The 55,594-nt window shown below is 70.4% G+C and carries 55 protein-coding genes and 2 tRNA genes (1 of these 57 only partly in view); 34 read left to right on the top strand and 23 right to left on the bottom strand.

All coding sequences use genetic code 11. The annotated features are described in order from the left end of the window. Positions 1-26 precede the first annotated feature (26 nt). Entirely contained in the window at positions 27-269 is a 243-nt protein-coding gene (locus CHC09_RS03925) for a mycoredoxin (RefSeq protein WP_089291525.1), read from the bottom strand. An 83-nt stretch (positions 270-352) separates the two neighbouring features. Between CHC09_RS03925 and CHC09_RS03920 the strand changes: the two genes are divergently transcribed. From CHC09_RS03920 to CHC09_RS03910, 3 genes are all read left to right on the top strand, one after another. Further along, complete coding sequence (locus CHC09_RS03920; protein ID WP_089291524.1) at positions 353-2,506, top strand: ATP-dependent DNA helicase UvrD2; 2,154 nt, start codon at positions 353-355, stop codon at positions 2,504-2,506. 119 nt (positions 2,507-2,625) lie between these two features. Further along, entirely contained in the window at positions 2,626-2,940 is a 315-nt protein-coding gene (locus CHC09_RS03915) for a hypothetical protein (protein WP_089291523.1), read from the top strand. 145 nt (positions 2,941-3,085) lie between these two features. After that, entirely contained in the window at positions 3,086-3,448 is a 363-nt protein-coding gene (locus tag CHC09_RS03910; RefSeq protein WP_089291522.1) for a WhiB family transcriptional regulator, read from the top strand. Between the two features lie 341 nt (positions 3,449-3,789). On the opposite strand, the gene CHC09_RS03900 is transcribed toward CHC09_RS03910, so the two are convergent. The 3 genes from CHC09_RS03900 to CHC09_RS46110 all read right to left on the bottom strand — a co-directional run bounded on the left by CHC09_RS03900 (position 3,790) and on the right by CHC09_RS46110 (position 6,649). After that, a complete protein-coding gene (locus CHC09_RS03900; protein ID WP_089291520.1) occupies positions 3,790-5,136 on the bottom strand; it encodes an ABC1 kinase family protein in 1,347 nt (448 codons plus the stop codon). A gap of 78 nt (positions 5,137-5,214) precedes the next feature. After that, positions 5,215-6,294 carry a hypothetical protein gene (locus CHC09_RS03895; protein WP_089291519.1) on the bottom strand — a complete coding sequence of 360 codons (1,080 nt, stop codon included), beginning with the start codon at positions 6,292-6,294 and terminating at the stop codon, positions 5,215-5,217. 193 nt (positions 6,295-6,487) lie between these two features. Then, positions 6,488-6,649 (bottom strand): DUF5679 domain-containing protein, encoded by a 162-nt coding sequence (locus CHC09_RS46110; RefSeq protein WP_179276930.1) that lies wholly within the window; start codon positions 6,647-6,649, stop codon positions 6,488-6,490. Positions 6,650-7,109: 460 nt separating this feature from the next. On the opposite strand from CHC09_RS46110, the gene CHC09_RS03890 reads away from it, so the two are divergent. Both CHC09_RS03890 and CHC09_RS03885 read left to right on the top strand, forming a co-directional pair. After that, positions 7,110-7,658: a M48 metallopeptidase family protein gene (locus tag CHC09_RS03890; RefSeq protein WP_089291518.1), complete on the top strand. Its 549-nt coding sequence runs from the start codon at positions 7,110-7,112 to the stop codon at positions 7,656-7,658. Between the two features lie 67 nt (positions 7,659-7,725). Next, positions 7,726-8,322 (top strand): hypothetical protein, encoded by a 597-nt coding sequence (locus tag CHC09_RS03885; RefSeq protein WP_089291517.1) that lies wholly within the window; start codon positions 7,726-7,728, stop codon positions 8,320-8,322. 3 nt (positions 8,323-8,325) lie between these two features. Here the strand turns inward: CHC09_RS03885 and CHC09_RS03880 are convergent, their stop codons facing one another. Further along, the gene (locus CHC09_RS03880; RefSeq protein WP_089291839.1) at positions 8,326-9,579 is read right to left on the bottom strand and encodes a zinc-dependent metalloprotease; all 1,254 of its coding nucleotides are present in this window, start codon (positions 9,577-9,579) and stop codon (positions 8,326-8,328) included. Positions 9,580-9,669: 90 nt separating this feature from the next. Here CHC09_RS03880 and CHC09_RS03875 point away from each other — a divergent pair, with 90 nt between their 5' ends. From CHC09_RS03875 to CHC09_RS03860, 4 genes are all read left to right on the top strand, one after another. Further along, on the top strand, positions 9,670-10,698 hold the full coding sequence (locus CHC09_RS03875) for a YlbL family protein (protein ID WP_089291516.1): 1,029 nt from the start codon (positions 9,670-9,672) through the stop codon (positions 10,696-10,698). 124 nt (positions 10,699-10,822) lie between these two features. Then, positions 10,823-13,765 (top strand): UPF0182 family membrane protein, encoded by a 2,943-nt coding sequence (locus tag CHC09_RS03870; RefSeq protein WP_089291515.1) that lies wholly within the window; start codon positions 10,823-10,825, stop codon positions 13,763-13,765. A gap of 71 nt (positions 13,766-13,836) precedes the next feature. Beyond that, positions 13,837-13,910, top strand: a tRNA-Met gene (locus CHC09_RS03865). A gap of 432 nt (positions 13,911-14,342) precedes the next feature. Beyond that, on the top strand, positions 14,343-15,554 hold the full coding sequence (locus CHC09_RS03860) for a phospholipase D-like domain-containing protein (protein WP_179276929.1): 1,212 nt from the start codon (positions 14,343-14,345) through the stop codon (positions 15,552-15,554). A 167-nt stretch (positions 15,555-15,721) separates the two neighbouring features. On the opposite strand, the gene CHC09_RS03855 is transcribed toward CHC09_RS03860, so the two are convergent. After that, positions 15,722-16,105: a MarR family winged helix-turn-helix transcriptional regulator gene (locus CHC09_RS03855; protein ID WP_089291513.1), complete on the bottom strand. Its 384-nt coding sequence runs from the start codon at positions 16,103-16,105 to the stop codon at positions 15,722-15,724. Between the two features lie 102 nt (positions 16,106-16,207). On the opposite strand from CHC09_RS03855, the gene CHC09_RS03850 reads away from it, so the two are divergent. Then, a complete protein-coding gene (locus CHC09_RS03850; protein WP_089291512.1) occupies positions 16,208-17,653 on the top strand; it encodes an MFS transporter in 1,446 nt (481 codons plus the stop codon). Between the two features lie 401 nt (positions 17,654-18,054). After that, positions 18,055-18,128 (top strand) — tRNA-Met (locus tag CHC09_RS03845). A 533-nt stretch (positions 18,129-18,661) separates the two neighbouring features. Here CHC09_RS03845 and CHC09_RS03840 read toward each other — a convergent pair. Next, a complete protein-coding gene (locus tag CHC09_RS03840) occupies positions 18,662-19,489 on the bottom strand; it encodes an alpha/beta fold hydrolase (RefSeq protein ID WP_089291511.1) in 828 nt (275 codons plus the stop codon). Positions 19,490-19,810: 321 nt separating this feature from the next. Here CHC09_RS03840 and CHC09_RS03835 point away from each other — a divergent pair, with 321 nt between their 5' ends. Further along, positions 19,811-21,016 carry an acyltransferase family protein gene (locus CHC09_RS03835; RefSeq protein ID WP_239137999.1) on the top strand — a complete coding sequence of 402 codons (1,206 nt, stop codon included), beginning with the start codon at positions 19,811-19,813 and terminating at the stop codon, positions 21,014-21,016. Between the two features lie 4 nt (positions 21,017-21,020). Next, entirely contained in the window at positions 21,021-21,797 is a 777-nt protein-coding gene (locus CHC09_RS03830) for a pentapeptide repeat-containing protein (protein WP_239138000.1), read from the top strand. A gap of 45 nt (positions 21,798-21,842) precedes the next feature. On the opposite strand, the gene CHC09_RS47385 is transcribed toward CHC09_RS03830, so the two are convergent. Together CHC09_RS47385 and CHC09_RS03820 are read right to left on the bottom strand one after the other, a co-directional pair. Continuing rightward, the gene (locus CHC09_RS47385; protein ID WP_244911590.1) at positions 21,843-23,057 is read right to left on the bottom strand and encodes a translation initiation factor 2; all 1,215 of its coding nucleotides are present in this window, start codon (positions 23,055-23,057) and stop codon (positions 21,843-21,845) included. A 158-nt stretch (positions 23,058-23,215) separates the two neighbouring features. Continuing rightward, complete coding sequence (locus CHC09_RS03820) at positions 23,216-24,067, bottom strand: spermidine synthase (protein WP_089291510.1); 852 nt, start codon at positions 24,065-24,067, stop codon at positions 23,216-23,218. 82 nt (positions 24,068-24,149) lie between these two features. Here CHC09_RS03820 and CHC09_RS03815 point away from each other — a divergent pair, with 82 nt between their 5' ends. The 3 genes from CHC09_RS03815 (at position 24,150) to CHC09_RS03805 (ending at position 27,469) form a co-directional block, all read left to right on the top strand. Then, positions 24,150-25,730, top strand: a complete 1,581-nt coding sequence (locus CHC09_RS03815) for a DUF1800 domain-containing protein (protein ID WP_239138004.1) — start codon at positions 24,150-24,152, stop codon at positions 25,728-25,730. A 17-nt stretch (positions 25,731-25,747) separates the two neighbouring features. Continuing rightward, positions 25,748-27,007: a DUF1501 domain-containing protein gene (locus tag CHC09_RS03810; protein WP_239138006.1), complete on the top strand. Its 1,260-nt coding sequence runs from the start codon at positions 25,748-25,750 to the stop codon at positions 27,005-27,007. Positions 27,008-27,094: 87 nt separating this feature from the next. After that, positions 27,095-27,469 carry a hypothetical protein gene (locus CHC09_RS03805; protein ID WP_089291507.1) on the top strand — a complete coding sequence of 125 codons (375 nt, stop codon included), beginning with the start codon at positions 27,095-27,097 and terminating at the stop codon, positions 27,467-27,469. Here the strand turns inward: CHC09_RS03805 and malQ are convergent. Then, positions 27,466-29,382 (bottom strand): 4-alpha-glucanotransferase, encoded by a 1,917-nt coding sequence (gene malQ / locus CHC09_RS03800; RefSeq protein ID WP_089291506.1) that lies wholly within the window; start codon positions 29,380-29,382, stop codon positions 27,466-27,468. The two genes, CHC09_RS03805 and malQ, sit on opposite strands and share 4 nt — an antisense overlap. A gap of 96 nt (positions 29,383-29,478) precedes the next feature. Here malQ and CHC09_RS03795 point away from each other — a divergent pair, with 96 nt between their 5' ends. Then, positions 29,479-29,736 carry a hypothetical protein gene (locus CHC09_RS03795; protein WP_089291505.1) on the top strand — a complete coding sequence of 86 codons (258 nt, stop codon included), beginning with the start codon at positions 29,479-29,481 and terminating at the stop codon, positions 29,734-29,736. 20 nt (positions 29,737-29,756) lie between these two features. Beyond that, the gene (locus CHC09_RS03790; RefSeq protein ID WP_239138009.1) at positions 29,757-31,022 is read left to right on the top strand and encodes a chitosanase; all 1,266 of its coding nucleotides are present in this window, start codon (positions 29,757-29,759) and stop codon (positions 31,020-31,022) included. Between the two features lie 78 nt (positions 31,023-31,100). Here CHC09_RS03790 and CHC09_RS03785 read toward each other — a convergent pair whose 3' ends face one another. The 7 genes from CHC09_RS03785 to aroA all read right to left on the bottom strand — a co-directional run bounded on the left by CHC09_RS03785 (position 31,101) and on the right by aroA (position 37,929). Next, positions 31,101-32,342, bottom strand: coding sequence for a glycoside hydrolase family 16 protein (locus tag CHC09_RS03785; protein WP_089291503.1), 1,242 nt, complete (start codon positions 32,340-32,342; stop codon positions 31,101-31,103). A 111-nt stretch (positions 32,343-32,453) separates the two neighbouring features. Then, entirely contained in the window at positions 32,454-33,179 is a 726-nt protein-coding gene (locus tag CHC09_RS03780; protein ID WP_089291502.1) for a carbohydrate-binding protein, read from the bottom strand. Positions 33,180-33,277: 98 nt separating this feature from the next. Next, positions 33,278-33,835, bottom strand: a complete 558-nt coding sequence (locus CHC09_RS03775) for a DUF5709 domain-containing protein (protein WP_089291501.1) — start codon at positions 33,833-33,835, stop codon at positions 33,278-33,280. Between the two features lie 28 nt (positions 33,836-33,863). Continuing rightward, positions 33,864-34,592, bottom strand: coding sequence for an ATP-binding protein (locus CHC09_RS03770; RefSeq protein ID WP_239138010.1), 729 nt, complete (start codon positions 34,590-34,592; stop codon positions 33,864-33,866). A 133-nt stretch (positions 34,593-34,725) separates the two neighbouring features. Beyond that, positions 34,726-35,526, bottom strand: coding sequence for a histidinol-phosphatase (gene hisN, locus CHC09_RS03765; RefSeq protein WP_089291499.1), 801 nt, complete (start codon positions 35,524-35,526; stop codon positions 34,726-34,728). A 34-nt stretch (positions 35,527-35,560) separates the two neighbouring features. Then, positions 35,561-36,634, bottom strand: coding sequence for a ribosome small subunit-dependent GTPase A (gene rsgA / locus CHC09_RS03760; RefSeq protein WP_089291836.1), 1,074 nt, complete (start codon positions 36,632-36,634; stop codon positions 35,561-35,563). Positions 36,635-36,636: 2 nt separating this feature from the next. Continuing rightward, on the bottom strand, positions 36,637-37,929 hold the full coding sequence (gene aroA, locus CHC09_RS03755; RefSeq protein ID WP_089291498.1) for a 3-phosphoshikimate 1-carboxyvinyltransferase: 1,293 nt from the start codon (positions 37,927-37,929) through the stop codon (positions 36,637-36,639). Positions 37,930-38,077: 148 nt separating this feature from the next. On the opposite strand from aroA, the gene CHC09_RS03750 reads away from it, so the two are divergent. The 5 genes from CHC09_RS03750 to rsrA all read left to right on the top strand — a co-directional run bounded on the left by CHC09_RS03750 (position 38,078) and on the right by rsrA (position 41,121). Then, positions 38,078-38,758 carry an SOS response-associated peptidase gene (locus tag CHC09_RS03750; RefSeq protein WP_089291497.1) on the top strand — a complete coding sequence of 227 codons (681 nt, stop codon included), beginning with the start codon at positions 38,078-38,080 and terminating at the stop codon, positions 38,756-38,758. A 193-nt stretch (positions 38,759-38,951) separates the two neighbouring features. Then, positions 38,952-39,350 (top strand): WhiB family transcriptional regulator, encoded by a 399-nt coding sequence (locus CHC09_RS03745; protein ID WP_089291496.1) that lies wholly within the window; start codon positions 38,952-38,954, stop codon positions 39,348-39,350. A gap of 14 nt (positions 39,351-39,364) precedes the next feature. After that, the gene (locus tag CHC09_RS03740) at positions 39,365-39,979 is read left to right on the top strand and encodes an alpha/beta hydrolase family protein (RefSeq protein ID WP_089291495.1); all 615 of its coding nucleotides are present in this window, start codon (positions 39,365-39,367) and stop codon (positions 39,977-39,979) included. Positions 39,980-40,010: 31 nt separating this feature from the next. Next, on the top strand, positions 40,011-40,832 hold the full coding sequence (locus CHC09_RS03735) for a sigma-70 family RNA polymerase sigma factor (RefSeq protein WP_239138013.1): 822 nt from the start codon (positions 40,011-40,013) through the stop codon (positions 40,830-40,832). 4 nt (positions 40,833-40,836) lie between these two features. Then, the gene (gene rsrA / locus CHC09_RS03730; protein WP_089291493.1) at positions 40,837-41,121 is read left to right on the top strand and encodes a mycothiol system anti-sigma-R factor; all 285 of its coding nucleotides are present in this window, start codon (positions 40,837-40,839) and stop codon (positions 41,119-41,121) included. 56 nt (positions 41,122-41,177) lie between these two features. Here the strand turns inward: rsrA and CHC09_RS48800 are convergent, their stop codons facing one another. Further along, complete coding sequence (locus CHC09_RS48800; RefSeq protein ID WP_369700219.1) at positions 41,178-41,252, bottom strand: 50S ribosomal protein bL37; 75 nt, start codon at positions 41,250-41,252, stop codon at positions 41,178-41,180. Between the two features lie 127 nt (positions 41,253-41,379). Here CHC09_RS48800 and CHC09_RS03725 point away from each other — a divergent pair, with 127 nt between their 5' ends. Beyond that, entirely contained in the window at positions 41,380-41,595 is a 216-nt protein-coding gene (locus CHC09_RS03725; RefSeq protein ID WP_089291492.1) for a biotin/lipoyl-binding carrier protein, read from the top strand. A gap of 7 nt (positions 41,596-41,602) precedes the next feature. On the opposite strand, the gene CHC09_RS03720 is transcribed toward CHC09_RS03725, so the two are convergent. Then, positions 41,603-43,144 (bottom strand): tetratricopeptide repeat protein, encoded by a 1,542-nt coding sequence (locus CHC09_RS03720; RefSeq protein WP_143232201.1) that lies wholly within the window; start codon positions 43,142-43,144, stop codon positions 41,603-41,605. A gap of 161 nt (positions 43,145-43,305) precedes the next feature. On the opposite strand from CHC09_RS03720, the gene CHC09_RS03715 reads away from it, so the two are divergent. From CHC09_RS03715 to CHC09_RS03695, 6 genes are all read left to right on the top strand, one after another. After that, positions 43,306-44,322, top strand: a complete 1,017-nt coding sequence (locus CHC09_RS03715) for an SIS domain-containing protein (protein WP_089291491.1) — start codon at positions 43,306-43,308, stop codon at positions 44,320-44,322. A gap of 30 nt (positions 44,323-44,352) precedes the next feature. Then, entirely contained in the window at positions 44,353-45,897 is a 1,545-nt protein-coding gene (locus tag CHC09_RS03710) for a sensor histidine kinase (protein WP_089291490.1), read from the top strand. 374 nt (positions 45,898-46,271) lie between these two features. Then, positions 46,272-47,963: a nitrite/sulfite reductase gene (locus tag CHC09_RS03705; protein WP_089291489.1), complete on the top strand. Its 1,692-nt coding sequence runs from the start codon at positions 46,272-46,274 to the stop codon at positions 47,961-47,963. Further along, complete coding sequence (locus tag CHC09_RS46105; RefSeq protein ID WP_179276928.1) at positions 47,960-48,118, top strand: hypothetical protein; 159 nt, start codon at positions 47,960-47,962, stop codon at positions 48,116-48,118. The genes CHC09_RS03705 and CHC09_RS46105 overlap by 4 nt, the downstream gene beginning before the upstream one ends. Then, complete coding sequence (locus CHC09_RS03700; RefSeq protein ID WP_089291488.1) at positions 48,115-48,879, top strand: phosphoadenylyl-sulfate reductase; 765 nt, start codon at positions 48,115-48,117, stop codon at positions 48,877-48,879. Before CHC09_RS46105 ends, CHC09_RS03700 begins: the two co-directional genes overlap by 4 nt. Beyond that, positions 48,861-49,637, top strand: coding sequence for a sirohydrochlorin chelatase (locus CHC09_RS03695; RefSeq protein WP_089291487.1), 777 nt, complete (start codon positions 48,861-48,863; stop codon positions 49,635-49,637). The genes CHC09_RS03700 and CHC09_RS03695 overlap by 19 nt, the downstream gene beginning before the upstream one ends. Before the next feature lie 522 nt (positions 49,638-50,159). Here CHC09_RS03695 and CHC09_RS03690 read toward each other — a convergent pair. Both CHC09_RS03690 and CHC09_RS03685 read right to left on the bottom strand, forming a co-directional pair. Further along, positions 50,160-50,414, bottom strand: a complete 255-nt coding sequence (locus tag CHC09_RS03690) for a WhiB family transcriptional regulator (protein ID WP_089291486.1) — start codon at positions 50,412-50,414, stop codon at positions 50,160-50,162. Positions 50,415-50,825: 411 nt separating this feature from the next. Next, positions 50,826-51,767, bottom strand: coding sequence for a diacylglycerol/lipid kinase family protein (locus tag CHC09_RS03685; RefSeq protein WP_089291485.1), 942 nt, complete (start codon positions 51,765-51,767; stop codon positions 50,826-50,828). Positions 51,768-51,818: 51 nt separating this feature from the next. Between CHC09_RS03685 and CHC09_RS03680 the strand changes: the two genes are divergently transcribed. After that, positions 51,819-52,214: a hypothetical protein gene (locus CHC09_RS03680; protein ID WP_239138014.1), complete on the top strand. Its 396-nt coding sequence runs from the start codon at positions 51,819-51,821 to the stop codon at positions 52,212-52,214. Positions 52,215-52,252: 38 nt separating this feature from the next. Then, positions 52,253-52,960 carry a FadR/GntR family transcriptional regulator gene (locus tag CHC09_RS03675; protein WP_089291484.1) on the top strand — a complete coding sequence of 236 codons (708 nt, stop codon included), beginning with the start codon at positions 52,253-52,255 and terminating at the stop codon, positions 52,958-52,960. Here the strand turns inward: CHC09_RS03675 and CHC09_RS03670 are convergent. Together CHC09_RS03670 and sodN are read right to left on the bottom strand one after the other, a co-directional pair. Next, entirely contained in the window at positions 52,938-53,345 is a 408-nt protein-coding gene (locus CHC09_RS03670; RefSeq protein WP_089291483.1) for an ATP-binding protein, read from the bottom strand. The genes CHC09_RS03675 and CHC09_RS03670 overlap by 23 nt on opposite strands. Before the next feature lie 95 nt (positions 53,346-53,440). Beyond that, positions 53,441-53,845: a superoxide dismutase, Ni gene (gene sodN, locus CHC09_RS03665; RefSeq protein ID WP_089291482.1), complete on the bottom strand. Its 405-nt coding sequence runs from the start codon at positions 53,843-53,845 to the stop codon at positions 53,441-53,443. Positions 53,846-53,930: 85 nt separating this feature from the next. Here sodN and CHC09_RS03660 point away from each other — a divergent pair, with 85 nt between their 5' ends. Then, a complete protein-coding gene (locus CHC09_RS03660) occupies positions 53,931-54,239 on the top strand; it encodes a S26 family signal peptidase (RefSeq protein WP_239138016.1) in 309 nt (102 codons plus the stop codon). 138 nt (positions 54,240-54,377) lie between these two features. Then, a protein-coding gene (locus tag CHC09_RS03655; protein WP_275407849.1) for an NAD(P)-dependent malic enzyme crosses the window boundary here: on the top strand, positions 54,378-55,594 show its 5' portion. It continues 16 nt past the right edge of the window; only the first 1,217 of its 1,233 coding nucleotides appear in the window; it begins with the start codon at positions 54,378-54,380; the stop codon falls past the right edge of the window.

Genomic DNA, 55,594 nt, shown 5'->3' with positions numbered 1-55,594 from the left:
CTTTCGTGCGAAAAACCCAGGCGCAATCAGGCGGAAATCGTGGCGAGGTGCTGCTTGACCTGCACGATCGACGGGTTGGTCAGCGCCGAGCCGTCGGCGAACTTGAGGGTGGGAACGGTCTGGTTGCCGCCGTTCACGCTGCGCACGAACGCGGCCGACGCCTCGTCCTGCTCGATGTCGACGACCTCGTAGGCGATCCCTTCCCGGTCGAGCTGCGACTTGAGGCGGTGGCAGTACCCACACCAGGACGTCGAGTACATGGTCAGCATCGGACAGGGCTCCTTCAGATACGGGTCACACGGCACTGCGCCGCACAGCACAACACCCGGCGGGGGTGTCATGATTCCCTATCGTGCGGACTGAAGCGGTGCTGGCCGGGCTCGACCCGGAACAGCGGACGGCGGTGACGGCCCCGGCCGGCCCGGTCTGCATCCTGGCCGGCGCCGGCACCGGTAAGACCCGGGCGATCACCCACCGGATCGCGCACCGGACGCTCTCCGGCGAGATCAACCCCCGGCATGTGCTCGCGGTCACCTTCACCGCCCGGGCCGCCGCCGAGATGCGCGGCCGGCTCACCGCGCTCGGCGCGGGCGGCGTGCAGGCCCGCACGTTCCACGCGGCCGCCCTGCGTCAGGTGCGCTACTTCGCCGCCCGCCTGCTCGACGGCCGGGGCATGCCCGAGCTGATGGAGAGCAAGATCCGCGTGGTCGGCCTGGCCGCCGCCCGAGCCGGCGTGCGTGCCGACCGCGCCGTCGCCCGCGACCTGGCCGGCGAGATCGAATGGGCCAAGTCCTCCCTCGTCGAACCGTCGGAGTACGTCGTCGCGGCCGCCAAGGCGCTACGTGAGCCCCCGTTGGAGCCGGCCCGGGTGGCCGAGGTGTTCACCGCCTACGAGTCGCTCAAACGCAGTCAGGGCGTGATCGACTTCGAGGACCTGTTGCGCGCCGCGGTCTGGGGGATCGAGGAGCACCCGGACGTCGCCGACCAGATCCGCGCGCAGTACCGGCATTTCGTGGTCGACGAGTACCAGGACGTCAACCCGTTGCAGCAGCGGCTGCTCGAGGCGTGGCTGGGCGGCCGGGACGACCTCACCGTGGTCGGGGACGCCAGCCAGACGATCTACTCGTTCACCGGCGCCACCTCGTCATATCTGATCGACTTCCCGCGCCGGTGGCGCGAGGCCGTGGTGGTCCGCCTGGTCCGTGACTACCGTTCCACGCCGCAGGTGGTCGGGCTGGCCAACGCGGTGATCCGGCAGGCCCGGGGCACCGAGGCGAAACTGCGGCTGGAGCTGGAGGGCCAGCGGCCGGCCGGCCCCGAGCCGGAGCTCAAGATCTTTCCGGATGAGCCGGGGGAGGCGAACGCGGTGGCCCGGCGGTGCCGGGAACTGATCGCGGCCGGCACGCCGGCCAGCGAGATCGCGGTGCTCTTCCGTACGAACGCGCAGTCCGAGGCGTACGAGGAGGCGCTCGCCGAAGCCCAGGTTCCGTACGTGGTCCGTGGCGCCGAGCGGTTCTTCGAGCGCGCCGAGGTGCGGCGGGCGATGATCGCGCTGCGTGCCGCGGTGCGCTCCATCCCGGGCGAGACGCCGCTGGTCGAGGCGGTCGTCGAGGGCCTCACCGCGACCGGCTGGAACCCGTCGCAACCGCCACCCGGCGGGGCCGCCCGCGAGCAGTGGGAGGCGCTGGCGGCGCTGGTGACGCTCGCCGAGGAGCACGCCGCGGAGCCCGCGATCCTGCCGATCGGTGAGGGTGGCCGGGTCCAGCGGGAGGTCACCCTCGCCGCCTTCAACGACGAGCTCGCCCGCCGGGCCGAGCAGCAGCACGCGCCGACCATGGCGGGCGTCACACTGGCGTCGCTGCACTCGGCCAAGGGGCTGGAGTGGGACGCGGTCTTCCTGGTCGGGCTGGCGGACGGGACGCTGCCCACGACGTACGCGAAGACCGCCGAGCAGCTGGAGGAGGAGCGCCGCCTGCTCTACGTCGGGGTGACTCGGGCCCGGCAGCTCCTGTGGCTCTCGCTCGGTCAGTCCCGGGCGCCGGGTGGCCGCTCCCGCCGGCCGTGCCGGTTTCTGCCGCAGCTGGAGCGCTCCGGCGGGGGCGAGCGGGCCGGATCGTCCGGCCTGGCCGGCGACCGGGGCCGGAAGGCCGACCGCCGTGTGCCGAAGGTCTCGTCGTGCCGGATCTGCGGCGCGACCCTGCTGGCCGGCGCCGACCGGAAACTGGGCCGCTGCCCCACCTGTCCGTCCGACATGGACGAGGAGCTGTTCCAGCGGCTCCAGGCCTGGCGGGCGAGCACCGCGGCGGAGCTGAAAGTTCCTGCGTACGTGGTGTTCACCGACGCCACCCTGGTGGCCGTGGCGGAGCGGCGCCCGACCGATCCGGCCCAGCTGCTGGCCATCGCCGGGATCGGCCCGCGAAAGCTGGGTCAGTACGGCGACGCGGTCTTCGCGTTGGTGGGTGGGGCGAGCCTTGATGATCTTGGTCGAGAAAACTTTGAAAACTAGTCCGTTAATTCGTTTGCCCTCTCCTGTAGGGCAGGCATAGCCTCAGGGCACACCTTGCCGGGGAACCTTCCCGGGCGAGATCAAACTACGAGTGCAAGTTATGGGAGGAGGTGGCAACGATGAGGATCAACACCATGCTGATGCGTCCGTCTTTGCTGCCGTCTGCCGTTTGCGCTCCCTCCGCTCTGCTGCCCGTCGCCGTCGCTCCGTCGGCGCCGCTGGCCGTTGAGCGGGTCCTGGCTCCGCAGGCGCACCAGGTCTTCAGCCAGTCCCAGGCCGAGCTGGGCAAATGGGCTGTCGAGCCGGTGCTTACCGGAGGACTGCTGGGCGGCACTGGCACCAATGGCACCACTGGGTTCAAGGGCAGCGACTCCATCTCCGTCAAGCGCTACACGGATGGTGGCGGTGTCCCGCCTCGAGGAAGGCCGGTCTGACAAACCAGACCTCCGGCTCACCTCGAGGCCGCGGAACCCCTAACCGGGATCCGCGGCCTTAATTTTTTGCCGGCTCACCAGCCGGTGCACGACCCCCCGGAAGACGATCCAGAAGATCGAGAAAAGAGAGAGGTGACCGGGCTTTATGAGTCTGGCGCTGGCCCCGATCGACATCACCGTCGACATCGAGGCGAACCTGCCCTGTCGGAAGTTCGACCCGGACCTTTGGTTCTCCGACTCCCCGGCCCAGCTGGAGCTGGCCAAGTCGCTCTGCGGGGACTGCCCGCTGCGCGTCGAGTGCCTCGCCGGCGCGGTGGAGCGGAACGAGCCCTGGGGTGTCTGGGGCGGCGAGATCTTCGAGCGTGGCGCCGTGGTTCCGCGCAAGCGGCCGCGTGGTCGGCCCCGTAAGGCCGACGTTGCTCGCGACGCCGAGCTGGCCGTTGAGGTCGAGGAGCGGCTCGCCGCGAACGGTCTCGACAGCCGCAGCTCAGTCCGGCTGGCGGCCTGAGATGACCGACCTGACCCTCCCCGAGATCGAAACCCGAAAGCCGAGCACCGCGAACGTGCACCCGAATGGAGCTGTCAAAGTGAGACTTATCCAAGAGGCGTTGTCCAGGGCTCGAATGCGTCGGCCTCAGAGTGACACCGCACCTGAGGCTTACCGCTCCGCCCGTCGAGTCGCCATGGAAGGCCGCAAGCAGGCCGCCCGTGAACTCGGCGTCGGCGGGTACTGATCCCCAAAGACCCGCTACCTGGGAAATGACGAAAGGCCCGTCGTTTGTGGACGGGCCTTTCGTCATTCTGAACTCGGCGTCCGCTGTGGACGCGTTCGCTGGGCGGAACGGCTTGTCAGGCGACCGGGGCGAACCCGGGGAGCCACTTCTCCAGGATCTCGCGGTAGGCGGCCTCCGCCTCCAACTGGCAGAGGACACCGATCGAGCCCAGCGTCACCCGGTGGATCATCAGGTACGACGGCGGCAGGTTGAGCTTGCGCCCGAGTTGGTACGCGGGTGACCGCGGATTGGCGATCCGGGTCGCCTCGCCGCGCAGCCAGGACCGGGTGAACCGGAACCGGTCCACCGCCACGGGCTCGATCATCGGGCGTAGAAAGCCGAGCACCGCCTCCGCGTCGATCGGCTCGTCCCGCCGGATGAAGCCCTCGTCGCGCAGCCCGTCCGCGACCGCCTGGGCGTCCCCGGCCAGGGCCAGTCGTACCAGCCGCCCGATCGGTTCGGGATGGCCCTCCGGAAGCCGGGCCACCGCGCCGAAGTCGATCACGCCGAGCCGGCCGTCGGGGAGGACTCGGAAGTTGCCGGGGTGCGGGTCGGCGTGCAGCAGGCCGGCCCGGCCGGGCGCGGAGAAGTGCAGGATCGCCATCAGCCGACCGGCCTGGTCGCGCTCGGCCTCGCTGCCGTCGGCGATCACGCTCGACAGCGGGGTGCCCTCGACCCACTCGGTGACCAGCACCCGGGGCGCGGCGGCCACCACCCGGGGCACGAAGATGTCCAGGTCACCCTGGTATGCGGCGGCGAACGCGCGCTGGGTCTCCGCCTCCATCTCGTAGTCGAGCTCCTCGACGACGCGTTCGTGCAGCTCGGCGAGGAGCGGTTTGACGTCGATCCCGGGCTGGATGATTTTGAACATCCCGGCCAGCCGGGAGAGCTGCTTGAGGTCCGCGACCAGCGCCTCACCGGCACCCGGGTACTGCACCTTGACCGCGACGGGCAGCAGCTTCGGCTTGCCGTTCTTCCGGGCCGGCGGCAGTTTCCAGACCGCTCGGTGCACCTGGCCGATGCTGGCCGCCGCGGCCGGGCTGTCGTCGAACTCGGCGAAGCTGTCCCGCCAGTCCGGACCGAGCTGCTCGGCGAGCGCCTTGTGCACGTTGGCCACCGGCATCGGCGGCGCGGCCTCCTGCAGCTTGGTCAGCGCCTGTCGATAGGGCCCGGCCATCTCGTCGGGCAGCGCGGCCTCGAAGACCGACAGCGCCTGGCCGAACTTCATGGCCCCGCCCTTGAGCTGGCCCAGCACGCTGAACAGCTGCTCGGCGGTGCGCTGCTGGATGTCCGCGGAGATGACGTCGGCGGCGATCCCGATGGCCCGCTTGCCGAGACCCAGCGCGGTGCGGCCGGCGAAGCCGAGGGGCAGAGCGGCCAGCTTGGCTGTCCGGGAAGCCGCGCGGCGCGGTATGTCCGTCACCAGATCATTGTGACCGACGTCCGGGCCTTCCCCGGCTCGCCCAGCATTGGTTTGCCCTCTTATGCAACAAAGGTTCGATTAAGTCTCCACAATTCGACGGGTTCTGCGGCGACAGTCGCAGTCCGGATGCGGCTGCCAGGTCCGGCGGCGGAGGCGGCCGGGCGCGCTGATCTCGACGGCCACCCCCAGCGTCTCCGGGGTGCCGCCGTCCAGGAACGTCAGCACCTCGGCGGCGGCGAACCCGGTCGCGGTCAGGACGGTGGCCACCGCGCAGGGCTCGGCGGCGTCCGGGCCGGGCGGTGCGGGCGTGCCGGGCCAGTCCGGGTCGCGTTCACACCGGTGCAGCTCCAGGCAGTTCAGGCAGGGGCCGCCGGTGGCCGGCACGAAGGGTCCGACGATCGCGGTCCCGTCCCGGATCTGCACCGCGAGGTGCGGCTGGCGACGACCGGCGTGGGCGGCGGCGACCAGCGCGGCCGGCTGGTCGTGGGCGAGCTGGACGACCAGGCTGACCGGCGGGCGGCGGACCTCGCGCACGTCGGTGCCGGGCACGGCGCGGACGATCGCGGCGGCCACCGCGGTGCGGAGCGGGCTGCCCAGGTCGGCGGTGTGCAAAGCGCTGCCGGGCAGGTCGCCCGGTCCGACCATGCCGGAGAGGTCCGGAACGACGTGGCCGACACCGGCCTCGGCCAGGGCGACCGCGACGGTCGAGCCGAGCCGGCCGCGTCCGGCCAGGACCACCCGGGCCGCTCGGCGTCTGCGCAGCGTGCGGGCCGGGGAGGGGGCCGGCGAGCCGAGGGCGATGGCCGCGGCCTCGCCGGAGAGCCGGCGCCGCTCGGCGCTGGGCAACCCGGTGGGCAGCAACGCGGCCGCGGGCAGCACCAGCCCGGCCCGGTGCAGGAGGTCGAGCAGCTGCCGGGCCTCGTCCGGGGCGACGCCCAGCTCGGCGGCGTGCAGCAGGACCTGACGCTCCGGACGGTTGCCGTCGAGCAGGTCGAGAACCCGTGCCAGGCGTGGGTCGGACAGCTCCAGGCGCACGGCACGTGCCGGGTTCAGGCCGAGCTGCAACTCGACCGGTCCCCGCCAGACCCGAGTGAGCCCTGGGATCAGCGTGGGCCGAGGCAGTGGGGTGCGCGGTGGTGTTCGGGGCGCGGGAGTCATGAGTGACAGGTTGTCACTGCAAGGCTGCGGAGCGAGTTCGTTATCCACAGCCTGGCAACTCGCTCGGCAGTGTTATCCACAAAGGGATGCGAGTTATCCACAGGCGAGAGTCATGGATCCCCAATGACTCAACGTGGTGGATCGGACACGGTTACGGCCGCCGGGGAGGCCGGCCGGCCTCCCCGGAGCGCAGTCACTTATTGGCCTTGCCCAGAATCCGGTTCATCGTCGTCCCGCAGACCGGGCACTTGCCCTTGGCCATGTTCATGCCGGTCTTGGAGACCTCCACGTTGCCCTGGAAGTCACGCTTCTCCTTGCACTTGACGCAGTAGCCGTTGTACGTGGTCTCGGCCACGGTTCCTCCTCGTTCGTGTCGTCGGCCGCTGGGCCCCGTGCCTGCTCGCGGCGACGGGTCCGAACCTGTCCGCGGCGCTCGGCCGCCATATGCGTGGCTCTCTGTACGGGGCGTGGACTTACCCAGGTCAGGCCGGTTCCATGTCAGCGCGGTGTCGGCGGTGTCACCGACGACGTGAGTGTGCCGGGAGGAAGTGCCCTTTTCGTACAGATTTGCCGGGACACGCCGACATTGCCCTCACAACGGCCCGAAAGGGAGGCGAGCCCGAGTAACTCACTGAGTCGAAGATGGTCTAGGTTGACGGCTGTCTCAGATGTTGCGGCTGGGGAAAATTTTTTCGGGTATATGTGGACGAACTGCCCGCATTCCGTGACAGTCATTGGGCGTACTCTTGCGGTGACCAGGGTCTCGCGGATTAGCGTCTCAACGTGAACCCGAATCTGGGCCACGCGAGCCGGTAATGGCCCGCGTGCGCAAGCCTGTCGTGGAAGTGCGGCGCAGTCAGCGTCGGCGCAGGACGGTGTCCGCGTACCGCGACGGAGAGCGCGTGGTCGTGCTCATCCCGGACCGGTTCTCGCGCGCCGAGGAGACCGAGTGGGTCGAGCGGATGCTCGCCCGGCTCGCCGCCCGGGAGGAACGCCTCCAGCACACCGACGCCGAGCTGCTCGTCCGTGCCCGCCGGCTCACCATGCGATATCTCGCCGACTACGCCGACCTGGTCGTCCCGCAGAGCGTGCGCTGGGTGACCAACCAGAACGGCCGCTGGGGCTCCTGCACCCCGGACGACGCCACCATCCGGATTTCGCACCGGATCCAGGAGATGCCGGACTGGGTGATCGACTACGTGCTCCTGCACGAGCTCGCCCACCTGGTCGTGCCCAGCCACAACGCGCGCTTCTGGGAGCTGGTCAACCGCTTCCCCAAGGCCGAGCGGGCCCGTGGCTATCTGGAGGGGGTCTCCGCCGTGTTCGCCGGTGCCGCCTCCGGTGAACACGCCGTGCACCCCTGAGAAGCCGACACCGATCTCCGGTATTTCGTACGGGCGGTTCGCCGGTCGCCGTGGGTAGGGTGAACCGGTGACACGGCGTGTGGTGGTGGCGATGCTGGTCCCGGTGCCGTGGAGCCCGCCAGGGGTGGACCTGGCCGCCTGGCGCGCCGCCCTCGCCGAGGACGTGGTCGACCTGCTCGCCCGCCTGGCCCAGGCCGAGGCCGCGATCGCCGCCACCGCGGCCGACCGTCCCCTGGCCGAGCAGATCGCCTGGCCCGGCATGCGGATCTACGAGATCCCGCAGCCGACCGTGTTACCCGCGCTGACGGCCGCCGCCGCGGACGGTTTCGACCAGGCCGCGGTCATCGCCGCCGACGCGCCCGATCTGCCCGGGATGATCCTCGGCAAGCTGCTGCGACCCCTGGAGAGCAAGGCGGTCGCGGTCGCTCCCGGCGGGCCCGGCGGCGGGTTGCTGGGCGTGGCCACCAGCCTGCCCGCACCCGGGTGGCTGGCCGACCACGATCTGGACACCGGTTCCGCCCAACGACTGCGCAAGGATGCTCCGGTCCCCGGCGACGTGACCTCGACCCCGCAGTGGCGTCGGCTGCGCGGCCCGGCTGATCTTGCGACGCTGGACGTCGCCCTGGAGGGCTGGGAGAACACCCGAGCCCTCCTGGGCGGCTGAGTCCTACTTCTCCGGCTCCTCCGGGCCCGGCTCGGGATTGCTCTCCAGGCCCTCGAGCTCGCTGATGTCCCAATCCGACCGGCTGCGGGCGAAGCCGTCCGGGTCGGCGAAGTCCTCGTCGGTGGGGAGCAGGTCGGGGTGGTCCCAGAGGGCGTCCCGGCCCGGGATACCGCGCTGTTCGGCGACCGCCGCCCACAGCGCACCGGCCTCGCGTAGCCGCCGCGGCCTCAGCTCCAGCCCGACCAGGGCGGCGAAGGTCTGCTCGGCCGGACCGCCGGCGGCCCGGCGGCGACGGAACGCCTCGCCCAGCGCGGCCACCGACGGCAGCCGGTCACCGGCCGCCTGGTCGACCACGTGCCCGACCCAGCCCTCGACCAGCGCCAGCGCCGTCTCCAAGCGAGCCAGGCTGGCCTTCTGCTGCGGGGTGTCCTCCGGCGTGAAGATGCCCTCCAGCGCCATGGCCTGCATCGACTCCGGATCGGTCGGATCGACGCGGCTCATCGCCTCCTCGATCGCCTCCCGGTTCACGGTGATGCCGTTCGCGTACGTCTCCACAGCGTTCAGCACGTGTGCGCGCAGCCACGGGACATGCCCGAAGAGCCGCTGGTGGGCCGCCTCACGCAGGGCCACGTAGAGCCGCACCTGGTCCTCGGGCAGTTCGAGGCCCTCGCCGTACGCCTTGATGTTGGCCGGCACCAGCGCGGCCGTGCCGGCCGGGCCGAGTGGGAGACCGATGTCACCGGCCGAGAGCACCTCGGCCGCGAGCTGACCGAAGGCCTGGCCGAGCTGGCCGCCGAAGAGCGCGCCGCCGAGCGTGGCGACCATCGACTGCATCGGGCCGAGCTGGGCCCGGGCCTCCTCGGGCACGAGGTCGCCCATGGCACCCACCATGCGGCCGGCGATCGGCTCGCACAGCTTCTTCCAGACGTCCAGGGTGTTGTAGATCCACTCGTTGCGGTTCCAGGCGACCGCCTTGTGGATCCCGGTGGGGAGCGCGCAGACCGGGTCGAGCCAGAGGTCGGCGAGCCGAAGCGACTCCTCGACCTGGTGGCGCTCGTGCATGTTCACCGCCGGGTCCCCGCTGGCCGAGAGCTGGCTGGCGGCGACCTGCCGGGCCAGGTCCCAGTTGACCGGGCCACTGCCAGGGGCGGCGAACATCTGCTGCAGCTGCGCCATGAACTGCTGCATCTGCTGCGGATCGGAGGGGTCGGGCGGCTGCGCGCCCGGCAGGGAGAAGCCGAACGGGATATCAGGCACGACCTCCACGGTACGCGCGAAACGCTCGCGGCGGACTGATGGAGGTGTCAGCTCAGAGAGAACTCAGAGTGGGTGGGTAGTCTCACGCGCATGAGACGACGCGGTGTCACCGTCATCCTGGGCGCCCTGATAACCGCCCTACTGGCCGCCGGTGTCATGATCTCCGACCTGCCGTATGTGATTCTCACACCCGGTCCGACGGTGAACACTCTCGGTTCCGCACAGGGCACCGAGGTGATCCAGGTGACCGGGGCCAAGACCTCGTCGTCCGCCGGCGAGCTCCGGCTCACCACCGTGAACGTGCAGTCGAAGGTCGAGCTGGTCCAGGCGATCCAGGGCTGGCTGAGCGGCGAGGACGCGGTCGTTCCGCGCGAACTGATCTATCCGCCGGACCGCAGCGAGAAGCAGGTCCAGGAGCAGAACGCGCAGGAGTGGAAGCAGTCGCAGACCAGCGCCGAGACCGTGGCGCTCCGCGAGCTGGGCTACCCCGTGCAGACCTACGTGCGCAAGGTCACGCCAGCCGGCGCCGCGGTCGGCAAGCTCCAGGAGAACGACGTGATCACCTCCGTGGGTGGCACCGCCGTGACCGGGCCGACCCAGCTCACCGAGCTGGTCCGGGCGAAACCGGTGGGCAGCGCGCTGACCGTCGGCTACACCCGGGACGGCAAGGCCGGCACCGTCGTGGTCACCACCAAGGCGACGGGCGATGACAAGACCCCGCGGCTGGGCATCGAGATCGGCACCAAGCAGCCCCACCCGTTCACCATCAAGATCGATCTGGACAAGATCGGCGGTCCGAGCGCCGGTCTGATGTTCACCCTCGGCATCATCGACAAGCTCCGCGACGAGGACCTCACCGGCGGCAAGATCATCGCCGGCACTGGCACCATCGACGACAACGGCGTGGTGGGCCCGATCGGTGGCATCCCGCAGAAGCTGAACGGTGCGAAGGACGCCGGCGCGAAGATCTTCCTGGTCCCCGAGGGGAACTGTGCGGAGGCGCTGCGCAACGCGGTGCCCGGCCTGCCCATGGCGAAGGTGGCGACCGTGGACGACGCGCTCACCGCCCTCAAGACGTTCACTTCCGGTGGCACCCCGACGCCGTGTTCGGCGTCATGATCACCGTTCGTGACCGGACACGTTCTACCGCGTATCGAAGCTGGATGGGACATCGTAAGGTGAGTCACCGGCCCGACGAAGTGTGGAGCCAACGTTGGTAATGCGGAACAGTCCCCTGCCGAGGATGAGCCGGCGCGGTCGCGTCACCGTCGGCGTCCTGGTCGGGGTCTTCATACTTTTCACTCTCCTCGGCTGGGGCATCGACGCGTACACGGACTATCTGTGGTACTCCGAGGTGCACTTCACCGAGGTGTTCTCCGGCGTCCTGGTCACCAAGCTGCTGTTGTTCCTGGCGGTCGGCGCGGTGATGGCCCTGTTCGTGGGGGCCAACCTCTACCTGGCGTACCGGCTGCGCCCGCTGCTGCGGCCGCACTCCGCGGAGCAGGCCACGCTGGAGCGGTACCGGATGGTTCTCGCGCCCCGGCTCGGAACCTGGATCACCGTGGTCAGCCTGATCATCGGCTTCTTCGCGGGACTCTCCGCGCAGGGCCGGTGGAGCGACTGGATCCTGTTCCGTAACGGCGGATCCTTCGGTACGACCGACCCGCAGTTCGACGTGGACATCGGGTTCTACATCTTCGACTACCCGCTGCTGCGCTACGCGCTCGGCATCGGCTTCACCGCGGTGGTGCTCTCCGTGCTCGGCGCGCTGGCCGTGCACTACATCTTCGGCGGCGTCCGCCTGCAGGGCGTCGGTGACCGGATGACCACCGCCGCGCGTGCTCACCTGACCACCCTGGTCGCGATCTTCGTGCTGCTCAAAGCGGTGGCGTACGTGCTGGACCGGCGGGCTCTCCTGCTCGAGCAGCACGTCTCGCCGGGGCTGTACGGCGCCGGCTACACCGACGTCAACGCGCTGCTCCCGGCCAAGGAGATCCTGGCGTACATCTCGATCGTGGTCGCCGTCGCGATCATCGTGTTCTCCAACGTCGTGATGCGGAACCTGGTCTGGCCCGGTGTCTCGCTGGCGCTGCTGGCCATCTCGGCCGTGGCGATCGGTGGCATCTACCCGCTCGCCGTGCAGAACTTCCAGGTCAAGCCGAGCCTCTTCGACAAAGAGAAGCCGTACATAGAGCGATCGATCAAGGCCACCCGAGCGGCCTTCGGCCTGAGCGATACGAAGGTCGGCGAATACACGCCGACCAGCGGAAACCCACCGGCAAACCTGCCCGAGGACACCAGCGCGCAGAACGTCCGGATCATCGACCCGCAGCTGGTCTCGCAGGCCTTCACCCAGTCGCAGCAGTCCCGCGGCTTCTACGACTTCGGCGAGAAGCTGGACGTCGACCGCTACCCGGTCGACGGCAAGACCCAGGACTACGTGGTCGGCGCCCGCGAGATCAACGACGACAAGCTCTCCGCCCAGCAGCGGAACTGGCTCAACCGGCACACTGTCTACACCCACGGGTACGGCCTGGTCGCCGCCCCGGCCAACGAGGTGTGCCCCGGGACCGGCCTGCCGTACTTCGTCTCCGGTTTCCTCGGTAAGAGCACCACCGCGGGCACCTGCGCCAAGTCGCAGCCCGAGCTCGAGGCGGACCAGCCGCGGATCTACTTCGGCGAGCAGTCCAGCGAGTACGCCATCGTCGGCCAGACCGACCCGAACAAGAACGTCGAGTTCGACCGCCCGCAGGAGCAGAACACCGACGCCTCGGTGAACTACACCTACGAGGGCAAGGGTGGCGTGCCGATCGGCTCGTTCATGCGCCGGCTCGTCTTCGCGATCGAGAACACCGAGAGCAACTTCCTGCTCTCCGACGCGGTCAACGAAGACTCGCGCCTGATGTACATTCGGGAACCGCGCGAGCGGGTGGAGAAGGTGGCGCCGTTCCTCACCGTCGACGGGGACCCGTACCCGGCCGTCGTCGGCGGGCGGATCGTGTGGATCCTCGACGGATACACCACGGCGCAGACCTACCCGTACTCGCAGAAGATCAACCTGGCCACCGAGACCCGCGACGAACTCACCGGGACCGGCTCGTTCGCGCTGGCCCGCGATGACGTCAACTACATGCGGAACTCGGTGAAGGCGACCGTCGACGCGTACGACGGGACCGTCAAGCTCTACGAGTTCGACGCCAAGGACCCGGTGCTCAAGGCGTGGAACAAGGCGTTCGGCGGCGACCTGGTCGTGCCCAGGGCACAGATCCCCGCCGAGCTGGCCGCGCACTTCCGCTACCCGGCCGACATGTTCAAGGTGCAGCGCAACCTGCTGACCAAGTTCCATGTCACCAACCCGCAGACGTTCTTCAACGGTGACGACTTCTGGCAGGTGCCGAACGCGCCGGACGCGCCGCAGAGCGGGGTGAAGCAGCCGCCGTTCTACCTGAACGTCAAGCTGCCCGGGCAGGGCGGGACCACGTTCCAGCTCACCTCGGGCGTGACCCCGGCCAACCGGGAGAACATGGCGGCCCTGATCTCGGGCTCGTACGACAGCCAGAACGATCCCCGGTTGGAAGTGCTCGAACTACCGGACCAGACCGTGGTTCCCGGCCCGATCCAGGTCCATCGGCTCATGGTCAACAACGCGCGGATCTCGCAGGACCTGACCCTCCTGAGCCGGAACGGCCAGGCCACCGTGCTCTACGGCAACCTGATCTCACTGCCGCTCGAGAAGGACATCCTGTACGTCGAGCCGGTCTACGTGAAGAGCACCCAGGCCAACGCGCCGCCGCTGCTGCAGAAGGTGCTGATGTCCTACGGTGACGGCTCCAAGGTGGTGCTGGAGGACAACCTGACCAAGGGCCTGAAAGCCCTGGCCGACCTGGGCAAGACCACGGGTGGCACCAACCCGGGCAACACCGGCACCAGCCCACCGGCCACCCAGCCGACCACGCCCTCCACCCCGCTGCCCGGCAACCTGGCGCAGGCGGCCGCCGACGTGGACAGGGCCATCGAGAACCTCCGTACCGCCCAGAAGGCCGGCGACTTCGCGGCCCAGGGTCAGGCGCTGAAGGAGCTCGACGAAGCCATGACCCGATTCCAGCAGGCTCAGGGAGCGACGGCCGGTCCGACCGGCGTCACCCCGTCCGGCTCTGCGGCTCCGTCGCCGAGTGCGGGCAGCTGACCAGTACGAACGCTGCCTCCAGGGGCTGTTTTGCAGCTCCTGGAGGCAGTGCGCTAGTCTTACTGAGCCGACGCGGGGTGGAGCAGCTCGGTAGCTCGCTGGGCTCATAACCCAGAGGTCGCAGGTTCAAATCCTGTCCCCGCTACGAGGGAAGAGGGATCCTTGTCCGCAGAAATCGCGGACTTGGGTCCCTCTTCGCATTTCTGCTCCGGGGGCCGAGCCCCCGGAAGCCCCGCGTTGCGGTAGGCGCGGTGAGTGGGCCGGCTCTGGTATCCCCCGTTTGTGGCGCGGGTGAGTGGGCCGCTTCAGGTTTCCGCCGGGGCGGGGCCTGAGTGCTACCACCGGCGCTGGTGCGGTTGGCGCTGATCCATGTTTTTATCTCGCGCCTGCTGTGGAATTCGTCGATCGGGTCGCCTGTAGCAATTGATTCAGCGTGAAGACCCAATCATGTGGTGACGCTCACCGATGATGTTAGAGCGCTCACGTATAGAGGGGCAGACATTTTCTGATCATCTATGGAACGCTAGGCCGCCGGTAACCCACCGGACGCTGAATGTTCATATCTGATCGGAGCTTCATGCCCATCAAAAGGCTCCTTGCGGCCGGCTTCGTGGCGCTGACCGCAGCGACCGGCGCTGTGGTCGTGACGACCTCCTCTCCCGCGGTTGCAGCGGTCGCCGACGGCGCGGTCTTCAATGACCCGACCAGCTCGGACGCGGCACAGCAGAACAAGATCCGCACGCACATCCAGAACCTGATCGACGGCGCCCCGGCCGGATCCGAAATTCGCGTCGCGATGTACAACTTCAAAGAGCGGAATGTCGCCGACACCCTGATCGCCGCGAAGAACCGTGGCGTCCACGTCAAGGTCGTGGTGGATTCCGTCTCCGACGGCACGGAGGCTGTGAACCTCCTCAAGCCCGCGCTCGGTACGACGGTCAGCACCTCGGCCGGCGCGTCGTTCATCAAGGTCTGCACCAACGACGCGGCCTGCATCGGCAACCAGGGCACGCCGATCAATCACAACAAGTTCTACCTGTTCTCGAGCACGAGCGGCTCGAGCAACGTGGTCGTCCAGTCCTCGGCGAACCTCACCGTGACCAACCAGACGGGTATGTGGCAGAACGCGGTGACCTTCGCGGGTAACAGCGGCCTCTACAACGCGTACTACGAGTACCACAAGGACCTGGCCGGCGACACGGCGAAGACCAACAACTACTACCGGTCGAACCTCGCGGGGAACGTCAAGTCGTACTTCTTCCCGCGGGCGGGCACCGACAGCTCGACCGACACCATCTACAACATGCTGAACGAGAACGTGACCTGCGAGGGCAACACGACCGTCGGCACCAGCGACTCGCACCGTACGATCATCCGCATCGCCATGTGGAGCTTCACCCGCGATGGCATCGCCAGCAAGCTGCGTGAGCTCGCCGACAAGAAGTGCTGGGTCGACGTGATCTACACCTCGGCTGACGCCGGCGTGCTTGCCTCGCTCCGCAATCACTCGCGCATCGCGCTTTACCAGACGCCGGAGACCGGTGACTTCGTCCACTCGAAGTACATGCTGATCGAGGGCACCTACACCGACAAGAAGGACAGCAAGTGGGTCCTGACCGGTAGCCACAACTACACCAACGCCGCGCTGCGTGAGAACGACGAGGCGTTCGTGCGGGTCGAGTCGGCCACCATTCACGACCAGTTCCGGGCGAACTTCCGTACCATCCGGGACTTCGCGACCGCGGACCCGAAGTCCCCGGCGGCGGTGGACTTCAAGGCGGGCAACTGAACCGTCGACACCTGGCTCTCCGCCGTCGCTTGAGGTGACGCCGGTCGGCTGACGAGGCAAGAAGAGGGCCCCTGGCCGCGGTTTCCGCGGCCAGGGGCCCTCTTCTTGGTGATGTGGCTGTTGGCGGAGCGGAGCCGGTGATGCGGCCGCCGGGGGAGCGGAATCGCTCAGGCGGTCGCCGGGGTGAGGTGCTCGGCCAGGACGGCGAGGTGGGTCTTGCGGGCCTCGGTCCAGCGTTGCCGTCCGGCCTCGGTGATCGCCACGAACACCCCGCGCCGGTCGATCTCGCAGTGGGTGCGCTCGACCAGCCCACCTTTCGCCAGACGGCTCACTGTCCGCGACAGCGCGCTCTGGCTCAGGTACATGGTCTCGGCGAGATCTTGCATGCGTCGCTTGTCACGCTCCTGGGTGGTGAGACGGTCCAGAGTCTCGTACTCACTCAGGGTGAGGCCGTGGGCCTCCTGCAAGGTCCTCTCAAGATCGCAGGCGACCTTGTTGTAGCAGGTCAGGAGGGATCGCCAGCGCTCAACGAGGTCGGTTTCCGGCTCCATGCCGGGCATCATACTCCGAGCCGGGCGGTCGATGCATCCGAAATTTATGCACAAACATTTGATGCTTGAACATTAGATGCGTGCGCATCTAATGTTTCGGCCGTGACTATCACCGAACCCCTGACCCAGTCCACGACCGCCGTGGACCAGCGCTGGACGCCCCGGCTCTGGGGCGTGCTCGCGGTGTTGTGCGCGGTCCTCTTCCTCGACGGCCTGGACGTCTCGATGGTCGGGGTGGCGCTGCCCTCGATCGGCACCGAGCTCGGCCTCGGTACCGCCTCACTACAGTGGATCGTCAACGGCTATGTGCTCGGCTACGGCGGCCTGCTGCTGCTCGGCGGGCGCACCGCCGACCTGCTCGGCCGCCGCCGGGTGTTCCTGATCGCGCTCGCCGTCTTCACCGTCGCCTCGCTGATCGGCGGGCTCGTCGACGACGGCGGCCTGCTGATCGCCACCCGGTTCGTCAAGGGCCTGGCCGCGGCGTTCACCGCGCCGACCGCGATGAGCATCGCGACCACCACGTTCGCCGAAGGTCCGGCCCGCAACCGGGCGCTGTCGATCTTCACGGTCTTCGGCGCCAGCGGATACTCCTCCGGCCTCATCCTCGGCGGCCTGCTGACCAGCCTGGGCTGGCGGTGGACGTTCCTGGTCCCGGTGCCGCTCGCGCTGGCCGCCCTCGTCGCCGGCCTCATCCTCATCCCGCGGGACAAGCCCGCCGCCGGGGGCGGCCACGACCTGATCGGCGCGGTCACCCTCGTCGGCGGGATGCTGCTCGCGGTGTACGCCGTGGTCACCGCCCCGCAGCGCGGACTCGACCCGCTGACGATCGGGGCCGCGGCGCTCGCGATCGTCCTGCTCGTCGCGTTCGTGGTGGCCGAGGGGCGGGTCCGGCACCCACTCGTCCGGCTGAGCATCTTCCGGATCGGCTCGATCGTGCGGGCCAACGCCAGCATGGTCGCGCTGATGGGCTCCTACGTCAGCTTCCAGTTCATGATGACGCTCTACCTGCAGGACGTGCTGCACTGGACGCCGCTGCGGATGGCCCTCGCCCTGCTCCCGGCCGGCCTGCTGGTCGCGTTCAGCTCGCCGTTCATGGGCCGGCTGATCGACCGGCGCGGCACCGCCCCGCTGATCGTCGCCGCGATGATCTCGCTCAGCGCCGGGTACATCTGGTTCCTCGCCACCGCGGGCAGCCGCCCCGACTACCTGGTCACCATCTTCCCGGCGATGCTGCTGCTGGGCGGTGGGTTCGCGTTCGGCTTCAGTTCGATCATGGCCCAGGCGACGGACGGCATCGATGACTCGGAGCAGGGCCTGGCGTCCGGGCTGGTGCAGTCCTCCGGGCAGATCGGGACCGCACTGGTGCTGGCCGTGGTCACCACCCTGATCGCGTCCGCCACGACCGCGCCCGCCGGCGACTTCACGTCCTTCCGGCCCGGGGTCAACCTGGTCACCGGAGTCGCGGTCGCCGGCCTGGTGCTGAACCTGGTCGCGCTGGCCGCCACCCGGATCCGGCGCCCGCTCCCCGCCGAAATCGCGAGCCTCTGAACGCCCCGTCGAAATCGCGAGCCGCTGGACGACCCGTCGAAATCGCGAGCCTCTGAACGCCCCGTCGAAATCGCGGGCCGCTGAACGAGCTGTCGGATCGCGGGCCTCCGATCGGGCCGCCGAAATCGCGGGCCTCCGATCGGGCCGCCGAAATCGCGGGCCTCCGATCGAGCCGTCGGATCACGGGCCGCTGAACGAGCCGTCGGATCGCTCGCCTGAACGATCCGCTGAATCGTCGGCTTCTGAACGAGCTGTCGAGATCTCGGGCCTCCGAGTGGGCCACCGTGCCCGGCCGGAATCCGGCCGGGCGCGGGTCGATCCGGCCTCTGACCTGCGGCGCAAGGGCATTGCCGACCCGGTTGCACGGCACTCCGGGCCACGCGCTAAGCTTTTCTTACCGACGCGGGGTGGAGCAGCTCGGTAGCTCGCTGGGCTCATAACCTAGAGGTCGCAGGTTCAAATCCTGTCCCCGCTACGAGGGAAGAGGGATCCTTGTCCGCAGAAATTGCGGACTTGGGTCCCTCTTCGCATTTCTGCTCCGGGGGCCGAGCCCCCGGAAGCCCCGCGTTGCGGTAGTCGCGGTGAGTGGGCCGCCTCTGGTTTACCCCGCTTGTGGCGCGCGTGAGTAGGCGCTTCCGGTTCGACGCGATTCAAGATCTCAATTTCCCGGTACGACCTGTGGGGTCCTGTGGCTATCCCTATCGGGCCACGCTCTGTGGCGTTCTCGCGTGAGGAGCGCGTCATGCCGGGCCGCTGCCGCGCGTCACGACCTTTCTCAGAGGGATTCCGCCGGCCGCCCCTTGGTCACTGCCCTGTGCTCCGTCAGTGCCTTGTGCTCTCTTGTCGGCCTGGACGGCCTTCGTTGAGATCTCGGCGAGGGCTGGTTGGAATGTGGGCACAGGTCGCCGAGATGCGTTCGCAGGCCGGTTGTGGGGGTTCGGTGGGCGCGCCAGGCCGGTTGGTAGGGGTGGGTGGCGGGTGGGTCTAGGCCGGTTGGTGGGGGTGGGTCTAGGCCGGTTGATGGGGGTGGATTGGGGGGAGGGCGGTCAGGACGTGGGAGAGGGACGCCGGGTGGTGGAGGATTCCCAGGTGGCCGATCACGGGGCGGCGGGTTCGCTGCTGGAGGACGACCTGGGTGGCGTGCGGGGCGGCGGCCAGCGAGGCGGTGTACGGGGTCACCATCTGGTCGTAGCGGGTGACGATCGTGGTGAAGCGGACCGCCGGGGCCGGGGGAGCGTTCCGGATCGCGGTCAGGACCTCGGAGCCGGGGAGTTGCTCCTGCCAGGTGGGGATCTTCGCGTCCAGCCAGCGGCGCAGGCCGGCGGGCAGCCGGTGGGGGTGCCGGAGCAGGCCGTGCAGGGTGGTGCCGCCGTAGGTGGGTGCCAGGCCGATCACGGAGCGGACGGCACCGGCGGCGGGTTCGGCGGGCAGGCAACGGACGAGGTAGTGGGCCAGGACAGCGCCCCAGGAGTGGCCGACGACGTCGACCTGGGTGGCGCCGGTCGTGGCGCGGACCGTGTCGATGAAGGCGGCGAGTTCGAGCGCGTGCCGGTGGGTGGCGGTGCCGTCCGGGCCGGGGCGGGCCCGGCGCCAGTCGAACGGGTAGACGTCCCGGCCGTCGTTGGCGAGCAGCGGTGCGAGGGTGTACCAGTCGCACGAGGAGCGGCCGTTGGTGCCGTGGATCAGGATCACCGGGACCACCGGCGCGCCCGTCGGCGGCGGGGGCGTGTCCGGGTCGGGGCGGCGGGCGCCGGGTGGGAGGCCACGCGGGTGGGTGGCGCTGTGGCGCAGCGCCGCGCGCCGGCTGTAGTGCACGGGCAGCGGCCTGGTATCCATGGCGAGGATCCTAGGCGGCGGGGATCTTGAGCGGTGCGGGTCGTGCCGGCGGGAGCGGATCTTCGTACCGGGAAATGATCTTCTTTTGCGAGGTGATCGCGAAGCGATATTGACGTCCGTGGAACGACTTCGGTTGTGTCGATCGTCATGAGCTGGGGCATTCCGGACCCGAGCGTGGTTGGGAAATGACAGCAGCGGCTATCCTCCGCCTCGATGACGAACAAGAACATGCCCAACAGCGTTCAAAACGGGTCAATCAGCCAAAATAAGACGCTCTGGCCGGTGTCACCGAGGAATCAGGAGGGTGAAGCCATCGAAACCGTGGCGACGCGCCCGCCCGCAGTCCCTGATGAGAAGAGACCGCCGGCACGCAGCCCGGCGCGGCTGGCCACGCTCGACGCGCTCCGGCTGATCGCCGCGCTGGCCGTCGCGGCGTACCACCTCACCGCCTCGTGGCGGATCGACGGGCGCAACATGCCCGAGTACTTCCTGCCGAGCCTGACCCACGTCACCATCTACGGCTTCCTCGGCGTCGAGTTGTTCTTCCTGATCAGCGGTTTCGTCATCGGCATGAGCAGCTGGAACCGGAGCCTGGGCGACTTCTTCACGTCCCGGGTCAGCCGGTTGTACCCCGCCTACTGGGTCTGCATCGTGATCACCACGGTCGTGGTCACGCTGGCGCCGATCTCCGGCGGTGTTCCGGTCTCCGGCACGCCGGGTCTGCGGGAGATCGCGGCGAACCTGACGATGCTCCAGGAGCCGCTCGGTGTCGGCTCGATCGACACCGTCTACTGGACGCTCTTCGTGGAGTTGCGGTTCTACCTGCTCTTCGCGGCGCTGGCGGCGTTCGGGCTGACCTACCGCAGGGTCGTGCTCTTCTGCGCGGTCTGGATGACGGTCGCGGCGATCGCGCCGATGCTCGGCAGCCGGGCGGTCGAGGTGCTGGCCATCCCGGAGTACGCGCCGTACTTCATCGCCGGGCTGGCCGCGTTCCTCATCCACCGGTTCGGCCGGTCGCCGCTGCTTTTCGGTATCACCGGGTTCGCCTGGCTGGTCAGCGTCGAACGGGTGATCGGCCGGGTGGGCGACGTCAATCCGGGCTTCCACGTGCCGGTCTGGCCGGGCGTCGTGATCATCACGCTCGCCTACGCCGCGCTGCTGGTCATCGCGCTGGGCTGGACCGACCGGGTGCGCTGGCGCTGGCTCACCACCGCGGGGGCCCTCACCTACCCCTTCTACCTGCTGCACCAGCGCATCGGGTACACCTTTGTCCGGCACGCCTACGAGGCGACGGGGCTGCCCGCCTGGGTCCTCGTGCTCAGCGCCATCGTGCTGGTCCTGGGCCTGTCCTGGCTGGTGTACCGGTTTGTGGAGAAACCGCTGGCCGCGCGGATACGGGCTGGTCTGCGGCGATCCCTCGCCGAGCTGCGCGCGGCCTCGGCGGCGGACGCCCTCGGCGCCAAGCTGCCCCGGCAGGTCCGGGAGGGCGACCTGATGCGGTCCGGGCGGGACCGAAGGGAGAACTGAGATCTTGACGGTACGTACCGACCGGCCGGAGATGGCTCGCCTGGAAGCCGACTGTTCCCGCTGCGCGGCGCTCTGCTGCGTCGCGCCCGCCTTCGCCAAGTCCTCGGACTTCGCCGTCGACAAGCCGGCCGGTCAGGCCTGCCGGAACCTGGCCGACGACTTCCGCTGCCGGATCCACGAGGACCTGCCCGCTCGCGGGTTCCAGGGCTGCGTGGTGTTCGACTGCTTCGGGGCCGGCCAGCGGATCACCCAGGAGACGTTCGGCGGGCGGGACTGGCGCGGCGCCCCGGAGATCGCCGGCGCGATGTTCGCCACGCTGCCGGTGATGCGCCAGTTGCACGAGCTGCTCTGGCTCCTCACCGAGGCGCTCCAGCTCGACGAGGCGCGACGGCTGCACCCCGAGCTGCGGATGGCCCGGGACGAGATCGACGCGCTGGCCGCGGGGACGGCGGACGAGCTGCGCGGGCTGGACGTCGACGCGTACCGCAAGAAGGTGGTGCCGTTGTTGCGCCGGGTCAGTGAGCTCGCCCGGGCCGGCGCCGGTCGGCGCCGCCCGGACCACAGCGGAGCCCACCTGATCGGCCGCCGGTTCCGCGGCGCCGACCTGCGCGGGGCGAGCTTCCGCGGCGCGCTGCTCATCGGCGCCGACCTGCGCGACGCGGACCTGCGGCGCGCCGACTTCACCGGTGCCGATCTGCGGGGTGCGGACCTGCGGGGCGCCGATCTGACCGGAGCGCTCTTCCTGACCGCGGCCCAGCTACGGGCGGCGCGGACGGCATAGCGGCCGGCAGCGAGCGCCGGCCGCCTCTACGTGCGGCCGGAACCCTCAGCGGTAGGCCTGCGGGTCCTCGGCCGGCCGCTGGCTGAGGTACGTGGACAGGTTCGTGGTCTGCCCCCCGAACGGGCTGAACCCGTCGTCGTCGTTCTCGGACGACAACAGGTTGGCCACCCGAGCGGCCAGGCTCGAGGCCCGGGACGCCAGGTCCGGCTCCGCGTACCGCGAGTCCTGCTCGGCGCGCATGGCCTCCTCGGCGCGCATGGCGTCGGCGGCCATGCCGGGCCGGTCACCGTAGCCGCGCTGGCCGGAGGTCGGCATCGAGGAGATCGGCGTCGTGGAGACCGGCATGGACGAGATCGGCATCGACGAGACCGGCATCGTGGAGACCGGCATCGACGAGACCGGGGCCGCCTCGTAGACCGGCTCCTGGTACACGGGCTCCTGGTAGGCCGGCTCCTGGTAGGCCGGCTCCTGGTAGGCCGGCTCCTGGTAGGCCGGCTCCTGGTAGGCCGGCTCCTGGTAGGCGGCTTCCTCGTACGCGGGCTCCTCGTACGCGGGCTCCTGGTACGCGGGCTCCTGGTACGCGGGCTCCTGGTACGCGGGCTCTTGGTGTACGGGCTCCTGGTAGGCCGCTTCCTCGTACCCGGGTGCGTCGTAGGTGGCCTCGGCGTAGATCGGTTCAGCGGACTCCGGGGTGGGCACCTGGACGAACCCGAGCAGCGTCACCGTCTGCCCCTCGCCGCCCTGATAGTTGCTGAACTCCGGGCCGATCACCAGGCGGGACAGCATCCGCGAGTGGGCGGGCGCCACCCCGATCTCGGCCGCGTTCTCCACCCGGAACCGGGCGATGGCCTGGCGCAGCACGTTCGCCAGGCGGTCGGCGTCGCCCACCTTGGCCAGGGCGCCACCGGCGAGCACCAGGGCGGGGAAGCTGCCCTCCGGGCCGTTGCAGACCAACTGGATCTGGGTGACCGTCGCGTTCCGGCCGACACCCCGGTTCCCCGGCTGGACCCGCAGGTGCTGCGGCCACAGCCAGAAGAGCTCGCCGCTACTCAGCGTGTCCCCATCCGCATACGCATAGCGAACTCGCCGGTCGGTCACGAGGACGTCGGTCTCCTCCGGCAGGGTCCATCGCGGTAGCGAGGACGCCTCGTCGAACGCGTACTCGGCGACGGCACAGCGGCCGCGCCACAGCACCCGCTCGCCGCTGTCCAGCGGTCCGAGGTCGGTGCCCGGTGCGGACAGGAAGTGCTGGTGGAACATGGTTGCCTTCCCCGTTCACGCCGCGATCGGAAAACACGGCCGAAACGATTACAGCCCGTCCTCCCAAGTGCCGCCAGTCACCCGACGCGAATCACAGCGGAACTTACGAATTCGACACCGGACAGTGATGACCGATGAACCATCGGCAGATCTTGCCACTACTTTCGGTCACCGAACAGGCCGACCGGCGGTGGTGGTGACGCGACCGCGGAGACGTCCGGCACCGGGGTCGCGCCGGCCGCGAACCGATCGAGATCGGCCTCCACTCGGCCCGGGAACCAGTCGCCCGCGGCTCGACGGGTCAGCTCGGCCACCGGGGGTGGGGTGCGACCGGCGAGCACCACCAGATTGCCGAACCTGCGGCCGCGCAGCACCGCGGCGTCGGCAACCAGACAGGCATCCGGCAGGACCGACCGGATTGTGGCGACTTGCGCACGGGCGTGCTTGAGCGGGGGCCCGTCGGCGATGTTGGCGATCAACCAACCGGCCGGGTCCAGCACCCGGGCCAACTGCTGGGCGAACTCGACCGAGGCCAGATGGGCGGGGGTGCGGGCGCCGGCGAAGACGTCGAGCACGATCACGTCGTACCCCCGATCGCGCATGCCCTCGACGGCCTCGCGGGCGTCGCCCACCCGGACCCGGATGTTCGCCCGCGCCGGAAGCGGCAGCTCCCGGCGGACCAGCTCGACCAGCGGACCGTCGATCTCCACCACCCGCTGCGTGGATCCCGGCCGCGTCACGGCCAGGTAGCGCGGCAGGGTCAGCGCGCCGCCGCCCAGGTGGAGCGCGCGCAACGCGCGGCCCGGCTCGGCCACCAGGTCGATCGCCGCGGCCATCCGCCGGACGTACTCGAACTGCAGGTGGGTGGGGTCGGCCAGATCGACGTGCGACTGCGGGGCGCCGTCCAGCAGCAGGGTGAACGCGGTGTCCCGATCCGGGTCGGGGACCACCTCGGCGACGCCCGAGGCGACCGTCTCCACCCGTCTTCGCGACGCCCTGCGCTGTGCCATCCGGCCATTGTCCCGGTAGCAGCTCGGTAGCGCGGCTCAGGGAAGTCGATGGTGAGCGCGGATACCTCCGAACGTTACCGGCGTGACGGTTATCGAGCAGACCCTGAGCCGGCGTACCGCGATCGGCGCCGCGGCCGCGGCCGGTGCCGCCGCAGCGTTCACCACGGGAACGCCCGCCATGGCCGCCGGGAGCGATCCGGCCGGCCCGACGACGGTCGATCCGGTGTCGGCGGCCGGGCTGCTGCCCGCCGATCCGCTGTTGCACCTGCTGCGCCGGGCCACCTTCGGGCCCAGCCCGGCCTCGATCGCGGAGATCCGCAAGCTGGGGGCGAGCGCCTGGCTGGACCGGCAGCTCAAGCCGGCCTCGATCGCCGACCCGGTCGCCGACAAGCTGATCGCCCGGCTCCCGCTGTCCGGCCTGAGCATCGCCGAGATCCGCGCCAAGGCGGCCGCCGGCCAGCTCAAGCAGTACGACTCGACCCCGATGTGGCAGCTCAGCTGGGCCGCCCCGATCCGGGCGATCTGGAGCGAGCGGCAGCTGTTCGAGGTGATGGTCGACTTCTGGTCCAACCACCTGAACGTGACCTGCCCGATCGGCGACGTCTGGGACAGCCGCGCCGACTACGACCGCAACGTGATCCGCAAGCACGCCCTGGGCACCTTCGCCGACCTGCTCAAGGCCTCGGCCCGGCATCCGGCGATGCTCACCTACCTGGACAACCGGTACTCCACCCGGCTGGCGCCGAACGAGAACTACGGCCGGGAGCTGCTCGAGCTGCACACCGTCGGGCTCGAGTACACCGAGCAGGACGTGAAGGACGCGGCACGGCTGCTCACCGGGCTGGGCGTGGACAAGGCCACCGGGGCGTACCGGTACGACGCCGCCAACCACGCGGTCGGCCCGGTGAAGATCCTGACGTTCACGCACGCGAACGCGACCACGACGGGTGGCGAGGCGGCCGCGCTGGCGCTCCTCGACCACCTGGCGATCCACCCGTCCACCGCCCGCCGGATCGTCACCAAGCTCTGCGTCCGGTTCGTCGCCGACGTGCCGCCCGCCGGACTGATCACCAAGCTGGTCAAGGTCTACCTGGACAACCGGACGGCGATCGCGCCGGTGCTGCGGGCGCTGTTCACTTCCGCCGAGTTCGCCGGCTCGATCGGCGCGAAGGTCCGTACCCCGCTGGAGGACCTCGCGGCCACCATCCGGATCCTCGGCTACGGACCGCCGCCCGCCGGGACCAAGACCTACGAGAGTCTTTACGGAATGGCCCGCAATGCCGGCCACGCGCCGCTATTGTGGGGCCCGCCGAACGGGTACCCGGACGTGGCGGCCGCCTGGGCTTCGCCGTCCGGCCTTCTGGTGCGGTGGAACTTCCACCTGTCGATCGCCTCCGGGAGCTGGCCGACCGATCTGGTCAAGCCGGCCGACCTGCTGGCCGGGATGATCGGCGCCCGGCCGGCCACCTACGGAGCGCTGATCGACGCGACGGCCGTCCGGCTGCTCGGGGTCAAGCTCGCGGCCGAGAAGACCGCGGCGCTGGCCGCCTTCTTCGGCAAGACACCGTCGTCGGCGGTGAAGTACAACGACCCGGCGGTCGGCTGGATGTATCCGTACCTGCTCGGGATGCTGCTGAACTCCCCGAACTTCGCACTGCGATGAGTACCGAGGTGAGGACCGTGAACTTTGGTTGTGACGAGGAGCGCCGGGCGATGCTGTCCCGGCGTCGGCTGCTCGCCGCCGGGGCCGCCGGCACGTTCGCCGGGCTGGCCGGTTCGCAGCTCGACACCCAGTTGGCCTTCGCGGCCGATCCGGCGTACTCCGGCGACGTGCTGGTGCTGCTCTCGCTGCGTGGCGGGTTCGACGGGCTGTCCGCCGTGGTGCCGGCCGGGGACCCCGCGTACTACACGGCCCGGCCGGGGATCGCGGTGCCGAAGACCCAGCTGATCGGCGGCGGGGCGTTCTTCGGACTGCACCCGGCGCTGGCGCCGCTGCTGCCGTACTGGAACTCCGGCAAGCTGGCCGCGGTGCAGGCGGTCGGGCAGCCGGCGCCGAACCGGTCGCACTTCGCCGCGATGGAGGAGCTGGAGCGGGCCGCGCCCGGCACCTCGCTGCGGACCGGCTGGCTGAACCGGATGCTCGGGTCGCGAGGCGCGGACGACCTGTTCGACGCGATCGCGCTGGGTACCCCGCGCCCGGATCGGGTGCTCGACGGCCCGGCGTCGCACCTCGCGCTGACCTCGATCGACGGGCTGGTGCTGACCGGGGACGACGCGGCCAAGCCACTCGCGGCCACGATGGCGGCCCTCTACCAGGGCGCGCCGGCCGCGCTGGGCCGGACCGCGGGCCAGCTCACCAGCGCGCTCGCCTGGGCCAAGACGAAGCGGGCGGCGGGCTACACCGCGGCCAACGGCGCGTCCTATCCGGCCACCGAGCTGGGCGGGGCGCTGCGCGACGTGGCCCGGCTGATCAAGGCGAACGCCGGCCTGATGACCGCGACCGTGGACTGCGGCGACTGGGACATGCACGAGAACCTGGGCATCGCGGAGCCCGGCCGGCAGATGCACGACCAACTCGCCAAGCTGGCCGGCGCGCTCGCGGCGTTCGCCACCGACCTCGGACCGGACGGGCTTCGCCGGGTCACTCTGGTCACGGTCAGCGAGTTCGGGCGGCGGGTGGCACAGAACGGGTCCAGCGGGCTGGATCACGGATACGGCAACGCCATGTTCGTGCTCGGCGGCGGGGTCCGGGGCGGCAAGGTGTACGGCTCCTGGCCGGGGCTGGCCGCCGGCCAGCTCCGGGACGGCGACCTGGCGGTGACCACCGACTACCGCGCGGTGATCGGCGAGATCCTGCGGGCCCGGTGCGGGGTCGGTGACCTGTCCGCGGTCTTCCCGGGTGTCTCGCCTTCCGCGCTCGGGCTGGTGACCGCTCGTTGATATCGGGTTTTATTTGATAAAACCCCTAAAAGGAACATTGCCGCTGTTTCACACTGTCCCGTACACATGGACGTACGGAGGTGACGGTTGACCAGCGACCTGTTGGCGGAGCTCATCGGGGGGCAACGGCGCCCGCACAGCCTGCCGTCGCGGCTCGAGGAGCCGGTGCTCCCGCGGGCGGCCCGGCACCGGGACGGGCCGCCGCTGAGGATCCGCCGGCGCGCCGCCAACGACGGCTTGCCGTTCTGGCGGTGGGACTGCGAGAACTGCGGGGAGTACGGCGGCGGGCGGCACCACCCGGACGCCGTCAGCCGGGCCGTGCGGCACTGCCGGGAGCATCCCGAGCACCGCTCCTCCCTGTTGCCGCCGATCGGCTGCCGGCAGCCGGAGACGTACCTGCCGCTGCACCCGATGCTCTTCGCGGTCGACGACGACCCGCCGCCGGAACCGCTGAACATCTAGAGCTCCGGCTCGGCTCCGGGTCGTTCGCCGAGAAGCTTCGCGACGCGGCGGAACAGCGGGTCGGCGACGACCTCGGACAGGTCGGCGCCCAGCGGGATGCGCCAGTTCGGGTACTCGTCGAAGGTGCCCGGCAGGTTCGGTTGCCGCCGTTCCAGCAGCACGTCGTAGAGGGACGCGGTGACCAGCCGGCACGGGGTGCGGGCGAGGAACTCGTGCATCGCCAGCACGGCCTCCGCGGGCGCCGGGTCGTCGCCCACCAGCCCCTCGGAGCGCAGCAGTTCGAGCAGCGCGTCCCGGTCCGCCCGCCAGGTGGCCCACTCCTGCTCCACGGTGCCGGCCAGCTGGCCCAGCTTCGCGCGGACCTCGACCTGCTCCCCGGCGAGGAAGCCCGCGGCGGTCGGCAGGTCGTGGGTGGAGATGCTGGCCAGCGCGTTGCGCCGGTAGCCGGTCGAGGGCCGGAACTCGCCGGTGTCCCAGTCCCGGGTGAACCACAGCACCGAGGAGCCGAGCATGTTCATCCGCTCCAGCGTCTCGGTCATCTCCGGCAGCACGGTGCCCAGATCCTCGCCGATCACCACGGCGCCGGCCCGCTGTGCCTCGAGCGCCAGGATGCCGAGCATCGCCTCCGGGTCGTAGTGCACGTACGTCCCCTCGGCCGCCCCCATCTCCCTCGGCACCCACCAGAGCCGCCACAGCCCGGCCACGTGGTCCACCCGGAGCCCGCCGGCATGCCGGAAGATCCGGCGCAGCATGTCCCGGTACGCCGCGTACCCGGTCTCGATCAGGGTGTCCGGTCGCCACGCGGCCAGCCCCCAGTCCTGACCGAGCTGGTTGAACGCGTCCGGCGGGGCGCCCGCCCGGACGCCGGGAGCGAGTGAGTCCTGCAGCAGCCAGCCGTCCGCGCCGGCCGGGTCGATGCCGACCGCCAGGTCGTGCACGATGCCGACCGGCATCCCGGCCGCCGCCTCCCGGGCCGCGTCCAACTGCTCCTCGACGAGCCGCTGGATCCAGGCGTGGAAGGCGATCCGCTCGCTGCGGTACGCCAGTACCGCCGGGGCGTCCGGACGGCGCAGCTCGGCGGGCCACTCCCGCCAGTCCGGGCCGTACTCCTCGGCCAGCGCACAGAACCGGGCGAAGTCCGTCAGGCCCGGATCCTCGTCCAGGCCGGCCCGCTCCGCCAGGGGCCAGAGCAGCTCCAGCGCGGCGAGCTTCGCGTCCCACACGGCGGTGTAGTCGATCAGCGCGCCGGTGGCCGGTCGCAGCGCGTCGATCCGCGCCCGCAGGGCCACGCCGGCCTTCCGGTACTCCGTGGTGTCCGCGATCCGCAGGTAGAGCGGGTTGGCGAAGCGGCGGCTGGACGGTGAATAGGGCGAGGCCGGCACCGGCCGTACCGGTGTGACCGCGTGCAGCGGGTTGAGCAGTACCAGCCCGGCGTCCCCGCACTCCCGCACGAACGTCCGGAGGTCGCCGAGGTCACCCATGCCCCACGAGTCGTCCGAGTGCAGCGCGTAGAGCTGCAGCATCCAGCCCCAGGTCTGCGGCGGCCGGGGCAGCCGCTCCGGCACCACCACGAGCGTCGACCCGTCCACGGTGTGCCAGCCCAGCGGCAGGTCCGCCAGCACCTCGACGGTGCGGCTGGTGCCGTCTTCCAGGGTCAGCTCGGCCGGCCCGGGCAGGGCCCGGCGCTGCCCGGCGCGCAGCACGATCGTCCCGGGTAGCCGGTCGGCCCGGTCCCGATGCCGGGCCGCGGCGAGTGCGGCGTCGATCGCCTCGGGAGTGCCGGCGTCCACCCCGAGCACGCCGAGTACGCCGATCACCGACTCGGGCGTGACCTCGGTGCGGCGGCGCTGGAAGTTCTCGTACCGGGTGGCCACCCCGTATGCCGTAGCCAGCGCCTCGAGCTTCGCGTCCATGCTGCCCTCCCCGTCGGTGTACCGGCCCGCCGTCCGTGATCACCGGCGGGTGACGGTGTGTCGCGGTGGTTGCCTACTTCGGTCAGCATGGGGCATATGGCTGACGTGGTGAAGTGGTGGACCCGGCTGACGGCGGCGCTGACCGGCGCCGTGCTGGCCCTGGTGATTCCGGCGCACGCCTGGGCGGCGAGCAACGGCGTGGGCGAGGTGGCGATCGAGGCGACCAGGCGTCGCACCCGGAGCCGGGGTGGCTTCGGGTTCCTCTTCGGCGGTGGGCTCTGCTGCCTCCTGGTGATCGGGACGGTGGTTCTGGTGGTCTTGCTGATTTCGCGTAACCGCAAGCGACGCCGATGATTGTGTCCTAGTTTGGGGAGATGCGGACGCGTAGCAGGCGGTCGATGGCTCTCGGTGGCGGAATCGCCGCGGTTCTCTGCATCCCACCCGCTGTCTCGTTGGCCGCCGGCGGGGCGACCGATTTCCTGCTCAGCGTGGGTCACCCGGTGCTCGCCTCATCGACGTTGACGGTGGCCTGGCTCGCCTCGTCGGCTGTCGACGAGGCGAGCGGCACGCGGTGGGCCAGCGGGGCCGGGGTCAGCGGGGCCGGGGCCGGCACCGAGTGGCTGCGGGTCGACCTGGGCGCGGGGCAGGAGGTCACCCGGGTGCGGCTGCACTGGGCGACCGCGTACGCCAAGAGCTATCGGATCCAGCTCTCCGACAACGGTGCGACCTGGACGGACGCTTACCGCACCGCGGACGGCAACGGCGACGTCGACGACCTTCGTGACCTCAAGGGCCGCGGGCGTTACCTGCGTGTGCTGGCCACCCAGGCCGCCAAGCCGAGCGGGTACTCGCTGTGGGATGTGCGGGCCTACGGGCCGGGTCCGGCGAGCCGGGTTCCCGAGTCCTACAAGGCGCCCGGCGCGGGAGTGCCGCCCGAGGCCGCCGACCTGACCGCGGCGCCGAAGAAGGAGACCGCCATGGAGCTGGTCTCCAGCGCGGAGAACTCGACGCTCGACTGGCGTTCCGAGTTCGGCTACATCGAGGATCTGGGCGACGGGCGGGGCTACACCGGCGGGATCGTCGGGTTCTGCTCGGGCACCGGCGACATGCTCTCGTTGGTCACCGACTACACCTCCCGCCAGCCGTCGAACGTGCTGGCCCCGTACCTTCCGGCGCTGCGCGCGGTGGACGGCACCGACTCGCACAAGGGGCTCGACCCGGGCTTCCCGGCCGCCTGGCGGGCGGCCGCGAAGGACCCGGTCTTCCGCAAGACCCAGGAGGACTTCCGCGACCGGATCTACTTCAACCCGGCGGTACGGCTCGCCCAGACGGACGGGCTGCGGGCGCTGGGCCAGTTCGCGTACTACGACGCGGCGGTGGTGCACGGCGTCTCCGGACTCCGGAGCATCCGCGAACAGACGCTCCGGGCCCGGAAGGCGCCGGGTCAGGGCGGGGACGAGTTCGTTTACCTGAGCGCCTTCCTGGACGCCCGGGCCGCCGAGATGCGGCGCGAGGCGGCGCACAGCGACACGACCCGGGTCGACACCGCGCAGCGGGTCCTGCTCAACGACAGCAACCTCGACCTCATCCCGCCGATGACCTGGCAGGTCTACGGCGACACGTACACGATCAACCGCTGACTCATGCCGTCGCCTCCGCTTCGCTCCGGCGCCGACATGAGTTGTTCACTGAGCTGACCGCTTCGCTCGCAAGCTCGCTCAGGCCCGGGCCCACTTCTGGTTGGGGGTGCCGCCGCAGTCCCAGAGCTGGAGCTGCGCACCGTTCGCGGCGTTGTTGTCCTTGATGTCGACGCACCGGTTCGCGGACAGGTTGACCAGGTCACCGGCGCCGGACAGGGTGAACCGCTGGACCGGGTTCCCGTTGCAGGTGACCAGCTGGATCGGGGTGCCGTTGGCCAGCGCGCCGCCGGCCGGGTCCATGCACTTGCCCATCGCGCGCAGGGTGCCGTCGCTGTTGAAGGTCCACTGCTGGGCGTTGGTGCCGTTGCAGTCGTACATCTGCAGCCGGGCGCCGTCGGCCGGGTTCGCGCCCGGGATGTCGATGCAGCGGCCGTTCAGGTTGCTCCGCAGCGCGTTGCCGGTGGTGGGCGGCGGGGTGCTGCCGTCCCAGGCCGAGGCCCGGACGTAGTCGACCAGCATGGTCTGCGGGAACGAGGTGCTGGCGTCCGGGCTGCCCGGCCAGTTACCGCCGACCGCGACGTTCAGGATGATGTAGAACGGGTGGTCGAAGACCCACGTGCCGTTGGCCTGGGCCGGCGTGGCGCGGAAGTACTCGGCGCCGTCGAAGTACCAGACGATCAGGTTCGGGGACCACTCCACGGCGTACGTGTGGAAGGCGTCGCCGAGCGGAGCCGAGTTGGTCCTGCTCCCACCGACCCCGGCGGCGCCGGAGTAACCCGGGCCGTGGATGGTGCCGTAGACCTTGTTCGGCTCCTTGCCGACGTTCTCCATGATGTCGATCTCGCCGGACTGCGGCCAGCCGACGCTGCCCAGGTTGTCGCCGAGCATCCAGAAGGCCGGCCAGATGCCCTGTCCCTTGGGGATCTTGATGCTGGCCTCGAAGCGGCCGTACTTCTGGGTGAACTTGCCCGAGGTCAGGATCCGGCCCGAGGTGTAGGTGCAGGTGCCGTACCAGCACTGGTAGTTGCCCGGGTTCTCCTTGCGCGCGGTGATCGCGAGGTGGCCCTGGCCGTCCTGGCTGACGTTGCGGGTGGAGTTCGTGTAGTACTCGAGCTCGCTGTTGCCGAAGCCGCCGCCGCCGAGGTCGAAGTTCCACTTCGAGCCGTCCACCGCGGCGCCGGACGCGCCGTTGAACTCGTCGGACCAGGTGACCGCGCCGATCGCGGCGTCGGCCCGGTCGGTGCCCGACGTCAGCACCAGCGACGAGGCCAGCGTGGTCGTGACCACGGCAGCACTGAGCAACATTCGTAACTTGCGCATGGGGGAAGCCTCCGGGGGAAGAGGGTGCCGTTACTCCAAACAGTCTTTAGAGATTGACTGTCGCAGGTCAATGGAGACGGGTTCCGGAACCCCGGAAATTACGGAAATGTTTCAGATTTTCTGGAAGAGCGCCGGTAACGGGCCGGGCTGCCAGCCCGGCAGGGCGGTGTGCTGCTCCAGCACCCGGTACGTCACGCCCTTGTAGGTGACCTGGTCGCCCACCTTGTACGTGGTGAACGCCTTCCAGACCGGCGCGGACACCACGGTGTACCTGACCGCGACGCTGACCGAGTCCACCACGACCCCGCCCGAGCGCCGGCCGCCCCCGCCCAGGTTGAGCGCCAGCCGGAACGGCTGCCCGGCGGCGGCCGGGGTGAGTCGCAGCACCTGCCGTCCGTCGATCGACCAGACGAACGACGTACGCGTCCAGTCGATCGCGTACGTGTGGAAGTCCCAGTCGTCGACGTCGTCGTCGCCGAGCATCTCGACCTGCCCGGACACGACCCCGCCGTCCGCGGTCAGCACCCCGAGGGCGCGCCGGGCGGAGGCCCGGCCGGCCTGGATCCGGGCCGACGCGCGCCCGCTCGACTGGCTGAAGGCCGACTCGGTGCACAGCCAGGAGCCGAGCGCGACGTGCCCGTCGCCGTCCAGTCGTGCGTCCCAGGTGTCACCGGTCCATTTGGCGGTATCCACGCCGGTGCCCCGGTCTCCGCCGAAACCGTCGCTGAACACCGTCCTGGTGACCGTGTCGGCGTGCGCGACGCCGGACCCGGTCAGCACCGAGACGGTGACCGCGGCAGCCAGCAGCGGCCGCAGCCATCGCGCACCGTGACGCATTCCTCTACCCCCACCTCGAGCCCGCGCACAGACTCTGCACGGGCTCAGCGATGACGGCAAGTTCGCCGGGGGAGTATTCAGTGATCTCTTATAAATAATCAGTCGTAGTCGGGGGCGCGCGTCTCGTGCATGGCGAGTTCCTCCGCGCTCGCGCCGCCGCCGGCCGCGCCCGCGTCCCACGCCACGCTGTCCGCCTCGTCGTCGAAGCCGGAGCCGCCGTCCGGCGCGACCAGCCGGCCGATCCGGACCGGGGCGTCCTCGTCGAACTGGCCGCTGTCGTAGAGCGAGACCGGCGAGTGCGGGTCGGAGGTCGGGCTCTCGCCCCACACGTCCCGGTCGAACCGCTGCCGCGCGGAGTCGTCGACCGTCTCGCCGAACGGGTCGCCCGGCAGCGGGTCCACGTCCTCGGCACCGAAGTCCGGCTCCTCCTGACGCAGCCGCCGGTCGAGCGACTCGCCCCGGCGCTGCTCCTCCGCGGTGTCCCCGAACCGGTTCGACCCGCCCGGACCTACCCCGGCGAGCGCCGCCGGGTCCGGGCCGTCGCTCCATCGACCGCTCACCACCTCGTCGTACGCGGTGGAGTCGTCGTCGGCGGTGTCCGGCAGGCCGGAGGTCTCCGGATTGCTCACCTCGGTGGGATAGTCGTTGTCTCGCATCCGCGGTAAATACCCGCGTGCCGGCCGGTCACACCGTGATCTGTTCGGGGGCCAGGAGCGCCCAGACGACCTTGCCGTCGGGCAGCGCCAGCAGACCCCAGCGGACCGCGACCGAATCGATCAGCAGCAGGCCCCGCCCGCCGAACGAGGTGGGCGCGACCGGCCCGGTGAACCGGGGCGGCAGCCGCGAGCCGTCCCGCACCGCCACGCTGATCGTGCCGCCCTGCCGGGCCAGCAGCACCGACATCGAGGTGCGGGCGTGCGCCACCACGTTGTTGACCATCTCGGTGACCGCGATGCACGCGTTCCCGGCCACCTCGGCGCACCCCCAGCGCTGGCACGTCTCGGTGATCAGCTCCCGGGCCCGGCGGGCCGCGCCGACCACCGGATCCAGCCGCAGGCTGACCCGCCGCCCGGCGTCGGGCGCGCCGAGCGCGGCGAAGGCGCCGGCCCGGTCCGGCCAGACCTGCCAGCCGGTCGACTGCCAGGGTGTGCCGTTCGTGACGCCGCAGAGCGCGAGCCGGGCGGCCGGCCAGTCCCGGGTCTCCTCGAGCACGTCACGTAGCGCGGAGAGCGGGTCGTCACCGGCCACCCGAAGGTCGGCGACGTCCACCACCACCGCCTCCGGCTGACCGGCCAGCACCTCGAGGAGGATGGAGCGGATCGTGGCGACCCCGTCGGCGTCGAGCACCCCGGTCAGCCGGACCAGTGGGTGATTCTGGCCACGGTCCACCAGGTGACGAACCTCGCTCGGCATGATCGCTCCATTGTGCATAGCGCATCCACTCCGCGCATTTCGGCGAGCGGCGGGCAGGCTCCTACGTGCCGTGGCAGAAACGGGACATTCGCTTACGGCGGGTATGCGCAGGAAGTACCCCGTCCGGGTGCGGTCAACCCCGGGGCGTCAGGGCGGTCAGCACACTCTCGTGCAGCAGCCCGTTGGTGGCGATCACCGAGGACTTGTCCGCACAGGTCCGCCCGTCCAGGTCGGTGACCTTGCCGCCGGCCTCCGTGATGATCGGGATGAGCGCGGCCATGTCCCAGAGCGACAGCTCCGGCTCGGCCATCGCGTCCAGCGCGCCCTCGGCCATCAGCATGTAGCCGTAGAAGTCGCCGTAGGCGCGGCTGCGCCAGACCCCGAGCAGGATGTCCAGCAGCTGTGGCAGCCGGCCGTTGTCCTGCCAGCCGTTCAGGCTCGCGTAGCAGAAGCTCGCGTCGGCGAGCTTGCGAACGTTGGAGACCTCGATCCGGGTCGCCGCGTGCTGGTGCTTGCCGGCGTACGCCCCCAGACCGCGGCCCGCCCACCAGCGCCGGCCCAGAGCCGGGGCGGAGACCAGGCCGACCACCGGGGTGTCGCCCTCGACCAGCGCGATCAGAGTGGCCCAGATCGGCACGCCGCGGACGTAGTTCTTGGTGCCGTCGATCGGGTCGATCACCCAGTGCCGGGTGCCCGGGCCGGCCGCCGCCTCGGAGCGGCCGAACTCCTCACCCAGCACGCCGTCCCGCGGCCGGGCCCGGGCCAGCGTGGCGCGGATTGCCTTCTCCACGGCGGTGTCCGCGTCGGACACCGGGGTCAGGTCGGGCTTGGCCTCGACCTTCAGGTCGAGCGAGCGGAACCGGGCCATCGCGATGCTGTCGGCCGAGTCGGCGAGCACGTGGGCAAGAGCGAGATCGTCCGCATATCCGGCCATGGAAGAATGTTATAGAGAAGCCGCCGGCGCGGCTTCAGGCGCTCAGCCCGTTGTCCGGCTGTTGGTCACGCGGATCCAACTCGCCGGCGCGGGAGGAGAGCAGCCTCCGGTACGAATCCAGGCGCCGGCGGTCGGCGCGACCCTCCTCGACCCACGCCTCCAGCTTGCAGTCGTTGTCCGCGACGGTGTGGCCGCAGTTCGGCTGATCCTCCAGGGTGCCCTCGACGAGGTCGGGGAAGCCGTGCAGCAGGCTCTCGGCGCTGACGTGGGCCAGGCCGAAGCTCCGGATGCCCGGGGTGTCGACGATCCAGCCCGGATCCTTGCGCGACTTGCCGATCGACGGCAGGCGCAGCGCCACCGCGCTGGTCGAGGTGTGCCGCCCCTTGCCGATCGCGCTGACCGCCCCGACCGCCCGCAGCGCGTCCGGCACCAGGCGGTTGACCAGCGTCGATTTGCCGACCCCGGAGTGCCCGACCATGACCGAGATCCGGCCGGCCAGCCGCTCGCGCAGCTCGGCCAGGTCGCTGCCCGGGCGGACCTGCACGTGCCGCAGGTCCAGCTCGGCGTAGTAGTCGAGCACCTGCTCGGGGCCGGCCAGGTCGGCCTTGGTCAGGCAGAGCAGCGGCTCGATGTCGGCGTCGTACGCCGCGACCAGGCACCGGTCGATGAACCCGGTGCGCGGTGGCGGGTCGGCCAGGGCGCTGACGATGACCAGTTGGTCCGCGTTCGCCACCACCACCCGTTCGAGCCGGCCCTCCGGGGTGGTGTCGTCGTCGTCCGCGGTGCGGCGCAGCACCGAGGTGCGCTCGCCGATCCGGACGATCCGGGCCAGCGCGCCGGGGGCCGCCGACACGTCCCCGACCAGCGCCACCCGGTCGCCCACCACCACCGACTTGCGGCCCAGCTCGCGGGCCCGCATGGCGGTGATCAGCTCGGTGCCGTCGCCGTCGTCCTCCCGGACGCAGCCGTACCGCCCGCGATCCACGGTGATCACCAGAGCGTCCACCGCGTCGTCGTGCTTCGGCCGGGTCCGGGTACGCGGACGCGACGAGCGCCCCGGCCGGATCCGGACGTCGTCCTCGTCGTACTCCCGCTTACGCCCTGGCAGAGCTAGCTCCTTGCCGCGAGTTCCGCCCAGAGTTCGGGGAACTCGGGCAACGTCTTCGAGGTACAACCTACGTCGGTGAGCTGAACACCCGGGACGGTGAGTCCGATTACCGCCGCGGCGTGTGCCATCCGATGGTCCGCGTACGTCTCGAAAGAGGCCCCGTGCAGCGGCCGCGGCTCGATCCGCAGCCCGTCCGGGAACTCGGTGATCGCGGCCCCGACCTTGGTCAGCTCGGTGGCGAGCGCCGCGATCCGGTCGGTCTCGTGGCCCCGGATGTGCGCGACGCCGCGCAGCTCGGACGGCCCGTCGGCGAGCACCGCGAGCGCGGCGAGCACCGGTGTCATCTCGCTCACGTCGGACAGGTCGGCGGTGACGCCGCGCAGCGTGCCGGTGCCGCGCACGGTCAGACCCCCGGCCGAGCGGGTCACCTCGGCGCCGAACGCGGTGAGCAGCTCGCTCAGCTGCTCGACCGGCTGCCAGCTCTCGGCCGGCCAGCCGGCCAGCGTGACCGTGCCGCCGGTGACCATCGCGGCGGCGAAGAACGGCAGCGCGCCGGAGAGGTCCGGCTCGATGGTCCAGGTGCGGCCGTGCAGCGGGCCGGGCTCGACGACCCAGACGTCCGGCACGCTCTCGTCCACCACGGCGCCAGCGGCGCGCAGCATGTGCGTGGTCATCCGCAGGTGCGGGGTGGACGGCACCGGCGGGCCCTCGTGCCGCAGGGTCAGGCCCTTGCCGAACCGGGCCGCGGAGAGCAGCAGGCCGGAGACGAACTGGCTGGAGCCGGAGGCGTCGACCACCGCCTCACCGCCCTCGACCAGACTGGTGCCGTGCACGGTGAGCGGCAGGCCGCCGGTCGGGGAGGACTCGACGGCCACGCCGAGTGAGCGCAGCGCGTCGATGATCGGGCGCAGCGGCCGGTTACGGGCGTGCGGGTCGCCGTCGAACTCGACCGGGCCGTCGGCCAGGGCGGCGGCCAGCGGCAGGAACCGCATGATGGTGCCGGCCAGGCCGACGTCCACGGTGGCCGGGCCGCGCAGCGGGCCCGGCTCGACCACCCAGCGGTCGTCGGCGGAGGTGTCCACGGTGACGCCCAAGGCGCCCAGCCCGGCCGCCATCAGCGTGGTATCTCGTGCCCGCAGCGGCGCTTCGATCACCGAGGGCCCGTCGGCCAGCGCGGCGAGCACCAGCGCGCGGGCGGTCATGGACTTGGAACCGGGCAGCCGCACGGTCGTGGTGACCGGACCGGCGGCGGAGGGAGCGAGCCAGGGGCGGAGTTCAGCAGCCATGGTCGCCATTCTGCCGGGGGGCGCCGACATTTCCGGGTCGCGTTCCCGGCTCCCGGGACGTGGCGACCGTTTCCTGATCCGTTTTCGTTCCCAGCCCGCCTTTTCGCCGGTGTTCGGTGCCCCCTGCCAGCGTTTCCGTTGGCGTACGCTGCATCCCATGTGCGGGCGGTACGCGACCACGAGGAGCAGCGCGGATCTCAGCCAGTTCTTCGAGGCGGTCGACGTGACCGCGGAACTGTCGCCGAGCTGGAACGTCGCGCCCACCGACCCCGTCCCGCTGGTCCGCGAGTCGGTCACGCACGCAGCCCGGGTGCTGGACACCGCGCGCTGGGGTCTGGTGCCGCCGTGGGCCGCCGACCTGCGCCAGGGTGCCCGCATGATCAACGCGCGGGCCGAGACGGTGGCCACCCTGAAGACGTTCGCGCCGTCCTTCGCCCGCCGCCGCTGCCTGGTCCCGGCCGACGGCTGGTACGAGTGGGTCCGCGACGGCAAGCGGAAGCAGGCGTTCTACATGACCCCGGCGGACGGCACCCCGCTGGCCCTCGCCGGGATCTGGTCGGCCTGGGGCAAGACCGAGCCGGTGCTGACCTGCAGCGTGATCACCACCGCGGCGCTCGGCGAGCTGAAGCGGGTGCACGACCGGATGCCGCTGATCCTGCCGCCCGACCGGTGGGCCGACTGGCTGGCCGGCGAGGGCGATCCGGAGTCGCTGCTGAGCCCGCCCGGCGAGAGGGCATTGGCGGCGATCGAGGTGCGGCCGGTCGGTCCAGCGGTGGGGAATGTCCGCAACAACGGTCCGGAGTTGTTGAAGCCTCCCGTCGAGGTAACGCTTTTCTGAACGCCGGGGAGATCAATGAAGTTCTTTGTCGGAGTATGCGCTGATTCTTGACTGAGAAATTTGTTTCAACATAGATCACCCCCTTGTTCTGATCTTGCGCGGTGGGGTACAAACCAGCGCCGGAGTGGTACCGGTCCGCAAGGTGCGGGAGCGGTCATCACAGCAGTGCCGGTCCCACGGGGGAGGTGGGCTGATGACACGAGCACGCATGCCGCGTCCGCACGAGGTGGCTATCGCGCGACGCGACCCGCGGTTGCTCGACGCAATTGCGCAACGCCGTACCGACGAGGCCTGGCGGACCAGAGGAGCCTGCCGGACCGTTGATCCAGAGACATTCTTTCCAGCGCCGAACGAGCCGTCCGGTGGCGCGGTCGCACTCTGCGGCACCTGCCCGGTGCAGGGCCCGTGCCTGGCCTGGGCGCTGCAGGTCGGCGACTGCCACGGGGTCTGGGGAGGCACCACGCCACGCGAGCGGCGCGCCATGCTGGTGGCCTGGCGCGAACGTGTCCGTCCGGACGGCGAGTCGGTCGAGGACGACTCCTCGGACGACGAGGATCGCCGTTTCCTGACCCTGGAGCCGGCGAGCCACTGATAGAAACGGAGCTTGTGTCCAGCTCCCAGAAGATCGTCGAGACCCCGCGCGGGCCGGCCCAGGTTCGGCTCACCGAACCGGCCGGCCCGGCGCGCAGCCAGCTTTTCCTCGGCCACGGGGCCGGTGGCGGCGTGGACGCGCCGGACCTGGTCGCGGTCCACGACGCCGCGGTGGCGGCCGGGGTGCGGGTGCTGCTGGTGACCCAGCCGTACCGGGTGGCCGGGCGGCGGGCGCCGGCGCCGGCGGGGCAGCTCGACGAGGCGTGGACGGCGATCGTGCGGGCGATGGCCGTACCGGAGACGCCGTTGATCCTTGGTGGGCGCTCCAGCGGAGCGCGTGTCGCGTCGCGAACCGCGGCCGACCTCGGCGCCGCGGGTGTTCTCGCCCTTGCCTATCCGTTGCATCCGCCGGGCAAGCCGGAGAAGAGCCGGGCCGGCGAATTGCCCACCGAGATTCCCACGCTGGTGCTGAACGGCGACCGGGATCCGTTCGGCGTGCCCGAGCCGGCCGGGCGGGTCGAGGTGAGCGTGCGGCCCGGTGCGGTCCACGACCTGCGCAAGGATCTGCCCGGCACCGTGGAGCTGGCGATCGCGTGGCTGTGCCGAAATGGTTGGGCCTCGGAATTCTGACGCGGGTGCCGGCGTTGCACAGCCCGGATACATGTCGGCGGAAGGGGTGTCCGTAGTGCGTGCCGGTGTCGAGTACGTGAAGCAGGAACGCCGGGAGACGACCCGGGTGCGGGAGCTGTTGGACTCCCCGGACTGGCCGGCCTCCGAACCGGCACCCGCCGCCGCACCCGTGAGCGTGGGCACACCGGTTTTCGAAGGCGTGACGGGGGCACTACCCGTATCCTCGGCGGGGCGGTCGAGGGGAGAATCCAGGGTGGCCCAGAATGAGCGGACCGACGAGCGTCGCGCCCGGTTCGAGCGCACCGCGCTGCCGTTCGTGGATCAGTTGTACGCCGCCGGCCTGCGGATGACCCGCAATCCGGCCGATGCCGAGGACCTGGTGCAGGAGACGTTTCTGAAGGCGTTCTCCGCGTTTCACCAGTTCGAGGAAGGCACCAACCTCAAGGCCTGGCTGTACCGGATCCTGACGAACACCTACATCAACTCCTACCGGCGCAAGCAGCGGCAACCGCTGCAGTCGCCGACCGAGGAGATCACCGACTGGCAGCTGGCCTCCAGCGAGTCGCACACCTCGGCGGGCCTGCGGTCGGCGGAGACCGAGGCGCTCGACCGCCTGCCGGACAGCGACATCAAGGAAGCACTGCAGTCCCTGCCGGAGGATTTCCGGCTCGCCGTCTACCTCGCCGATGTCGAGGGTTTCTCGTACAAGGAGATCGCCGACATCATGGGCACGCCGATCGGCACCGTCATGTCCCGGCTGCACCGCGGCCGGCGCAATCTGCGCAACCTGCTCGAGGGATACGCCGCCGAGCGGGGCATCACCCGGGCCGCTTCCGAGCCGCAGGAGGCGTGACCCGATGCCGAGCAACGAGAGCGAACACGAGGCCGACTGCAGCAGCGTCCTGAGCGAGGTATACCTATACCTCGATCTGGAGTGCAGCGAGGACCGCCGCGCGCTGATCCAGAAGCACTTGGACGAGTGCACCGGGTGCCTGCGCGAGTTCGGCATCGAGCACGACGTGAAGGCCCTGGTCGGCCGCTGCTGCGGGGACGAGCGCGCGCCCAGTGAGCTGCGTGAGCGGCTGCGCCACAAGCTCGACCAGCTCGAGGTCCAGACCGAGACCCGCGAGTTCCTTTTGTGACCCTGACACGACGAACGGGGCCGGTGGGATGTCTCCCCCGGCCCCGTTCGACGTTTTCAGCTGTTGGGACGCTTGCCGTGGTTCGCGCCGCTCTTCTTACGGGCCTTCTTCTTGCGAGCCTTCTTGGCCATAAGGGCCTCCTTCCTCACGCTTGCTCAGTCGCCGATGGTAGTCGGGTGCTTCTGACCGGCCCGGACCTACCCGTACGGGATCCGTGATTTGATGACGTTCCCTGTAACAAGAGGAGGGCGATCCGGAATGGCCGAAGAAGTCCGCGCCGAGATGGTGGCCAACGTGTGGAAGGTGGTGGCCGGCGTCGGTGACACCGTCGCGGAGGGCGACACGCTGGTGATCCTCGAGTCGATGAAGATGGAGATCCCGGTGCTCGCCGAGGCCGAGGGCACGGTCGGTGAGCTGGCGGTTCACGAGGGCGACGTGGTCCAGGAGGGTGACCTGATCGCCGTCATCAACTGAGCCGACGTCATTTACGCAGCCAGCGCAGCAGGTAGGACCGGCCGCGCTGGCGCGGGACGGCCGGAACCCGGACGGCCGCCGCGGCCAGCTCCCGGGTGGACCGGTCCAGCTCCGGTGTGGCCAGCGCCAGCTCGGCGACCGCCCGGGCGCGCGGACCGCCGGCGGCCTCGGCGAACCGCCCGGCGACCAGGGTCGCCACGTCCGGGCGTGCGGTGGGATCCACCCAGGCATACGTGATCAGCGCGAAGAGCGCCGCCTGCGTCACCCGGTCGACGTCACCGTCGAGCAACTCCAGCAGCAGGCGCCGCCGGTCGGAGTCGAGCCACGGCTCCTCACTCCCGTGGTGCAGCAGGCCCAGGCAGGCCCAGATCTCCGCGGCGCCGGGTCGCTCCGCGCCGGCGACCGCGGGGTGGCTGAGCAGGGCGAGCAACTCCCATGGCTCCACCAGCACCAGGCCGAGCGCCCGGTCGTAGGCGGCCGGCGGATGCGGCCAGCCGGTCGAGGCGACGCGGAGCAGCCGCGCCAGCGCGTCCGCCGACGGTTCCGCGTCGACCGATCCCTGCCCGGACGGCAGCCGCGACAGGCCGGCCGGCATGCCGCTCAGCCACGCCGAACCGCGGCAGCACTCGTCCAGGTCGGTGTGCTCGTGCGTGTCGTCCGGGTGGTCGCGGATGAAGTCGGCGAGCGCGACCAGGTGCGCCACGTCGCCGTCGACGCGGTACCGCAACCGGTGGGCGGTGTGCACCACGCAGTCGAACTGCGGGTCGCGTTCCAGCGCGCGCTCGGTCCAGTTCAGCGCCTCCTCGACCCGGCCGAGGTCGGCCAGGGTGGCCGCGACGTCGGCGTAGACCGAGAGGTCGTCCGGGTCGTACATGACCGCGCGGCGCAGCGCGGCGAGGGCCTCGGGGATCCGGCCGGCGCTGCGGTACGCATACCCCAGCCAGATCTCACCCAGCTTGGAGGGCCGTGACCTAGCGCCCCGGGTGGCCCAGTCGACGGCGAGGCGGGCCTCGCCGAGCCGGCGCGCCAGCGCGGAGCCGGCGCCGAGCAGCATGGCGTGCTCGCCGTGCGCCTCGACGGTGTGCCGGACCACGGTCAGGTAGGGGCGTAGCGGGGCCGCGGCGGCTTTCGGCGCCGGGTCGCCCACCGCGGTGCAGAGCCGCATCACGGTGCGGGCGAGCGCGTCCGGATCGATCCGCCCGCCGAGCAGCGGGTCGCTGACCCAGGGCACCCCGGCCCAGTCCACCGCGGGCGTGGTCCCGCTGGCCGCGGCGAGCAGCGGCAGGCCGTCCTCCGGCCGCCCGGCCGCGGCGAGCAGGTGGGCGTGCGCGGCGACCCGGCCGGCCGGCGCGTGCGGGTCGAGCGGGAACAGGTCGAGGGCGTCGTCCGCGTGGACGGCCAACCGGCTGAGCAGCTCGTGGATCTCCGGCAGGGTGGGTGCGTGGGGCAGCGCGCCGGCCAGGTGGCGGGCAGCGCGGTCCAGCTCGCCGCGGTCGAGAGCGGAGCGGGCGAGGGTGAGGTCGTGGCGGAGCTGGGGGTAGGCATCCACGAGTCAAGACAGTACGTGGCAGCGAGGCGATCTGTCAGTCCTCATGTTTGCGCGATAGTGCTTGAAAGATTGACGGACTAAGCTTTTTCTTGCAAGACTGCGCAGCAACTGCGCGAGAACTGCTCATCTGGGAGGATGACGTGACACAGCGAGGCCACGGGATGGCAGCGGACATCGCGGAACAGCCGGATGTTTTCGCCCGCCTGTTGGAGGGGCCGCCCGCGGCCGCGATCGCGGAGGTCGCGGCGGAGATCGCGGCTCGCCGGCCGCGCAACGTGCTCTTCGTCGGCCGCGGCACCTCCGACCACGCCGCGCTCTACGGCGCGTATCTGGCCGAGATCCGTCTGGGCCTGCCCGTGGCCAGCGCCTCGCCGAGCGCGATCACGCTGTACGGTGCCCGCCCGGACTTCTCCGACGCCCTGGTCGTCGGGGTCAGCCAGAGCGGCGGCTCGCCCGACCTGAGCGGGGTGCTCTCCGCCGCCCGGGAGACCGGTGCGCTCACCCTCGCCGTCACCAACAACCCGGAGTCGCCGCTGGCCCAGGCCGCCGAGCTGTCGGTGGACGTGTCGGCCGGGCACGAGCGGGCGGTCGCGGCGACCAAGACGTACACCGCCGAGCTGCTCGCACTGCTGCTGCTGGTCGAGGGGATCCGGGCCGGCGACGGGCGGCTGCCCGAGGCGGAGCGGGCCGCGCTGGCCGCGCTGCCGGGGCTGGCCGCCGCGGCGCTCGCCGACCGGACCGCCGAGGAGTTGGCGCAGCGCTACCGGTTCGCGCCGCACATGGTCACCACCGGGCGGGGGTACGCGTACCCGACCGCCCGGGAGGCGGCGCTCAAGCTGATGGAGACGTCGTACGTGCCGACCCTGGCGTTCTCCGGCGCCGACCTGCTGCACGGCCCGCTCGCGATGACCGACACCGACGTTCCGGTGTTGGCCGTGGTCGGCGACGGCCCGGGCGGGCAGTCGATGCGGGAGGTGATCGCCCGGCTCAAGGAGCGGAAGGCGGACGTGCTGACCGTCGGCCCGCAGGGCGATCTGGGTGTTCCGGCCGTGGACGAGCGCTACAGCCCCCTGCTGGACATTCTGCCGCTGCAGAAGCTCGCGCTCGCGCTGGCGCTGGCGCGCGGCGAGAACCCGGACGCGCCCCGTGGCCTGAAGAAGGTGACCAGCACCCTCTAGCCGAAACATCGGCGTGGCAGGCTTGGGCCCGTGTCCACCCTGCGCGATCTGGTCGAGGAACACACCGAGCTGGGTTCCCTCGACATCGACCACCTGCACCGGCTGGCCGGTGACTGGCAGCTGCTCTCCGACCTCTCCTTCGCCGATCTGCTCCTCTGGGTGCCGATCAAGGGAGAGAAGCCACGCCAGTTCCTCTGCGTCGCCCAGGTGCGCCCGACCACGGCGCCCACGGCGTACCAGGACGACCAGGTGGGCAAGATCTTTGGTGGACCCGAGGTCGCCCACCTGGACGTGGCCTTCACCCAGGAGCGGATCTGGCGGGAGGGCGACCCGGTCTGGTACGGGGACACACCCGCCCGCCACGAGGCCATCCCGGTCCGCCGCCGCGAAGCGAACGACCACGAGGAGGGCCGCAGCGAGGTGATCGCGGTGATCGGCCGCGACACCAACCTGAGCACCGCCCGCACTCCGAGCCAGCTCGAGCTGAACTACCTGACCACGGCGGACGACCTGGCCCAGATGGTGGCCGACGGCACGTTCCCGCCGGTTCGGCAGCCCGGGGAGATGACCACGTCGGCGCCCCGGGTCGGCGACGGCCTGATCCGGCTGGACGCCTCCGGCAAGGTCACCTACGCCAGTCCGAACGCACAGTCGGCGTACCGGCGGCTCGGCTTCAACGCGCACCTGGTCGGCGAGGAACTGGCCCATCTCTCCAGCCGGCTGGCCGCCGACCCGCTGGAGGGCACCGACGTCGCCGAGCGGATCCGTTACTCGCTGCGCGGCGAGTTCCCGCCGCGGATGGAGTTCGAAGCACGCGGTGCGACCGTGCTCACCCGCTCGCTGCCGCTGCTCCCGGCCGGCGTGCCGATCGGCGCGCTGGTGCTGGTCCGGGACGTCACCGAGGTGCGCCGCCGGGACCGCGCGCTGATGACCAAGGACGCCACCATCCGGGAGATCCACCACCGGGTGAAGAACAACCTGCAGACCGTGGCCGCGCTGTTGCGCCTGCAGGCCCGCCGGGTGGATGCCCCGGAGGCCCGGATGGCCCTGGAGGAGTCGGTGCGCCGGGTCGCCTCGATCGCGCTGGTGCACGAGACGCTCTCGATGTCCAGCGAGGAGGAGGTCGAGTTCGACGGCATCGTGGACCGGGTGGCCAGCGCCGCCACCGAGGTCGCCTCGACCAGCGTGTCGGTGCTGATGCGTCGCGAGGGCACCTTCGGGGTGCTGCCGGCCGAGATCGCCACCTCGCTGGTGATGGTCCTGAACGAGCTGCTGATCAACGCGGTGGAGCACGGGTTCCCGGCCGCCGAGGACGACGAGTCGACCGGCCCCTCCGCCGGGCAGGGCGCCGAGGTGGTCGTCTCGGCGCACCGTTTCCGCAAGCAACTGCACGTCACGGTCGCGGACAACGGGCAGGGGCTGCCGGAGGGCTTCCGGGCGGACGCCGGTGGTCGGCTCGGGCTGCAGATCGTCCGGGCGCTGGCTACCGGGGAGTTGCGCGGCAGCATCGAACTTCGCAATCGCGCGGGCGGGGGTACAGAGGCGGTTCTGGTGGTCCCGCTCGGCAAGCGTTAGGTCCCCGGCCAGGCGAAACATTGTTGTCGATGGGTGAGCGCCTCCGACCTGCGGCGTAACGAATTCGTAACGGTGGTAGGAGAACTCCGCCAAGTGCCGCGCACCACACTCCCGAAATCTGGACCTCACTGGCCCACATTCGGTTTGCGTGAGAGGCTTACCCGCATGACCGCTGCTCTTGACCGCCGCTTCGTGGCCCGCCGCCACGTCGACTACGGCCGTGTCTTCAGCGCGATGTGTCCGGCTTCCTGACGCCGCCCCCAAATATCTCGGGCGCGGAAGACAAGCCGGCCCTCTCCCGACGCTGAAGTCGCGGAGCCTCCGAGTGGCCGCGAGTGTCCTCCCCTGCCCACGAAAACCGGAGGACCGCCGCCATGGCGCCCAGCAACAGTCCCGCAACGCCGACCGCCCGCCCCCGCAAGGCGCGCGGCGAGGGCCAGTGGGCGCTCGGACACCGCGAGCCGCTCAACCCCAACGAGCGGAGCAAGAAGGACGACAACCCGCTCAATGTCCGGGCGCGTATCGAGAACATCTACGCGCACCAGGGCTTCGCCTCGATCGACCCGGCCGACCTACGCGGCCGGTTCCGCTGGTGGGGCCTCTACACCCAGCGCAAGGCCGGGATCGACGGCGGCCGCACCGCGGTGCTGGAGCCCGAGGAGCTCGAGGACGAGTACTTCATGCTCCGCGTCCGGATCGACGGCGGCGCGCTGAACCTGGCCCAGCTGCGGGTCATCGGCCAGATCGCCAACGAGTTCGCCCGGGACAGCGCCGACATCACCGACCGGCAGAACATCCAGATGCACTGGATCCGGGTCGAGGACATGCCGGAGATCTGGCGCCGGCTCGAGTCGGTCGGCCTGCAGACCACCGAAGCGTGCGGCGACTGTCCCCGCGTGGTGCTCGGCAGCCCGGTCGCCGGCATCTCCACCGACGAGGTCATCGACGCCACCCCGGCGATCGACGAGATCATTCAGCGGTACGTGGGTGACCCCGCCTACTCGAACCTGCCGCGCAAGTTCAAGTCCGTCATCTCCTGGCTGCCCGACGGTCCGTACCAGGCCAACGACATCGCGTTCGTCGGCGTCGAGCACCCCGACCACGGCCCCGGCTTCGACCTCTGGGTCGGCGGCGGCCTGTCCACCAACCCGCGGCTGGCCGAGCGCCTCGGCGTCTGGGTGCCGCTCGCCGAGATCCCGGACGTCTGGGAGGGCGTGGTCGGGATCTTCCGGGACTACGGCTACCGCCGGCTGCGGCACCGCGCCCGCCTGAAGTTCCTGCTCGCCGACTGGGGCGTGGCGAAGTTCCGCGAGGTCCTGGAGAAGGAGTACCTGGGCCGCGCGCTGATCGACGGGCCGGCGCCGGACCTGCCGGAGAAGCCGATCGACCACATCGGCGTGCACAAGCAGCGCGACGGGCGCAACTACGTCGGGGCGGCGCCGGTCGTCGGCCGGTCCTCGGGCAAGCAGCTGCTCGCCCTGGCCGACCTGGTCGAGCAGCACGGGTCGGACCGGGTGCGGCTCACCGCGTACCAGAAACTGATCGTGCTCGACATCTCCGACGACCAGGTGGAATCGCTGATCAGCGGGCTCCGCGGGATCGGCCTGGAGGCGCGCCCGTCGGCATGGCGGCGCGGCACCATGGCCTGCACCGGCATCGAGTACTGCAAGCTCGCGATCGTCGAGACCAAGGCCCGCGGCGAGGAACTGGTCGCCCGGCTCGAGGAGCGGCTCAAGGACTTCGACGCGGACATCTCGGTGCACCTCAACGGCTGCCCGAACGCCTGCGCCCGCACCCAGGTCGCCGACATCGGCCTCAAGGGCCAGCTGCTCCTGAACTCGCACGGCGAGCAGGTCGAGGGCTTCCAGATCCACCTCGGCGGCGCGCTCGGCATGGCGAAGGGCGAGACCGCCGGCTTCGGCCGCAAGCTGCGGGGCCTCAAGGCCACCGCCGAAGAGCTTCCCGAGTACGTCGAGCGGGTCGCCCGGAACTACCTCGACGGCCGCACCGACGGCGAGACGTTCGCCAACTGGGTGATGCGGGCGGAAGAGGAGCTCCTGAAATGAGCGACGCCAGATCCGCCCCGCTCTACTGCCCCTACTGCGGTGACGAGGACCTCCGCCCCAACGAGTCCTCGCACGGCGCCTGGGAGTGCCACTCCTGCGCGCGTGTTTTCTCGGTCAAGTTCATCGGGTTGTTGTCCAAGGGAGCAAACGCATGAACCTCCTGAACGCCTCCGGCCTGGGCCTGATCAACCTGGGCGCGCCCAGCGCCCCCGCTGACCCCGCCCGCCGCGCTCCTGAGCAGCTGCGGGAGCTCGCCCTCCAGGCCGCCCGCGACCTCGAGGGCAGTTCCGCCGAGGAGATCGCGAAGTGGGCGACCGACACCTTCGGCGAGCGGTTCTGTGTCACCAGCTCGATGGCCGACGCGGTGGTCGCGCACCTGTTCTCCCGCGTCTCGCCCGGTGTGGACGTGGTCTTCCTCGACACCGGCCTGCACTTCCCGGAGACCCTCAAGGTCCGGGACACGGTGGCCCGCACGATGAACGTGAACGTCCGCTCGATCCGCCCCCGGATGACCGTCGGCCAGCAGGACGGCGAGTACGGCCCCCGGCTGTTCGCCCGCAGCCCCGACGAGTGCTGCTTCATTCGCAAGGTCGAGCCGCTGGAGCGGGCGCTGGCCGAGTACGACGCCTGGGCCACCGGCCTGCGCCGTGACGAGTCGCCGACCCGCGCCAACACACCCGTCGTCGCCTTCGACGCGAAGAAGGGCAAGGTCAAGGTCAACCCGATCGCGGCCTGGACCCAGGCGGACGTGGACCGCTACATCAGCCGGTGGAACGTTCCGGTCAACGAGCTGTTCAAGAAGGGCTACGGCTCGATCGGGTGCTGGCCGTGCACCCGGCGCACCAAGGCCGGCGAGGACCCGCGCGCGGGCCGCTGGGCCATGTTCGAGAAGACCGAATGCGGTCTGCACGTCTGATCGGCGCCTCGACGAGCAGCCCACTGCCCGCCGTGGTCCTGGTGGCACACGGCAGTCGTGATCCCCGGGCCGCCGCGTCGACCGAGGCACTGGCCCGGGCGGTGCGCCGGGCCCGGCCGGAGTGGCTGGTCCGGGCCGCCTACTTGGACCACGCCGGGCCGAGGCCGCTGGAGGTGCTGGGTTCGCTCGGTGCCCGGCGGGCGGTCCTGGTGCCGTTGCTGCTGACCGAGGCGTATCACGGGCGGGTGGACCTGCCCGCCGTGCTGGCCGAGGCGGCCGATCTGCCGGTGGAGGTCGCGCTCGCCGAGGTCCTCGGGCCCCGGCGGGCCGAGCCGGGGCGGGTGCGGATGCCGAGGCTGCTGCTGGAGGCGCTGGTGCGGCGGCTTCCGGATGCCGAATTCGACGCGGTCGTGCTGGCCGCTGCGGGGACTCGGGACGCTGTCGCGCGGGGAACGGTGGGGTACGCCGCGGCGGCGCTCGGAGCGCGTCTCGGGGTGCCGTCGGCCGTTTCGTACTCGTCCGGGGTGGGGCCGCGGGCCGGCGACGCCGTGCACGTGCTGCGGGACGGTGGGGCTCGCCGGGTCGCGGTGGCGGGGTACTTCCTGGCGCCGGGGCAGCTCTACGACCTGGCGGCCGGGTCGGCCAGGGAGGCCGGTGCGGTCAGCGTGGCCGAGCCGTTGGGGGATGTACCGGAGTTGGTCGGGCTGATCAGCGCCCGGGTGGCTGCCGCGGGTGCGCGGATGGCCGTCGCCGCCTGATCCGCTCTCCGGCGTGTCTCAGCGGCCGTCTGGTCTGCCTTCTGCGGTCTCAGCGGCCGTCTGGTCAGCTATCTGTGTGTCCTAGTGGTCGTCGTGGCCCGCCTTCGGTGTGTCCCAGTGCTCGTCTGGCCCGCCTTCTGCGTGTACCAGTGGTCGCCTGGTCCGCTTTCTCCGTGGCTCAGCGGTCGTCTGACGGCCGAGTGTGGCCGGATCCGCATGATCACCCGGGTGCGCCCTGTCCGGGCCGCAGAGTCGATCTTTACCCGGAGGTTGCTCTCCGTAACGATCACTCTGCGCTATGCGACAACGGGAGTCGGTATTGGAGGGTCCACAGCGGAGTGTGTGGGCGCGGCGACGGAAATCGATCAGTCACCAATTTCGAGATCATTTCGGGAGTACGGGTAAACGTACCGTGATCGAATTAGCGCTCAGTGGAATGGAAGCTCTGTGTAAGCGGTCCGAAACAGCAAGACGCCCCGGTGCCGTCCGGCCCGGGGCGCAAATGCTGTGTGGGGGATTGAGTCAGGCAGTGGGAGCGGAGACCCGAAGGCCACCGCGACGCTTGACCGCGCGCCGCTCATCCTCGCTCATACCGCCCCATACGCCGGCGTCCTGACCCGACTCGAGCGCCCAGGAAAGGCACGACTCGGTCACTGGGCACCGCCGGCACACGGCCTTGGCCTGCTCGACCTGCAGGAGCGCGGGGCCAGACGTCCCGATCGGGAAGAAGAGCTCCGGGTCCTCGTCGCGGCAGATCGCATCGTGACGCCAGTCCATGGCGGCAAACTCCTTGTTTCGGATGGGGTAATGAAAACAGTGCTGTTTACCTATATGCATGCGCCCGTGGTGTCGACGGGTTGTGCCCGTACGCTCACCAGTGCGTCAGCAAGCCTTTGTGTTTGGTGGCCGTTCCGCGCTTCTGGATTAGGAACGCGCACAAGCGGCAACCGGTTACTTCTTATCGCTTGTGAATGCTTTCACGAACTCTCGCGATGTCAAGGGTAGCGCTGGAAGTTTCTTCCAGCGGGTGAGCTGCCTCACCTACCCTTATGTCCGGTTCTCCTGCTCTTGCCGGAGCCGGATGACGAGCGCTCCCATCAATGTAGTACGGTCCCGGCCGCTTCGCCGACCTTTTGCCCGTGTTTCTGTAACGGATCGTGAGCACGTCCCGTAAGACGTACCCCGGCGTCAGCAGACCACACGGAGCGCTGATGGGACGGACACGAAGTGCACCTTCTGCCGCTCGCCGAGATAGTCGCCGTCCAGCTGGAATGCTTGGGGCCGGGACGAGACCACGGTGAACTCGGCAAGGTCATGCAGCCGTAATACCTGTTTACCGTGTTGATCACCGGAGCGCCACGCGAGCTGTGTCACGGTCTTTGCCGTTGCGGAAACCTTCAGTCTGCGCAGAGCGAATACATCGAGTCCGAGATCGAAGGATGCGTCCGGATTCGGGTCCACCGGACGGTCACCGAGGTACGTCCAGGGGGCCGTGTTCTGCACGATCACCGTGCCCAGACCGGCGGCGGTCGCCTCATCCGGACGTTCCAGGGCCATCGGCGGATCGGACCGGTCGACTCCAGTGAAGAATTGGCCGACCGCCGCGCGCAGGTATAGGCCCGGCGTCGAGGTCCGGCCGCGCAGCCGGGCCTGCTCCACCCGGCGGACCACCGCGGCGTCCAGGCCCAGGCCGGCGGTGAAGGTGAAGTAGCGATCGTCGGCGCGACCGAGATTGATTACCCGGTGCCGGCCGTCACGCAAGCCGTCCAGGATCACACTTGTCGCGTCCGCCCAGTCGCGGGGCAGGCCGAGCGCGCGGGCGAACACGTTGGTCGAGCCGCCTGGGACCACAGCCAGCGCCGGCAGTCGGTACGCCGGCTCTCCGGGCAGCCCGGCGGGCGCGGTCATCAGCCCGTTCACCGCCTCGTTGACGGTGCCGTCACCGCCGAGTGTGACCAACACATCGATGCCGCTCTCGGCGGCCGCGCGAGCCAGAGTGGTGGCGTGCCCACGTCGCTGGGTGTAGCGCACCGTCAGGTCGACCGCGCTCTCCAACGCCCGGACCAGGACGTCTCGGCTGCGCTCGGTGGTCGTCGTCGCCCGGGGGTTGACCACCAGCAAGGCACGCATGGCGGCACCTTACCCGCCGAAACCGGTTCGGGCTGTCGGTATGGTGCAGCGGTGACCGGTGAGAACTCCGTGACGACCGCGGCCGCGTCCCTCGACTGGGGAGTCCGGCTGCTCTACCTGCAGAGCGTGGGGCTGGCCGGGCTCACGGCGTACCTCGTCGTTCTCGATCTGACCAGCGACGGCGCCGACGTCGGTGTGGCGGCCTCACTCACCGTCATGGCGGCGCTGGCCGCCGCGGCGGTCTTCCTTGTCGCCCGAGCCCTCGGGCGGCGGAAGGTCCGGGCCCGCGGCCCGGCCGTGGTGGTGCAGCTCTTCCTGCTGGCCACCGGTGGTTTCCTGGTCCAGGTCGGGCCGCTCTGGCTGGGCCTGGTGCTGCTCGCGCTGGCCGCGATCACCGCGGTGCTGGTGCTGCTCCCGGCCAGCAGTCGAGCGTTGGGCGTCGATTAGTAGGGTCGATGTCGCCGCTCTGGGCATAACCTGGATGGGTGACCGGCTCAACGGTACGCCCGCCCGCCTATCAGCAACTCGCGGACGATTTGCGGGCGGAGATCACTTCGGGACGACTACAACCGGGTGAAAGGCTGCCGCCCGAGCCCGAGTTGTGCGTCAAGATCGGCGTCAGTCGCAGCACGGTGCGTGAGGCGCTGCGCCTGCTCGCCAGCCAGCACCTGATCGTCACCACCCGCGGGGTGACCGGCGGAAGCTTCGTCGCGCACCCGGACGCCGGGCAGCTCGCCGACGGGCTCTCCGCCGGATTTGCGCTGCTCACGAGCTCGGCCGAGGTGGGCTTGGGCGACCTGCTCGAGCTACGCCGCGTGCTGGAGGCGCCGGCCGCCGGGCTGGCCGCGATCCGGCGCACCGACGAGCACATCACCGAGCTGCGCGGTGCGCTCTTCGATCCGAGGATCGACGACTTCGACACCATGCTCGCCGCCCACGCGGCGTTCCACCGACTGCTCGCGAAGGCCACCGGCAATCCGCTGTTCGAGCTGGTCGGCCGCCCGCTCTACCAGGCGTCGTACGGCGAAGAGGTGTTCGCCGGCCTGCCCCCGGAGTACTGGTCCCGGATCGACGCGGATCATCGGGAACTGCTGGAGCGGCTGATCGAGCGGGATGCCGAGGGGGCGACCAGGATGGCCGCGCGGCACCTGGATTACATCGCGCTGACGGTCAGTACTCAGTCCGGCGGGTGAGCAGGCGGATCGTCGCATGCTGCCCGTTGGCCTCGGCGGCGGCGGACGTGGTCAGCGCGGTCAGCACCTTCCATGCGAAGGAGGACTCGGAGGGCAGCCGGGCGCCGCGCACGGTGGAGACGGTGACCTCGACGGTGAGCGCGTCCTCGGTGACCGCGAACCGGCACTCCAGCTCAGCGCCGCGGGTGGCGATGGCCAGCAGCATGGCGCAGGCCTCGTCGACGGCGATCCGGAGATCCTCGATCTCGTCGAGGGCGAAGTGCAGCCGGGCGGCGAGCCCGGCGGTGGCCGTCCGGAGCACGCCGAGGTATCCACCGTCGGCCGGCACCGTCAGGAGAACGATGTCGTCTCCGACTTCCGGCTCCGTCTGGGTCAGCTGAGTCACCCGCCACCTCCTCCTGTCGGTGGAGACTCTAACCGGTTACTCTCCGTTACGGCAGAGGCCGGCGCGTCCGCGGACGCGCCGGCTCGAGGCCATGATCAGGCCTGCTTGGTCTCCCAGAAGATCTTGGAGATTTCCTCGATCTTGCCGAGCAGCTGGTCAGCCACCGCGACGTCGATCGAGCCCTTGGCGCCGCCGGCGCCGGCCAGCTTGGTGGCCTCGTTGAAGAGCTGGTGCAGGTGCGGGTACTTCTCGAAGTGCGGGGCCTTGAAGTAGTCGGTCCACAGCACCCAGAGGTGGTGCTTGACGAGCTCGGCGCGCTGCTCCTTGATCAGGATCGCCCGGGTGCGGAACTCGGGGTCCGTGTTCGCCGCGTACTTCTCGGCGATGGCCTTGATCGACTCGGCCTCGATCCGGGCCTGGGCCGGGTCGTAGACGCCGCACGGCAGGTCGCAGTGCGCGCTGACCACGGTGCTCGGCTTGAGGAAACGCGGAAGTCGCATCAGGACTCCTCCATAGAATTTGCGATGATCCGGGAGTGACACTACCCCTTACAGCCAGAGGCTAACGTGACGGAGGCTTGATGCCTTGAAGTGGCACTTACCACTGTTCGCGGTGTTGGTGCGGGGCCCGTCCATGGCACCCACCCTCCGGCACGGAGACGCTCTGATCGCACGTCGCGGCGGACGCGTAAGGACCGGCGACATTGTGATCGCGCGATTCCGTTCCCGGCCCGGTCTGCTGGTCGTTAAGCGGGTGATGCGGGAACAGGACGACGGTTGGTGGTTGCAGGGTGACAACGAGTTCGTCCAGGACGACTCCCGGGCGTACGGGGTGGCAGATGTCATCGGGCGCGTGGTGTTTCGCTACTACCCCAGCCCAGGGCGGTTAAGTTAGTCTCCAGTATCCCCAGCGCACACCCGCGCTGCGGTCGCTTTCCCGGGTGACCCCCGCATCGCACCGCCTGCTGGCGCATACTCGCGACCAGATTGTGCAGGTGCCACGTATCAATGCCGATGCCGTGTGGAGTTCACCGTGTCTTTCTTCAGTTTCGAGCTCGATCCCGCCCTCGCCGCCGATCCGGTCTTCGACCTGCACCGCCGGGGCAAGATGACGATGAGCGCGACCGTCCCCCTGACCAGCCGGGACGACCTCTCGCTGGCCTACACCCCGGGCGTCGCCCGGGTCTGTGAGGCGATCGCCGAGGACGAGTCGCTCTATCCCGACTTCACCTGGACCGCCAACACCGTCGCGGTCGTCACCGACGGCTCCGCGGTGCTCGGCCTGGGCAACATCGGGCCGAAGGCCGCGATGCCCGTCATGGAGGGCAAGGCCGTGCTGTTCAAGCAGTTCGGCGGGGTCGACTCGATCCCGATCTGCCTGGACACCCAGGACGTCGAGGGGATCATCGCCGCGGTCAAGGCGATGGCGCCGTCGTTCGGCGGGATCAACCTCGAGGACATCAGCGCGCCGCGCTGCTTCGAGATCGAGCGTCGCCTCGACGCCGAGCTCGACATCCCGGTCTTCCACGACGACCAGCACGGCACCGCGGTCGTTACGCTCGCCGCGCTGCGCAACGCGGCCGCCCTGCTCGGCCGCTCCTTCGCCGACCTGCGCGTGGTCATCAGCGGCGCCGGCGCGGCCGGTGTCGCCATCACCAAGACCCTGATCGCGGCCGGCGTCGACGGCGCCAACATGATCGTCTGCGACTCCCGGGGGATCATCCACGGCGAGCGGACCGACCTCAGCCCGGTCAAGGCCGCGCTCGCCGCGACCACCAACATCTCCGGTCGTTCCGGCGGCATCACCGAGGCGCTGATCGGCGCGGACGTCCTCGTCGGCGTCTCCGGCGGCAACATCGGTGAGGAGGCCCTGGCCGGCATGGCGCCGGGCGCGATCATCTTCGCGCTGGCCAACCCGACGCCGGAGGTCCCGCCGGCGATCGCCCACAAGTACGCCGCGATCGTCGCCACCGGCCGGAGCGACTTCCCCAACCAGATCAACAATGTGCTCGCGTTCCCGGGCATCTTCCGCGGTGCCCTGGACGTCCGGGCCTCGACGATCACCGACGGGATGAAGGTGGCCGCGGCCGACGCCATCGCCTCGATCGTCGCCGACGACCTGCGTCCGGACGCGATCGTCCCGTCGCCGCTCGACCCGCGGGTCGGTCCGGCCGTGGCCGCGGCGGTCGCCGCCGCCGCGATCCGGGACGGCGTCGCCCGCCGCACGCCCGCGCCCGCCCCCACCCAGGC

The sequence above is a fragment of the Actinoplanes regularis genome (assembly GCF_900188005.1).
GTDB classification, from domain to species: Bacteria; Actinomycetota; Actinomycetes; order Mycobacteriales; family Micromonosporaceae; genus Actinoplanes; species Actinoplanes regularis.
This window is presented reverse-complemented; position numbering and strand designations above follow the sequence as displayed.

What these genes read in the sequence shown, in the direction of transcription:
- CHC09_RS03875 (WP_089291516.1), top strand. Translation starts at nt 9,670, where the DNA reads ATGAGACGACGCGGTGTCACCGTCATCCTGGGCGCCCTGATAACCGCC.
- CHC09_RS03890 (WP_089291518.1), top strand. Translation starts at nt 7,110, where the DNA reads ATGGCCCGCGTGCGCAAGCCTGTCGTGGAAGTGCGGCGCAGTCAGCGT.
- CHC09_RS03870 (WP_089291515.1), top strand. Translation starts at nt 10,823, where the DNA reads ATGAGCCGGCGCGGTCGCGTCACCGTCGGCGTCCTGGTCGGGGTCTTC.
- CHC09_RS03705 (WP_089291489.1), top strand. Translation starts at nt 46,272, where the DNA reads ATGGCGCCCAGCAACAGTCCCGCAACGCCGACCGCCCGCCCCCGCAAG.
- CHC09_RS03695 (WP_089291487.1), top strand. Translation starts at nt 48,861, where the DNA reads ATGCGGTCTGCACGTCTGATCGGCGCCTCGACGAGCAGCCCACTGCCC.
- sodN (WP_089291482.1), bottom strand. Translation starts at nt 53,845, where the DNA reads ATGCGACTTCCGCGTTTCCTCAAGCCGAGCACCGTGGTCAGCGCGCAC.
- CHC09_RS03895 (WP_089291519.1), bottom strand. Translation starts at nt 6,294, where the DNA reads ATGACTCCCGCGCCCCGAACACCACCGCGCACCCCACTGCCTCGGCCC.
- hisN (WP_089291499.1), bottom strand. Translation starts at nt 35,526, where the DNA reads ATGGCCGGATATGCGGACGATCTCGCTCTTGCCCACGTGCTCGCCGAC.
- CHC09_RS47385 (WP_244911590.1), bottom strand. Translation starts at nt 23,057, where the DNA reads ATGTTCCACCAGCACTTCCTGTCCGCACCGGGCACCGACCTCGGACCG.
- CHC09_RS03910 (WP_089291522.1), top strand. Translation starts at nt 3,086, where the DNA reads ATGAGTCTGGCGCTGGCCCCGATCGACATCACCGTCGACATCGAGGCG.
- CHC09_RS03690 (WP_089291486.1), bottom strand. Translation starts at nt 50,414, where the DNA reads ATGGACTGGCGTCACGATGCGATCTGCCGCGACGAGGACCCGGAGCTC.
- CHC09_RS03925 (WP_089291525.1), bottom strand. Translation starts at nt 269, where the DNA reads ATGCTGACCATGTACTCGACGTCCTGGTGTGGGTACTGCCACCGCCTC.
- CHC09_RS03715 (WP_089291491.1), top strand. Translation starts at nt 43,306, where the DNA reads ATGGCAGCGGACATCGCGGAACAGCCGGATGTTTTCGCCCGCCTGTTG.
- CHC09_RS03725 (WP_089291492.1), top strand. Translation starts at nt 41,380, where the DNA reads ATGGCCGAAGAAGTCCGCGCCGAGATGGTGGCCAACGTGTGGAAGGTG.
- CHC09_RS03750 (WP_089291497.1), top strand. Translation starts at nt 38,078, where the DNA reads ATGTGCGGGCGGTACGCGACCACGAGGAGCAGCGCGGATCTCAGCCAG.
- CHC09_RS03790 (WP_239138009.1), top strand. Translation starts at nt 29,757, where the DNA reads ATGCGGACGCGTAGCAGGCGGTCGATGGCTCTCGGTGGCGGAATCGCC.
- CHC09_RS03745 (WP_089291496.1), top strand. Translation starts at nt 38,952, where the DNA reads ATGACACGAGCACGCATGCCGCGTCCGCACGAGGTGGCTATCGCGCGA.
- CHC09_RS03820 (WP_089291510.1), bottom strand. Translation starts at nt 24,067, where the DNA reads ATGGCACAGCGCAGGGCGTCGCGAAGACGGGTGGAGACGGTCGCCTCG.
- CHC09_RS46105 (WP_179276928.1), top strand. Translation starts at nt 47,960, where the DNA reads ATGAGCGACGCCAGATCCGCCCCGCTCTACTGCCCCTACTGCGGTGAC.
- CHC09_RS03795 (WP_089291505.1), top strand. Translation starts at nt 29,479, where the DNA reads ATGGCTGACGTGGTGAAGTGGTGGACCCGGCTGACGGCGGCGCTGACC.
- aroA (WP_089291498.1), bottom strand. Translation starts at nt 37,929, where the DNA reads ATGGCGACCATGGCTGCTGAACTCCGCCCCTGGCTCGCTCCCTCCGCC.
- rsrA (WP_089291493.1), top strand. Translation starts at nt 40,837, where the DNA reads ATGCCGAGCAACGAGAGCGAACACGAGGCCGACTGCAGCAGCGTCCTG.
- CHC09_RS03780 (WP_089291502.1), bottom strand. Translation starts at nt 33,179, where the DNA reads ATGCGTCACGGTGCGCGATGGCTGCGGCCGCTGCTGGCTGCCGCGGTC.
- malQ (WP_089291506.1), bottom strand. Translation starts at nt 29,382, where the DNA reads ATGGACGCGAAGCTCGAGGCGCTGGCTACGGCATACGGGGTGGCCACC.
- CHC09_RS03915 (WP_089291523.1), top strand. Translation starts at nt 2,626, where the DNA reads ATGAGGATCAACACCATGCTGATGCGTCCGTCTTTGCTGCCGTCTGCC.
- CHC09_RS03860 (WP_179276929.1), top strand. Translation starts at nt 14,343, where the DNA reads ATGCCCATCAAAAGGCTCCTTGCGGCCGGCTTCGTGGCGCTGACCGCA.
- CHC09_RS03735 (WP_239138013.1), top strand. Translation starts at nt 40,011, where the DNA reads ATGTCGGCGGAAGGGGTGTCCGTAGTGCGTGCCGGTGTCGAGTACGTG.
- CHC09_RS03855 (WP_089291513.1), bottom strand. Translation starts at nt 16,105, where the DNA reads ATGGAGCCGGAAACCGACCTCGTTGAGCGCTGGCGATCCCTCCTGACC.
- CHC09_RS03775 (WP_089291501.1), bottom strand. Translation starts at nt 33,835, where the DNA reads ATGCGAGACAACGACTATCCCACCGAGGTGAGCAATCCGGAGACCTCC.
- CHC09_RS03700 (WP_089291488.1), top strand. Translation starts at nt 48,115, where the DNA reads ATGAACCTCCTGAACGCCTCCGGCCTGGGCCTGATCAACCTGGGCGCG.
- CHC09_RS03840 (WP_089291511.1), bottom strand. Translation starts at nt 19,489, where the DNA reads ATGGATACCAGGCCGCTGCCCGTGCACTACAGCCGGCGCGCGGCGCTG.
- CHC09_RS03770 (WP_239138010.1), bottom strand. Translation starts at nt 34,592, where the DNA reads ATGCCGAGCGAGGTTCGTCACCTGGTGGACCGTGGCCAGAATCACCCA.
- CHC09_RS03785 (WP_089291503.1), bottom strand. Translation starts at nt 32,342, where the DNA reads ATGCGCAAGTTACGAATGTTGCTCAGTGCTGCCGTGGTCACGACCACG.
- CHC09_RS03685 (WP_089291485.1), bottom strand. Translation starts at nt 51,767, where the DNA reads ATGCGTGCCTTGCTGGTGGTCAACCCCCGGGCGACGACGACCACCGAG.